We start from the raw sequence: 56,324 nt of genomic DNA, 5'->3' as shown, positions 1-56,324 counted from the left end.
AGGCGCAGGGGCGCGAGATCGTGCACCTCGAGATCGGTGAACCCGACTTCGACACCCCGGCGCACGTGATCGCCGCCGCGCAGCAGGCGCTGGACAAGGGCTTCACGCACTACGTGCCGGCGCCCGGGATCCCGGAGCTGCGGACCGCGGTGACGGAGTTCCTCGAGCGCACCGGCCGGCTGCAGACGTCGCCGGACCGGGTGCTGATCACGCCGGGTGCGAAGCCGATCATGTTCTTCACGATCCTCGCGTTGTGCGAGGAGGGTGACGAGGTGTTGTTCCCGGACCCCGGTTTCCCGATGTACGAGTCGATCGCGTCGTTCGCCGGCGCGAAGGCGGTGCCGGTGCCGCTGCGGGAGGAGAACGGGTTCGTCATCGACCCCGAGGAGTTGCGCTCGCTGGTCACCGACCGGACCAAGCTGCTGATTCTCAACTCGCCGCACAACCCCTGCGGCAGCGCGTCCACCCCGGAGCAGTTGCAGGCGATCGCCGAGATCGCGATCGAGCACGATCTCGTCGTACTCAGCGACGAGGTCTACTGGGCGTTGCGGTACGACGGGGAGCACCACAGCGTGCTGGATGTCGACGGGATGCGCGAGCGGACGATCCTGCTCGACGGCTGGTCGAAGACGTTCGCGATGACGGGTTGGCGGTTGGGCTTCGGCGTGTTCCCGGAGCCGCTGGTCGAGCCGGTGACGCGACTGATGATCAACTCGGTCTCCTGTACGTCGGCCTTCAGCCAGTACGCCGCGATCGCCGCGCTGGAAGGTCCGTGGGACGACGTCGACCGGATGCTGGCCGCGTTCCGCGAGCGGCGCGAGGTGATCGTGTCCGGGCTGAACGCCGTACCGGGTGTGTCCTGTGTCGAGCCGGGCGGAGCGTTCTACGCGTTCCCGAACATCAGCGAGCTCGGCCTGTCGGCGTCAGCGTTGGCTGATCGCCTGCTCGACGAGGCCGGCGTCGCTTGCCTCCCGGGCACGTCGTTCGGGGTGTACGGCGAGAACCACCTGCGGTTCTCGTACGCGAACTCGGTGGAGAACATCCGCCGTGCGTTGGACGCATTCACGGAACTCGTCACATCGGACTGAGCTAGATTCGGGGACCATGAGCGGCGAGGGGAATCAGCACGGGCATACGCATCGGCTGGATCTGGACGATGCGTCGGTGCGGGAGTGGGATGCGACGGTCGTCGGGGTGGATCCGGAGCGTGGGATCGTGCTCGACCGGTCCGCGTTCTATCCCGGTGGCGGCGGGCAGCCGCCGGACGAGGGCGTGCTGCTGTGGGGCGGCGTACGGACGCGGATCGTCGGGACGGTTCGCGGCGACGACCTGTATCTGGTGCCGCACGACGGCGACCCGGTGCCTGCAGTTGGTACGGCGGTGCGTGGGGCGCTGGACGACGAACGGCGTACTCAGCTGATGCGCACCCACTCCGGGCTGCACGTGCTGACCGGAGTGGTGTTCCGCGACTTCGGGGCGCTCGTCACGGGCGGGAACATGGAGCCGTTGTCGGCGCGGATGGACTTCGACCTGGCCGAAGTACCGCCGGACTTCAAGGAGCGCGTCGCCGAGGCGGTGAACGCGGAGATCCGCACCGACCGCCGGATCACGGTCAGCAACCTCCCGCGGGACGAGGCATTCGCGATCCCCGACATCATCCGCACCGCGACCAACCTGCTCCCACCCGACATCGAGATCGTCCGCATCGTCGACATAGCCGGCCTGGACACCCAAGCCGACGGCGGCACCCACGTCGCCTCCACCGCGCTGATCGGTCAACTCGAAGTCGTCAAAATGGAAAGCAAGGGCAAAGGCTTCCGCCGACTACGAGTGCGGATCAGCTGACGCGGTCGTTACGAGCGTGGCTTCTTCTTGAGCTCGGCCTCTTGCCGACGCACCTCCGCCTGAGTGGCGCGTTCGTGCTCCAGCCAGTCCGGGTTCTCGTCGCGGATGGCCTCGATGTCGTCCGTGGTCAGCGCCTCCGTGATCCCGGCACGGGCCAGGCCGCTGATCGAGACACCGAGTCTGGCCGCCACCACAGCGCGTGGGTGGGGGCCGGTCCGCCTGAGCTCCTGCAGCCACTCCGGCGGGTCCGTCTGCAGTGCGTTCAGCTCGTCGCGCGACACAACGCCGTCCTGGAACTCCGCGGGCGTGGCCTCGAGGTACACCCCGAGCTTCTTGGCCGCTGTCGCGGGCTTCATGGTCTGGGATGTCTTGCGCGCCGTCATGGGAGCAGCGTAACGCCCGGTAACCTGACGACGTGACCGGATTCCGGCTGGGCTACGTTCCCGGCGTGACCCCAGCCAAGTGGGTCCGGATCTGGGCCGAGCGCCTCCCCCGCGTCCCGCTCGAGCTGATCCAGGTGTCTGCCGCCGACGCGCCGGAGCTGGTACGTCGTGGCGAGGCCGACGCCGTGCTACTGCGGTTGCCGATCGATCGGACCGGCCTCCACGCCATCCCGCTGTACGTCGAGCAGACCGTCGTCGTGGTGCCCAAGGATCACCTGATTACGGCCGCCGACGAGATCACCGTCGACGACCTGTCGGACGAGCTGATGCTGCACGCGCAGGACGACGTACTGGACTGGGAGCGGCCGCCGGGGCGGGTGATCGAGGAGCGGCCGGTGCGGACCGGGGACGCGGTCGAGTTGGTTGCTATGGGCACCGGGTTGCTCGTCGTGCCGCAGTCGTTGGCTCGGTTGCATCATCGGAAGGATCTGACGTACCGGCCCGTGAGCGGCGTACCGGAGTCGCAGGTTGCGCTCAGCTGGGCGGAAGCTGACGAGACGAGTGAGCTGGTGGAGCACTTCATCGGGATCGTCCGGGGGCGGACGATGAACAGCACTCGTGGACCGGCTCCCAAGACCAAGACGGTCAAGCCGAAGAAGCAGATCCCGGACAGAAGCCGGCAGAAGCCACGGCGCCGTCGCTAGTCCCAAGTTGAGTTCTCAACTACCATCGGTACATGGCGATCTTCCGGTTGAACCACGCGGTCCTGTATGTGCGCGACGTTGCGGCCAGCGTCGCGTTCTACCGAGACGTCCTCGGCTTCGGGTACACCGAGACCGGTGACACGATTCCGGGCGCGGCGTTCCTGCGGGCGCCGGGGTCGAGCAACGACCACGACCTCGGGCTGTTCCAGATCGGGTCGCAGGCGGGTTCGTCCGGCGCCGGGCGGACGACGGTCGGGCTCTACCACCTGGCCTGGGAGGTCGACACCCTCGGCGACCTCGAGGACCTCGCCGCCAAGCTGAGCGAGCACGACGCGCTGGTCGGCGCCTCGGACCACGGCACGACGAAGTCGCTGTACGGCAAGGACCCCGACGGACTCGAGTTCGAGATCGTCTGGATCATCCCCGCCGACCTGCTCACCGACGACGACCGCAACAAGACCGGCATCGCGCGCCTCAACCTCCCCGCCGAGATCGAGAAGTACGGTCGAGATGCTCGCAGCGGCGTAGGAATCTCCCGCGTGCTGGGCTGACCTTCACTTCACGATCTGGCCGGCGATCCGCAGGGAGTTGGCGAGGACGGTGAGGACTGGGTTGACGCCTCCGTTGGTGACGTGGAGGGAAGCGTCGGCGATCCAGAGGTTGTCGTGGCCCCAGATGCGGCCTTGGGGGTCTGTTGCCGAGTGAGCTGGGTCGGTGCCCATGCGGCACGAGCCGGCCTGATGTTGTCCGCTGCTTGCCCGGCCCAGCGTGCCGACGCCACCGACCGCCGTCCGGATCGCGCCGGCCTCCTCCAGCCACGCCTTGGCCTTCGCGCTCATGAATCCGTGCGCACGGACGTCCTCCGGGTGGATCGATCCACTCGTCACCACGACGGGATTGCCGAACCGGTCGACCACCGACGGATCCACCCGGACCCGCGACTCGGCCGACGACACCTCCTGGATCGGTCCGACGACGCGCAGCATCCGCCGTACCTCATGTCGCATCGCCTGCTTGCTCGCCGCCCCGGCCCGCGGGATCAACCCAGCCCCGGTCAGATAGTCGTACGTCGCCGCCGGCGTCGGCACGAACTCGTTCGCGAGCATCCCGCCGCCGACGATCCCGTCGTTCCCGTGGCGGAAGTCGCAGGTCGCGATCGACGCGCCCGGCCCGACGAGATCGACCACCTCGTCCTCGAACAGCCCGATCGCGCCGGCATACACATGCGCCTGCAGATGCCGCCCGATCTGGTCCTGGTTGTTCCCGATCCCATCAGGCTCACCGTCGTGCGCGCTGTTCAGCAGCAGCCGCGGCGTCTCCGATGCACCCGCGGCGACGACGACCTCGTCGCAGGAAACGGTCCGGCGCCAGATCCCGCCGTACCCGTCGCTTGCGACCAGCGCGACGCCGGTGACCCGGCCGACTGAGGTGACGAGCCGCTCGGCCGTCGTCTCGGTGACCAACGTGCAGTTGCCGGTCGCGAGCGCGGCCGGGAGCGCGGTGTTGTGCGTCCCGTTCTTCGCGTCGACCGGACAAGCGAACCCGACGCACTGCCCACACCGCACGCAACCTGAGCGGCCTTGGTAGTCGACCGAGTTGATCAGCAGCGGTACGTCGAGAATCCCCCACCCCAACCGCTCCGCCGCCGCGGACAACAGCTCAGCCGGACCGGTCCGCGGCATCGGAGGCATCGGCAACGGGATCGACCGCGGCTCGTGCCACGGATCCACCCCGCCACCACTCACCCCGAACCGCTGCTCGGCCAACGAGTAGTACGGCTCCAGGTCGTCGTACGAAATCGGCCAGTCGGCGAGCGCGCTGCCTTCCGGTACGCCGTACGTCGTCGCCATCCGGAAGTCCCGCGGCACGAACCGCCACGCCTGCGCGCCGTACACGCGCGTCCCGCCACCGACCGTGAACGCGTTGTTCCCCCACCCGCCATCGGGCGGCAGCACATGACTCCGCACCCCGTCCACCACCGAGATCCGAGGCCGCCCTGCCGGATCCGGATCTGTCAGCGCGGGCAGTCCGGCGACCGACCGCGGATTCCGCAGGTGATCGCGCGCGAGCGACTCCGTCGACGGATAGCGACCCAACTCCACCACGAGCACCGACCGCCCCGACTCCGCCAGCACCTGCGCCGCCGCTCCCCCGCCGGCGCCCGAGCCGATCACGATCGCGTCGTACCGATCGGCCAACTCCGACCGCGGCGTGATCGCCAACTCGGTCTGCTCCGTCGCGAAGTCGCCGGTCTGCCACCCGACCATCCCCCACGCCGCCGGCTCCGCGTAGTACCCCTGCGCCACCAGCCGAACGAGCCACGCACCGTCGGCGTCCGCCAAGGCGCCCTCAAGCCCAGCAGCCTCAGCAACCGCCAGCCCGCGCTCCACCCGCGGCAGCCAATCCGGCCGGTCCCCCACCAGCACCCGCTCGACGAACCCGACCACTCCGCCCGCCGCGGACGGAAACTCATCCGCCGGTACGACCAGCTCCGCCAGCCGCTCGAGCACGATCCGTTGCTGTTCAGAAAGGGCCACGGGCAAATCCTTTCACGCACTCGGCCGGTTCGCATGGTTTGTACTTGCCGGTCCATTCTTGCCGAGCGACGCTGTGGGCATGGCACTTGACGACTATTACCTGCTCGGGCGGTCGGGGCTGCGGGTCAGCCGGCTGGCTTTGGGGACGATGAACTTCGGACAGGCGGGCTTCCACGCGCCGTACGGCAAGACCGAGGACGAGGCGCGGGCGATCTTCCGTACCTATATCGATGCCGGCGGCAACTTCATCGACACCGCCGACTTCTACACCGCCGGTGAGAGCGAGCGGATCCTCGGCCGGCTGATCGCCGAGGCGGGCGTGCGGGAGCGGATGGTGCTCACCACCAAGGCGACCAACAGCGTCGACGCCGGCGACCCGAACGCCGGCGGCAACAGCCGCAAGCATCTGATCCGCGCGCTCGACGAGTCCCTGCGCCGGCTCGGCACCGACTACGTCGACCTGTTCCTGCTGCACACCTGGGACCGCATCACCCCGATCGACGAGGTACTGCGGACCCTCGACGACCTCGCCCGCGCCGGCAAGATCCGGTACGCCGGACTCTCCGACGTACCGTCCTGGTACGCCGCTCGCGCGCAGACGCTGGCCGACGCGCACTCGCTGACCCCGATGGTCAGCCTGCAACTCCCGTATTCGTTGGCCGAGCGGACGATCGAGACCGAACACGTCCCGATGGCGCAGCAACTCGGGCTCGGCATCACCGCGTGGAGCCCGCTCGCCAGCGGCTTCCTCACCGGGAAGTACCAGCGCGACGATGCTCGAGGTGTGGCCGGTGAGGGTCGTCTCACCGGCGACGGCTCACCCGTGCGGACCTGGGGAGACCGGCACTGGGACCTCTTGAAGACGCTCCAACACGTGGCGGACAAGCTCGGGATGACGCTGGCCCAGGTCGCGGTGAACTGGGCGGCCACTCAGCCCGGCATCGCGTCGGCGATTGTCGGGGCGAGCCGGCCGGAGCAGCTCGAGTCGAGCATCGAGGCGCTGAGCTTCGAGTTGCCGAGCGAAGTGCGGGCCGCTCTCGACGACGCCAGCGCCGTACCGCCGGAGTCGGTGTACCGGATGTTCACGCCCGAGTACCAGGGCTGGCTGGTCAACGCCGGGGCGAAGGTAGCCGACAAGCCGGTCGGCTACCGCCCGCCGGTGCTCAACTGGAGGTAGTCCAGGCAGAGGTCGAGCGCGTACTCCAGATGGGTCGACGAGCCTGACGACATCAGGATCGCCACGCCACCTTGGATCGCGGCGATCAGCGCGGCCGCGGCGCGGGCGGGATCTACGTCGGCACGGATCTCGCCCGCGGCCTGCATCTCTTCGATACCGCTCTCGAGCCGCTGCTGCCATTGCGCGAGCAGCTGACCCGTCACCGCCTGCGCGGCCGGGGTGTGCCGTCCGATCTCGGTGATCAGTACGCCGAGCGGGCAGTGCACGCCCTGCCGCCGGTACTTCTCCACGACGGCATCACGCCACTCGGCCCACGCGTCCCAGCTGGTCAGCTGCCCGAGGTGTGGCTCCTGGTCCTCGAGCACCTGCTCGGCCTCGCGCTCGGCGACGGCGAGCAGCAACTGCTCCTTGCCGTCGGGGAAGTAGTGGAACAGCTGGCTCTTCCCGGTCCGGCTGCGCCGGCCGATGTCGTCCAGCTTCACCGCACTGATCCCGCGCTCGCGGATCTCGGCGGCGGCCGCCGCCACGATCCGGTCCCGGGTCGCCGCACCCTTCGCTGTCAGCACGCGGTCAAATGTACCCGCCGGTCCATCAGCTCCGGCCGGCGTTCAGCTCCGCGAGCTTGCCGAACACCTTCTTCGGCCGCCACTGCCCGTCGTCCCCGACCGCCACCAGCCCGTACGACGAGAGGTCGAGATCGTGCTGTGGATCGTTCTCGCGGTGCGGCAGCTCGAAGCCCGCGAAACTGAACCAGAACGCCGCTGCCAGTTCGATCCGGTCGAATTCCTCGACGAGCTCGAACAGATACTCCACTTGTTCCTCCTCGTCCCGCTCGTACGAACCGTTGATGACCGGCGGGGTGACGCTGCGGTCCACGATCATCCAGCCGCTCCCGCCCCGCTCGGCCGCACCGCGATACGCGCAGCAGCCGAACTCGGTGGCGATCACCGGCTTGCCCCACTTCGACCGCGCCGCCAGCTCGTCGGCGAAGGTCGCCGCATTCGCCGCGTCCCGATACGCGTCGACGCTGACGATGTCGAACAGCTCCCAGTTCACGTCCTCCCACAGGCCGGCGGCGTACGTGATCCGGCCGCCGAACGCACCCCTCGCGGCGTTCGCCAGCTCCTCCTGCACCGAACCCCAGCGCTCGAGCCCGGCCTGCAGCTCCATCAACTTGGCCGGGTCGGTCCAGGTCGCCGGGTCGCCCATCAGCGCGAGCCGCTCCCCTGACGTGTCACCCGGCACGAAACCCTTGCAGAACACGGACAGCTCGCACCCGAGCACGAGCACGACGTCGCCGCGCGCGGACTGCCGCAGTACCTCGGCCTGCACGGCGCAGTCGGTGAGGAACGCGATGAACTCGGCCGGCTCGAGGTTCATCGGCATCGGCGAGAACCACAGCTCCAGCCCGGCCGCCAGCGCCGCCTCGCCTGCCACCACCAGCCGGTCGAGCTCCGTGCCGACCACCCGCACCGCGGGAGCGTGCAGCTCGTCGGCGATCACCGCCATCTCGTGGCGCACCGCGTCGGCATCGAAACGGTCGCGCGTACTGCGGCCTTCGTACTGCAGGCCGGTGTCGTAGTTCACCCCGATTGATCGCATGACCTCCAGCTTAGCAACTGAACTCATACTCGGTACATCTTTTTATCCGGTATGGTTAACCCGTGAACCAACAGGGCCGCCGGGAGCGGAAGAAGGCCGAGCTCCGGACCCGGATCTCGGAGGTCGCGACCGCGCTCTTCCTCGAGCGCGGCTTCGACGCGGTGTCGGTGTCCGAGGTCGCCGAGGCGGCGGATGTCGCGCGGCCGACGGTGTTCGCGCATTTCGCCCGCAAGGAGGATCTGCTCTTCGACCGTTACCCCGAGGCGGAGGCCCTGGTCGTTGCCGCGATCAACGACCGCCCGGCCGGCACGTCCGCGGTCAAGGCGCTGTCCGATCTGCTGGTCGCGCTGGCCGACGAGGGGAACCCGTTGTCCACGATCCGCGGCAGGTTCCGCCGCTTCTGGGAGGTCGTCGCCGAGTCCCGGGCGCTGCAGAACCGCGCCCGTGAGTTACTGCAGCAGATCGAGCAGGCGATCGCGGGCGCGATGGAGCGCACCGGCGTACCCGATCCTCAGCTGACCGCCGCGCTCACGGTCGCCGCCTACCGCGTCGTCCATCTGGAGTCCGTACGCCGGATCTTCGCCGGCGACGACCCCGCTGTCGTGGCCGCGGAACACCGCGAGCGGATCATCAGCGCGCTCGCCGTCGTCGATCAGGCCTTCACGTAGTCCGCGATCGTCCGCGCGCACTCGATCGACGTGGCGTGCGAGGTGTCGACCTCCACGTCGTACGTGATGCCTTCATGGACGATCAAAGCCTGCCCCTCGGCCATGCCGGTCGGCCGGTCACCGCGCGCAGCCTCCCTCTGAGCTGAGATCGCAGGGTCGCAGTGGACGCCGACCCAGAGCGTCTCGAGGTCGCCGATCGCGTTCCGCCAGCGCTGCTGCGAGGACGGGCCGCCGAGGAATACGTCGTCCATGAGCACGCGGCCGCCGGCCCGGCACATCGCGACGATCCCGGCGGTCCAGCCCGCCTCCAACGCGCGGAACACCGGTCCGACCGACACCTCGCCATCGGATCCGATCACGATCCCGTCCGGCGAACCCTCCAGCTTGGCCGGTAGCGCGTCGACGAAGTCGTCCACGCTGAACCCGAGCCACGGCTCGTCCAGCACCTCCTGCAGAGCCCGCACGAGCGCGGTCTTCCCGGAGCTGGATCCGCCGTTCAGGATGATCAATCGAGCCGTCACGCCTGCAAGGCTAGAGGCTTGTCGGGCGTCAGCTCGACGGTTTTACGGCGGGCCAACCCGAGGAACGGAAGCGCGAGCACCTGGAGACCCGCCGCCAGCAGATACGTCTGGCCGTAGCCCCACAGATCCGCGGACCGGCCGAGCCCCGGCTGGATCACGACGCCACCGGCCGAGCCGAGCAGGTTGTCGAACGACAGCACGGTCGCGCGCTGCTCCGACGGGATGTGGCTGTTCAGGTACGCCTGTCGCACCGGCGTCATCGCGGCGAACATCGTGCCCCACACCATCAACAGAACGAGCGCGGCCCAGAACGACGTCACCAGACCGATCAACGCGACCACGGCCGCGGAGATGGCGATCGCCCCGATCAGGATGAGGATCCGGTCCCGGAAGATGCGTGCGACGTACGACGCCGACGCGCCGCCGGCGATCTGCGCACCGGCCACGATCCCGGCCGACAGACCCGCGATCCAGTACGAATCGGCGTGTCCGTACAGCTGCAGCAGGTACGGCTGCGCAGCGTAGAACCCGTACACGCTCACACCCGCGGTGAACGGACCAGCCAGCATCACCCACCGCACCGGCGGATTCAGCAGCCCGTGCCGCAGCGACGCCCGGACGATCCCGCCCATCTCGCCGCGCACCGAGACCCGCGGCTTCGGCGTGAACCCGAGGTCGCGCATCGCCCGCCACGCCACCACGAAGGTGGCCCCGAGCAACAACGCACGGACGACGTACGGCGCACCGAGATTCGTCACCTGGGCCAGGAACCCGCCGCCGATCGAGCCGCCCATCATCGCGATCCCGCTCGCCACCTGCCCCTTCGCGAACGCCGCGTCGAGCGTCCCGCGGTACCCGGTCGCGTGCAGCCCGTCCACCAGCCAGGCCTCGGTCGCGCCGCTGAAGAACGTGAACCCGAGCCCGAGCAGCACCGACACCACCGCCCACAGCACGAACGGCGCGTGCGCCCGCCACAGCAGCAGGTAGAGCAGCGTGGATCCGAACAGGGTGGCTGTCCCCAGGAGGTATGACGTACGCCGGCCGACCGTGTCCGCGACCACACCGGTCGGGACCTCGAACAGCACCATGCCGGCGGTGAAGAACGCGTTGGCGGCGAAGGCCTTGCCGATGCTCAGTCCCGCGTCGAGCAGGAACAGCGTGTTGATGCCCCAGATCATCGACGAGGCACCTGTCGAGACCACGACCAGCGTCACGTAGGTCCGCAGTACCCGCTCCGGCGTCATCTCCTGTGTCATGTGAGGTACGTCGGAGTCGCTCTAACTGTCTCGACATGCACCCCGGTAGCTCCTGGGGCGGGTATCGTCCGGGCCGTGACGATTCAGCAGGACGGCGCCACGACCCATGAGCGGAATGTCCACGACACCGTCAAACTCGCGGTGGTCATCGGGGCACTCGGTGTGGTGTTCGGTGATATCGGGACCAGTCCGATCTACACGATCCAGACCGTGTTCAACCCCGAGGACCCGCACCCGGTGCCGGTCAGCGACGCGAACGTGTTCGGTGTGGTCTCGCTGATCTTCTGGTCGGTGATGATCATCGTCACCGTCACGTACATCCTGCTCGCGCTGCGCGCCGACAACGACGGCGAGGGCGGCCTGATGGCGCTGATCACGATCCTGCGCGGCTGGGCCCGTCGGCACCCGGAACGCAAGGGCGCCGTCGTACTGGCCGGGCTCGGGCTGTTCGGAGCGTCGCTGTTCTTCGGCGACAGCATGATCACGCCAGCCATCTCGGTACTCTCCGCGGTCGAAGGCCTGAAACTCGTCGAGCCCTCCCTCGGCGAGTACGTCGTACCGATCACCGCGGTGATCATCATCGTGCTGTTCATGGTCCAGCGGCGCGGGACCGAGGCGGTCGGCCGGGTGTTCGGGCCGATCATGATCCTCTGGTTCGCCGCCATCGGCGCGTGCGGGATCAGCGGGATCGCCGGACATCCGGAGATCCTGAAGGCGCTGTCGCCGACGTACGCGATCAGCTTCCTCGCCGGGCACTTCCACATCGCGTTCTTCGCGCTGGCCGCGATCGTGCTGTCGGTCACCGGAGCCGAGGCGCTGTACGCCGATATGGGGCACTTCGGCCGGAAGGCGATCACCCGCGGCTGGCTGTTCCTCGTACTGCCCGCGTGTGTGCTGAGCTACCTGGGCCAGGGCGCGCTGATCCTCAAGGACCAGTCCAATATCAGCGGGCCGTTCTTCCTGCTGATCCCGGACTGGGGCCGGCTACCGCTCGTACTCCTCGCGACCGCGGCCACCGTGATCGCGTCGCAGGCCGTGATCACCGGCGCGTACTCCGTCGCCTCGCAGGCCGCGAAACTCGGCTACCTGCCGCGACTGCGGGTCGCGCACACGTCGGCGACCACGGTGGGTCAGATCTACGTGCCGTGGATCAACTGGCTGCTGCTGGTGTCGGTGCTGACGCTGGTCTTCGCGTTCCGCAGTTCGGCCGCGCTGGCCTACGCGTTCGGTATGGCGGTCACCGGCACGATCACGATCACCACGACGCTGTTCTTCTACGTCGCCCGCTACCGCTGGAACATCTCGTGGTGGCTGATCGGCGTCGGCGCAGCGTTGCTGCTCTCGGTGGACCTGCTGTTCGTCGGGGCCAACCTGACCAAGCTCATCCACGGCGCCTGGCTGCCGCTGCTGATCGCGCTCACCGCGTTCACGATCATGACGACGTGGCAACGCGGCCGCCAGGTCGTCACGGCCGAGCGGGAGCGGGCCGAGGGTTCGCTGCAGGAGTTCATCAACCAGCTCGGCTCCGGCGACATGCCGATCCGCACAGTGCCCGGTACGGCGATCTTCCTGAACCGCGGCGGCGTCAGCACCCCGCTCGCGCTGCGGGCGAACGTCGAGCACAACCAGGTGCGCCACGAGCACGTGGTGATCGTGGCGATCGAGACCGCGGAGGTGCCGCGCGTCCCCGAGGACCAGCGGGTGATGGTCAACGATCTCGGGTACGGCGACGACGGGATCACCCACGTCACGATCAAGTTCGGGTACATGGAGTCGTCGGACGTCCCGAGCGCTCTGGCCCTGCTGGACCCGGACGCCACCGAGGGCCCGATCGATCTCGAGCACGCGTCCTACTTCCTGTCGAAGATCGAGCTCCGCCGGGGCGACGCACCGACGATGGCGGGCTGGCGCAAACAACTGTTCCTCGCCACGTCCCACATCACCGCGGACGCCGCCGAGTACTTCGGTCTCCCGCGCGACCGGACCGTCATCATCGGATCGCATATCGAGTTGTAGCGCATGGACCAGTCGTACGACGAGAGCCACCCGCTGCCGCAGCTGTCGGGGCTCGTTCGTACGGTCTGGATCCAGCGGACGGGATCTGTCGCGTATGTGCAGCGTGACCTGCCGACAGGTGGGGTCGAGCTGCACTGCCCGGTGGGTGGTGTGCCGCGGTTGATCGGGCCGTTGACGCACGCTCAGGTGCAGGTGATCGCGCCGCGGACGACGATCGTCGGGGTGCGGTTCATGCCGGGCGCGGGCACGGCGCTGCTCGGCGTACCGGCTGATGAGCTGGTTGATTGTGCGGTTGATCTGTGGAGGCCGGTTGCGGAAGAGATCGGGTCGGTCGTGGCTTCGGCTGATCCGGAGGTCGCGTTGCTCGAGGTGCAGCGGTATCTGGCTCGTCAGCGGCTGCGGCCAGATCCGCTGGTCGCGGAGCTGGTGCGCCGGCTGATGCCGTGGGATCCGACCGGGATCGCGTCGTTGGCCGACGATCTCGCGTTGTCGGAGAGCCAGCTGCGACGCCGGTGTCTGTCGGCGACCGGCGTCGGGCCGAAGACCTTGCAGCGGACGTTGCGGTTCCAGGGATATCTGGCGCTTGCCCAGGCCGGCTACGGTAACGGGCTCGCGGATCTCGCTGCCGAGACCGGGTATGCGGATCATGCGCATCTGACCCGGGAGTGTGTGCGGTTGACGGGGGTGACTCCACGGGAGCTTCTCGGGGACAAGGCCGATCGCTGCGACTGCGGCCACGACCACTCCGCGTCGTACCGCCCGTTCCTCGCCGGCTGGTACGACCGTTTCCTTCAAGCCCAGACATCCCGCCGCCGTCTACCGTCGGCCCATGGAGCTGATCGCACCTGACCACCCGCAGTACGACGTACTCCGTCGTCCCGCCCTCCCGCACTACCGCGCCATCCGCCCGGCCCTCATCGCCCGCTGCACCTCCCCTGCAGATGTAGCCGAGGCCCTCGCCTACGCCCGCACCCACGCCCTCCCCTTCGCCCTCCGAGGCGGAGGCCACTGCTTCGCAGGCCACTCCTCAACCACCGGCCTCCTGCTGGAGCTGTCGGGAATGAACTCGGTGTCAGTTGCGGATCACCAGGCAACGATCGGTGCTGGGGTTCGGCTGGCGGCCGTGTATCGCGGGCTGCATGAGCACGGGCTGACGATTCCGGCGGGATGTGGACCCACGGTCGGGATCGCTGGGTTGACGCTTGGCGGCGGACTTGGCCTGCTGGGGCGGCGGTACGGGTTGACCTGCGATCGGCTCGTCGGGGCGACGGTTGTGCTCGCGGATGGTCGAGTTGTGGAGTGCTCGCAGGAGCGTGAGCCGGATCTGTTCTGGGCACTCCGTGGTGCCGGAGGTGGTCAGTTCGGCGTAGTCACGGCGCTCGGGTTCGCCGCCGTACCATCCCCGACCGCCACCCGCTTCACCATCACCTGGCCCCGCACCCACGCCGCCGACGTGATCGCCGCGTGGCAGACCTGGGCCCCCGACGCTCCGGACACCATCACCGCCAGCCTCGCCGTGACCGCCGACGAGGTGCGCGTCTTCGGCGCAACCCTCGCACCCTTCGACCCCGGCCCCCTCACCGGCGAGGTCGAACTCCGCGACGGCCTCACCTGGCCCGACCTCAAACGCAGCTTCTCCGACGAAGACACCCCGGGCGACAGCGTCATCCACAGCAAGTCCGAGTTCTTCAGCTCCCCGCTCCCCCGCGACACCATCGCCCAACTACTAGCCGCCGGCTGTGAGCTGAGCTTCACCCCGATGGGCGGCGCCTGCAACCGCGTCCCCGCCGACGCCACCGCCTTCGCCCACCGCGGCGAACGTTTCCTCCTCGAACACACGGGCACCGACCAAACCGCAGTACGACGCTCCTGGTCCATCGCCCACCCACACGCCTCCGGCCGCCTCTACCCCAACTTCCCCGACCGCGACCTCACCGACCCCATCGCGTACCACGGCCCCAACTACGAGCGCCTGCTCGCCATCAAGCAGGCATACGATCCAGACCACATCTTCGGAGGCATCAGATGATCGTGCTCTACATGACCATGTCCGTCGACGGGTACGTCGTCGGACCGGACGACAGCATGGAAGAGCCGATGGGCCGGAGCGGGTTCCGGCTCTTCAACTGGCTCGACGACCGCAACTCCGACGGACCGAGCGGCCAGGTGTACGGCGAAGCCCAGGCAACCGGCGCCGTCATCGCCGGCCGCCGCACCTTCGAACACGCGGGCCGGTGGGGCGGCGACCACCACGACGGCGTACCGATCTTCATCCTCACCCACCACGTCGACGACAACGACGTACCACCCGGAAGCGCTCGCTTCGTCACCGACGTCGGCGAGTGCGCCGCCCAAGCCCGCGCCGCCGCCGGCGACCGCAACGTCCTGGTCCACGGAGCCGGCGCCGCCCAGTCCCTCCTCGCCGCCGGCGAACTGGACGAACTGGAACTCCACGTCGTCCCAGTCCTCCTGGGCCAAGGCCGCCGCCTCTTCGACAACCTCCCCGCCAACCTCGTCGAACTAGAACAAGTCCGCCAACTCCCCACCCGCGACGTAACCCACCTCCACTACAAGGTCCTGAAGTAGATGACACTCTCGAAGAAGTCAGCCATCGAAGCCCACTGGCGCGCATCCGAGAGCGGCGACATCGACGCAGAACACGCGATCTACGCGGACGACGCCGTACTCGAGTACCCCCAATCCGGCGAACGCTTCCGCGGCCGCTCCACCATCGCCGCCCAACGCAACACCCACCCCGCCGACCGCCACTTCACCGTCCGCCGCATCCTCGGCACCGACGACCTCTGGATCACCGAGTGCACCATCACCTACGACGGCGCACCAACCCACTCCGTCTCCATCATGGAATTCACCAACAACAAGGTCACCCACGAAACCCAGTACTTCGCCGACCCCTTCCCAGCCCCCGAGTACCGGGCTTCACTCACCGATCAGAGCCAGGGTGGGAGTGGGGCGGCGGGGTGACCGTTTGAGGTGATGTTTGTGTAGGGGCGGCCGGCTAGGTAGGCGGCTAGGTCGGGGAGGGGGCCGTTGACGTCGGGGACGTCGGGGCGTTGGGTGCGGATGTCTTTGCAGAGGGCTTCGAGGAAGTCCGTCGGGAGGTCGGCGAAGGTCAGGCCGGTGGAGAGGTCTACGGCGTGGATGAGGACTTCGCGGGAGCGCATCCAGGGGATTCGGGTAGCGGGGATGGTTGCGCCTTGGGCGGTGCGGACAGATGCCTGCCATTGGTCGGGCGTGAGGGCCGACATGGCATCCGCGAGCCGGGCGGCGGACTCGTCGTACCAGGAGCGTAGTTCGTGCTCGGGGCGGAGGGCGGCGGATTCTATGTCGGCGTTGCGGGCCTCTGCGGACGGGTACATCGGGCGTTCTTCGCCGGTGCGGGCCCAGTGGACGAGGTTGCCCAGGGCCTCGGCATTGAGCGACAGATGGGCTGCCACGTGCCGCCGTTTCCAACCTGGCAGCGCCGATGGCGCGTCCAGGTCAACCAGTGCCTCGCGGCACTTCGCCGTACCCTCGTCGATCCACTCATCAACCCGAGCCATGAGTGGAACGTAGCCGACGACGGCGCGGGTTCTTGCAGCGGTGGGGTGTTCTGGTGAGACTGAGCCGATGAAGGAGGGGGCCCCGCCATGGTGACGTCGATCGGGGTGGTGGGACCGTCGGACCTGGTCACCTCCACCAGCCGGATCCTGAAGGGACTGCGTGGGGTCGAGATCGTCCCGCTGCGCTACCGCCGGGAGACCGATACGCCGAAGGTGATGGCGAACGCGCCGGGAAGCGTCGACGCGTGGCTGTTCACCGGTGTCGTCCCGTACCAGATGGCCGCCGCGCAAGGCCTGCTCGACCGCCCCGCGGCGCACGTCGAGTACACCGGCGCCACGCTGATGCGCGCCCTCGTGCAACTGCTCAGCGAGGGCCGTGACGTCACCTCGATCAGCATCGACGTACTCGACGAGGCCGAGGTGCGGGAGACCTTCGACGAGGTCGGGCTGCCGACGAGCGGCGTACGCGTCCTGCCGTACCGCCCCGGGTTGAGCCTCGAGGAGATCCTCGCGTTCCACCACGAGGCGCGCGCGACTGTCGCGATCACCTGTCTGCGATCGGCGTACGAGAAGCTCCGGACCGAGCAGACCACGCTGCGGCTCGCCCCGTCTGTCCACTCGGTGCGCAGCGCGGTGAACAGTCTCCTGCTCGTTCATGACGCTTTGCGCAGTGACGATGCGCAGATCGCCCTCGGCCTGGTCGAGATCTCCCCGGACGCCGAGAGCGCGCTCCGCCGCGAGGCCGGCTCGCTCGGCGGCAGCGTCATCCGGTACGACGACAAGCGCTGGCTCGTCATCGCGACCCGCGGACCGCTCGAGCAGGCGACCGCCGCGTTCACCGAACTCGGCATGCTGACCCGCTTGAAGGAACAATTCGGACCGGTCCGGATCGGCTTCGGCATCGGCGGCTCCGGCACCGAGACCGAGGCGCTGGCACGCCGCGCACTCGGGCGGGCCAGGACCGCAGGCCGTACGGCGGCAGTCGTCTCGCTACGCAACGACATCGACCTCGTGCTCGTCGGCGGAGCCGCACCACGAGCCCAGCAGCGATCGAAGCTGCAACTGCTCGCCCAACGCGCCGGCCTCTCGAAGGCAACCCTCGAGCGCCTGCAGGAGCTCGTCCACGCAACTCCGGACGACGGCCTCACAACCCGCTCGGTCGCCGACTACCTCGGCATCCAGCCGCGTACGGCGCGCCGCGTCCTCAACCGCCTCGAGCGCGCCGGCCTCGCCGACGCCACCGGCACCCAACTCGGAACCGGCAGCGGCCGCCCCCTCGTCGTCTACCGCGTTCATCTCTGATTGTTTCCCAGCGGTTGACGCACTGACGCACGTCCGGCTAATTTCAGCCATGACCGTAATTCAGTGCGTACTGTCCCGGGAGGCCTTGTGGACAAGCGAATCGCACGGGGATTGATCGCTGCTCTGGTCATCTGCGCAGGACTGGTGAGCGTTTCGGCACCAGCAACAGCCTCAGTTCCGGAGGTGACCGAAAGCCCAACGGTCACCAATCTCGGGCCGGCATCCGCCGTGACCTCGACGAGTGTCGCCGAGCAGGTCGGCGACCGGATCTGGACCATCACCTCCGGCGTCTCCCCCGTCCAGGTCGGCGCCTTCGACCCGGCCACCAAGACCGTCGACCGCAAGTTCTCACTGCCCACCGGCGCCGGCGCCTGGGCGATGACCCACATCGGCACCGATCTGTACGTCGGCCTGTACACCCCCGGCGACGTCTACCGGATCGACACGACGACCGGCGCCGCGACCAAGGTGACGCAGTTCGGCTCGTTCATCTGGTCGATCGCCGCGACGCCCGACGGCAAGATCGTCGCGGGCACCTACCCCGACGGCGCCGTCCACGAATACGACCCCGCCACCGGCGCCACCAGGTCGTACGGCGCTGCCGTCGCCGGCGAGCAGTACGTCCGCAGCATCGCCGCCGACGCGACCACGATCTACGCAGGCGTCGGCACGAAGGCACACCTGATCGCCATCGACCGCGCCACCGGCGACCGCCGCGACGTACTCCCGACCAAGTACGCCGACCGCACGTTCGTCGCGACCCTCGCCCTCGACGGCACGAAGCTCGCCGCGAGCCTCTCCCCCACCGGGACGATGCTCGTCTACGACACCACCGACCTCGGCAACCCGGTCGAGGTCCAGACCCCAGGCGGCGACCAGTACATCACCGCGATCACGATCGACGGCGCCGACATCTACCTCGGCACGCGACCGTCCGGCACCCTCTACCGGTACCGCGACAGCACGCTGACCCGCCTCGGTTCGCCGTACGACGGGGCGTACTTCAACCGGATCTTCGTCGACGGCTCGACGATCCGGGCCGAGCTGACCAGCCAGGTCGTCGACTTCGACGAGGCCACCGGCGAGTTCACCGGCACCGATCTCGGCCAGGCCGGTCTGCCGCCCGCACCAGAGCAGGCGATGGCGATCACCGCGACCCCGACCTCCGTGCTCGTCAGCGGCAAGGCCGGCATCCAGGTCCACGACCTCGTCACCGGCGCCAGTACACGCACGTTCCTCCCCGGCGAGGCGAAGACCCTGACCCCGATCGGCCGCGACATCTACCTCGGGGTTTACACACTCGCACGCCTCTGGCAGATGAAACCCGACGGCTCCGACCTGCACGAGCTCGGCCAGATCGGCAACGAGCAGACCCGCCCGACCGACGCCGCGTACGACGCCCGCTCGCGCAGCTGGCTGATCTCCACCGAGCCCGACTACGGCAAGTACGACGGCACACTCGTCGAGCAGCACCTCGCCACCGGCCAGCGCGAGGTCCACCGCGGCGTCGTACCGCAGCAATCGGTCCGCTCGGTGACCACGGCCGACGGCATCGCCTACCTCGGCGGAGCGACCCGCAACAGCCTGGGCACCGATCCGATCTTGCCCGAGGCAACCGTCGTCGCCTACGACCTGCGCCGCAACAAGGTGCTCTGGACAACCGCTCCGTTGCCCAAGGCACAGAGCTACAGCGATCTCGTCCTCTACCGCGGCCGCCTGTATGCGACCACCGACGACGGACGGCTCGCCGTCCTCGATCCCCACAACGGCAAGCTCACCGGCACCGCCACGATCGGCACCGGCCAGAGCCGCCTCACGATCGCCCGCTCCGGCCTGTACGGCACCGACAACAAACGCATCTTCAAGACCACGCCCGACCTGACGATCACCACCGTCGTCGACAACCTCGGCGCCGAGATCTACAGCTATCCGCTGATCACGACCTCCCACAACGGCGCCGCCCTCTACACGATCAAGGGCCGCGATCTGATCCGTATCGGAGGGCTCCGATGATCATCTCCCGCCGTACGGCGCTCGCCGGCGCGCTCGCCACCGGCGCAGTTACCGCTCTGCCCACCACCGCCCACGCGGAGGACAGTCCCATCGACGGTTCCACGCTGCCCACGTCCGGTCCCGCAGTCGTGACGGCTGCCGTCGTCGCGATGGCGGTACACGACGGACACGCCTACCTGATCAGCCGTGGCATCGTGCCGCCCCGGCTGACCGAGATCGACCTGACCACCCGCAAGGTCACCAGGACCGTCGAGCTCCCGACCGGCGAAGGCGGCTGGGGCATCACCGTTGCCGGAGGCAAGGTGTACGCCGGGCTCTACCCGGTCGCCGACGTCTACTGCTTCGATCCGGCCGACGGATCCGTGACCCACGTCGGGACTCTGGCCGGCGCCGGCGGCTTCGTCTGGGACATGACGACGGCACCCGACGGCCAGGTGTTCGCGGTCAGCTACCCGAACGGCGCCGTCTGGCAGATCGACCCGGCGACGAACACTCCAACGCAGCTCGGCGCACCGGTGCCCGGAGCACAGTACGGCCGGTACGTCGGTGCCGCAGGCAACTACGTGTACGCCGGGATCTACACGCCGTCGCAGCTGGTCGGGTACGACCGGAGTACGAAGACCTTTCGGGATCTCACCCCGGAGGCGTCCCGCGGGCAGAACTTCGGCCCGTTCGCGGCGACGGACGACCGGATCTTTGTCGGCAGCAGCCAGGCGGTGCTCAGCATGGCGCTGGATGGATCCGATGTCCGCACCACACCTTTGCCCGACGGCGAGACGGGCGTGGACGCGATCGCGATCGCAGTGGATGGGACGGCGTACTTGACGACGAGGACGTCCGGAACCGTGTGGAAGGTTGGACCTGAGGGACTCGTCGCGGTGGCGACACCGGCGCCGCAGGATGAGCACCGCAAGCTCGAGTTCCTCGATGCGACGACGCTGCTCGGCGCGACCGGATCCGGCGTGCTCTGGTGGCTGGACGTCACCACGGGTTCCTTCGAGCTGCTCGACCTGATCGACGCCGGGTTCGTCCCCGCACCGGACCTGCCGCAATCGATCGTGCTCGGCGACCCGCACCTGTACGTCGGCGGCCACTGGGTGATCACCGAGCACGCCGGAGCGACCACCCGAAGGATCCGCGTCGCCGGCGAGGCCAAGACACTCACCTGGGTCCGCGGCGAGCTGTACTCCGCGCTGTACCCGAGCACCGAGGTCGTCCGCGTCAACCCGCGGACCAAGGAGGTCCACAGCTTCGGCACAATCGACCACCAGCAGATCCGCCCCTGGCAAGCGGCGTACGACGAGAGGTCGAAGCTGCTCGCGATCGCGTCAGCACCGGGCACGGGGAAACTCACCGGCGCCCTCACGCTCCTGGATGTGCGCACCGGCGAGCTGGACGTGCACTACGGGATCCTGCCCGACCAGAGCGTGATGACGGTCTCGATCGTCGACGGTATCGCGTACGTCGGCGGCGACGTGGTCGGCGGCGGAGGCATCACCCCGACGCGCACCTCGGCAGCGATCGCCGCCTTCGATCTCCGCCGGCGCAAGCTGCTCTGGACCGTCGAACCGCTCGCCGGCGAACGCTCCATCCAGAGCGTCGCAGTCCACAACGGCATCCTGTACGGCGTACTGAAACGCACCAGCGGCGGCTGGTTCCGGTACGACCTGCGCACCAGGACCGTCGTACGCGGTGAGAACAAGCTGTCCGGCTACGGCCAGATCCACACTGACCGGACCGGCGTCTACTGTGAGACGAACTTCGGCGGGAACCTGTACCAGCTGGGAGCCGGGCCGGCCAAGCTGCTCGTCGACAAGCTCGGCGACGGCTGGTACACCGTGCCCCAGCTGACCCCGGTCCGCGGCGCGCGGCACTCGGTGTGGGGCCTCGCCGAGCGTGACCTCGTCCAACTACCGTTGCCGTAAGCAAAGGATTCTTGTGATGCAGAACGACCAGCTCGCTCGCGACGGCGGTACGCCGGTACGCACAGAGCCGCTGCCGTCGGTGATGAACGCCAGCGGCCGGCGCTTCGGTGACGACGAGGTCAAGGCGGTCGAGCGGGTGCTCCGCAGCGGCATGCTGTCAGCCACGTGGGGCACCGAGGTGCCCGCACTGGAAGTGGAGTTCGCCGACCTGCTCGGCGCCGGGTACGCGGTCACCTGCAGCTCCGGTACGGCGGCCCTGCACCTGGCCGTCGCCGCGGTGAACCCGGAGCCCGGTGACGAGATCATCACCACGCCGATCAGCGACATGGGCACGGTGTTCCCGATCATGATGCAGAACGCCGTACCGGTGTTCGCGGACGTCGACCCGATCACCGGCAACCTGACGCCCGAGTCGGTCGCGGCCGCGATCACGCCGCGGACCAAGGCGGTGATCGTGGTGCACCTGTTCGGCAAGCCTGCGCGGGTGCGGGAGCTGCGGGAGTTGTGTGACCAGCACGGGATCCTGCTGATCGAGGACTGCGCGCAGGCGTACCTCGCGCCGGTCGGCGATTCGTACGTCGGCCGGATCGGCCACATCGGCTGCTTCAGCCTGCAGCAGACCAAGCACATCAGCGCCGGCGACGGCGGCCTCACGGTCACCGACGACGCGCAGAAGGCCCGGCGGATGCGGCTGTTCGCCGACAAGGGCTGGCCGCGCGACACCGACGAGCGCACCTACTTGTTCCTCGCGCTGAACTACCGCATGACCGAGCTCGTCGCCTCAGTCACGCGAGCCCAGCTCAACCGCCTCCGCGGCGTCATCGACGACCGTCGTACGGCGGCTCTCCGCGCGACCGCCGCCATCGAGGACCTGGCCGGCATCACGCCGCCACCCGACGGACACGATCACGTGTACTGGCAGTACCCGCTGATCATCTCCGAGGCGGCCGGCGACATGCGCGAATGGGCCGCCGCGCTGACCGCCGAGGGCATCCCCGCGAACGGCGGGTACCTGACCAACCCGCTGTACGCCGCACCCGCCGTCCGAGAGCGGATCACGTACGGCGACTCCGGGTTCCCGCTGCGGGACGTGTCGTACCCGGTCGGCCTGTGCCCGAACGCGGAGGAACTGATCAACAACCGCCTCCTCGTCCTGCCCTGGAACGAGAACTACACCGAATCCGACGTCGACGACATCGTCACGGCGATCCGCAAGGTGCACAAAGCCCTTGCGCAGGAGGCCTCATGACCGACACTCCCCTGCTGCTCGACTGCGACATCCTCGTCGGGCACGAGGTGACGACGGGACGATGGAGCAAGCCCGAGAAGGTGCGGGAGGTGCTCGACGCGAGCGGCATCTCCGGCGGCGTCGTGTCCGCGCTGCGGGCCGTGCACTTCGACGTACCGTCCGGGAACGACGAGGCGCGCAAGGTTGCTGATGGCAACGGATGGACGCTGTGCCCGGTGCTGGATCTGCGCGATCCGCTCGGCGCCGAGAAGGAGTTGGAGCGGCTGCTGGCGGGTGAGGCGCCGCCGCGGGCGATCCGGTTGGCGCCGACCGCGCAGAGCGTGGAGCCGAGCTACCCGTCGTTCGGTCATATCGTGCAGCTGCTGGTCGACGCCGGCGTGACGATCTTCACCGAGGGCGACGTACGGAAGGTCGGACCGGCGTTGCGCGGGCTCGGCGCGCGGGTGGTCTTCCTCGACACGCATTTCTACTACCTCGGCGACTTCGTGATCCTGGCCCGCTCGGAGCCCGGGTTCCACACCTCGACCCGGATGCTGACCGGACCCGACTCGCTCGAGATCGTGGCCGCGGAGGTCGGCGCGGAGCGGCTCGTGCTCGGCTGCCGGACGCCGTTCCACGAGACCCGTTCGGTGGTCCGTCGGCTGCTCACGTCCAAGCTCAGCCCGGACGAGATCGCGCAGGCCGGCAGCCGCAGCCTCGAGACCCTCCTGGAGCCCGCATGCTGATCGACGTACACGCCCATTGGGGCCCGTGGTTCTTCTCGATGGACACCGCGAGCATCGACGTCAACCTCGACCTGATCGACCGCTTCGGCATCGACCTCCAGCTGGTCTCGTCGATCGAGGGCATCGTGTACGACGCCCCGCTCGGCAACCGGTCGCTGGCCGAACAGCTACCCGTCGACGAGCGGCTGCGCGGGATGATCGTCGTCGACCCGCGCCGCCTCGACGAGGCCCGGACCGACCTCGACGAACTGCTTGCCGGGGACGGGCGGACGCGGTGGGTCGGCGCGAAGATCCACAGCGAATACAGCCGTACGCGGATCAGTTCGCCCGCGATGCAGGCCGCGATAGAGCTCACCACGGAGTACGGCCTGCCGACGCTCGTGCACACCTGGGGCGACACGGTCGTCGATCTCGCCGACGTCGCCGCGCGGGTGCCAGAGGCACGGGTGCTCGCCGGTCACATGGGCGCGAACGGCTGGCCGCGGGTGCCCGAGGCCGCCGACCGGTCCGACCGGATCTGGTTCGAGCCGTGCTGGTCCGCGCCGGAGGCGAACCGGATCCGCTGGATCCTGGACCGGATCGGGCCGAGCCGGATGATGTTCGGCACCGACGCCACGTTGATCGACCCGTCGATCGCACTGGGCGCGCTGGAAGCCGCCGACCTCACGCCGGAGGAGCACGCCGCGATCACCCACCGGAACGCGACGGAACTGTTCGCCCTATGACGCGTTGACGAAGACGAGGATGTCGTGCTCGGGGCCGCGGACCTCGGGCTCCTGCCAGCCGAGGTGGCGGTAGAACGCGATCGCGTCGTGGTTCTGGTTCCAGGCGAGGAGCCAGGCGCGGGAGCGCTCACGGGTGGCGGTCTCGAGCAGCCGGCGGGCCAGGCCGGTGCCGCGGGCGTGCTCGAGTACGCCGAGCTCGTCCACCTCGAACGCCCCGACGAGCAGTTCCTCGACCTGCTCAGCACCGAGCCGGTCGAGGACGGCGCCGTACGACCGGTCGGTCCGGAACGGCGCGGGCGTCGTCCAGCCGGTCACGAACCCGGCGATCCGCCCGTCGTCCGTCCGCTCGATCCACGCCTGGAAGCCGTCCCGCTCCACGTCGCCCTCGAGCCGCTTCCGGAACGCGATCCTGGTCTGCTCGGGGTCCCGGTGCTCGAACGGCGGTGCGGTGAACACCTCGACGTACGCCGTCGTCAGTTCGTCCGCGATCTCCAGCACGTCCCGCCCATACGTCTGCACCGCTCCAACCTAACGTCGGAGCGGTGCTTCCTGCGACCGGGTTGCAGGAACGAGCAGCTCTCAGCTGGTCGGTGCCGGCTCTAGGTCCGCCGGATCCACCGCGGGCGCGGTGATCGTGGGGTCCGGTGTGGAGGCGATCGTCTCCAGCTCGGTGCGGAACTGCGGCAGCATCCAGCGCAGCGGCTGGTCCAGGACGCGCGCGATGGTTGCCTCGTCAACCCGGAGCAGGCCGCCGATCCGGGCGAGCGCGTCCGGCTCGTCGGTGGCGGCGTACAGCAGATGGACGACCTCGTGCCGGTGCGCGAACACGGCGAGCGCCGCGGCGGCCAGACCGGCATCGATCTCAGGCGGACTGGTGATTTCCCCGTTGACTGTCACGACAAGCTCAACCCGTTCGGGCCCCGATCGGTTACGTGTCAGTCTTTACACTTGTCCAGTTTTCAACTGGGTAGCCAGGAGACCTTGCCCAGCAGGTACGTCGCGCCGATCAGCGCGCCGGTGTCGATCAGGGTGTGCGCGACCACCAGCGGCATCACCCGGCCCCAGCGCCGGTACAGCCAGGTGAAGATCACGCCCATGATCACGTTGCCGGCGAATCCGCCGAGGCCCTGGTAGAGGTGGTACGAGCCGCGGATGAGCGCGCTGGTCGCGGTCGCGCGGCGGACGGACCACCCGAGTTGGTCGAGCCGGTGGTTGAGGTAGCCGAGCACGATGACTTCCTCGAGTACGGCGTTCTGTGCGGAGACCGCGACCAGGATCGGGATCCGCCACCAGTAGTCGGGCAGCTGCGACGGGTCGACGGTCAGGTTCGCGCCGGTGGCGTGTGCACCGATGTAGAACACCAGGCCGGCGCCGCCGATGATCGCCGCGATCGCCGTACCGCGTCCGAGGTCCCGGAGCCGGTCGCGCAGGTCGAAGCCGATCGTCCGCAGGGTCTCCCCGCCACGCGCGAGAAAATGCCCGACCAGTGCGACCGGCACCAGCGCGGTCACGATCGCAAACACCTGCCAACTCAGATCCAGCCAGGGCCGCCCCGGAGCCCGAGACCCCACAATCACCGCGGTCTGCCCACTGATCGGCTTCGAGGACGTCAACACCCCCGCAAACGAAATGACCGCCGCCACCCCGGACGCCCCCAAGGACAGGGCCAGCACAAGCCAGATCTCTCGGGTGAGCATCCGACGGCTGACACCGACGGGTGCTGACGGTGCGGACGGCTCGGCCGGGGTGGTGGAGTCTTCGGCGGGACTCGTCATGGTTCAACTATCGCGCAGTAGATCCAGCAGGTTGTCGAAGAGGTCGGCCGGGTCGGCGGGTAGGGCGTACTGGGATTGGACCTGGAGGCCGTCGGAGAGCGCGATCAGGATGGTGGCGACGGATTCCGGGTCGGCTGACGGGTTGAACGTGCCGGCGGACTGGCGGGCTCGGATTGCGTCGGCCAGGGAAACGCGGATGGCGGCGTAGCGGTCGACGAAGTACGTGTGGGAGTTGTGATCGGGGTCGCCGGCCTCGGCGGAGAAGGTGGAGTAGAGCTCGACGAGGCCTGGTACCGATCCGTTGTGCCGGACGGCAGCGGCCAGGAGTTCGATCGGATCGGCGGCGTCGGCGAACCGCGACCGGTCGGCCTCGTCGCGGGCTCGCAGTACCGCCTCGAAGAGCTTCTCCTTCGAGCCGAAGTAGTGCAGCAGCCCGGCCTCGCTGAGGCCGACCGCGGCGGCCAGCTCCCGTGTCGACGTCTTCCGGTAGCCGTGCCGCGCGATCACCTCGAGCGCGGTCCGCAGGATCTCGGCGCGCTTGGCGACACCCTTCGCATACGGACCTCGAGAACCAGCCATACCCAAAACCTAGCATCACTCGGTTTTCAGACGTACAGTCTTCGGCATGAACTTCGACGACCTGCTCGGCCGGCTCACCCTCGAGGACAAGGTCCGGATCCTCACCGGCCAGGATTTCTGGTCGACGTACGCCCTCCCGTCGATCGGTCTGCGCTCGATGGTGCTGTCCGACGGCCCGAGCGGCGTCCGCGGCCCGGTCTGGGACGAGCGCGACCCGTCGCTCAACCTCCCGTCCGCCACCGCGCTCTCGTCCTCCTGGGACGTCGACATCGCCCATCGGTACGGCGTGGTGTCGGCGCTCGAGGCCCGCCGCAAGAACGTCGACGTCGTCCTCGGCCCGACCATCAACCTGCACCGTTCCCCGCTCGGCGGCCGGCACTTCGAGGCGTTCAGCGAGGACCCGGTCCTGACCGCGGAGCTCGCGGCGGCATACGTCGCCGGCGTCCAGGAGCTCGGCGTCGGCGCGACCCCGAAGCACTACGTGGCGAACGACTTCGAGACCGACCGCTTCACCGCGAACGTCGTGGTCGACGAGCGCACGCTCCGCGAGGTCTACCTGCTCGCGTTCGAGAAGGCCGTGACCGAGTCGAAGGCGTGGCTCGTCATGAGCGCCTACAACTCGATCAACGGCGCGACGGCCTCGGAGAACGACCTGCTCGAGACCCCGCTCAACACCGACTGGGGATTCGACGGCGTCGTGGTCAGCGACTGGACCGCCGTACGCAGCGTGGAGAGCGCCAAGCACTCCCAGGACCTCGCGATGCCCGGCCCGATCGGCGCCTGGGGCGACGCACTCGTCGAGGCCGTCCGGTCCGGCGAGGTCAAGGAGGATGCGATCGACCGCAAGGTCCTCCGCATCCTCGCCCTCGCCGCCCGCGTCGGCGCCCTCGAAGGCTACGAGAAGCCGACCGACGTACCGCAGGTCGACGGCGTCGCGTTCGCCCGTACAGCGGCTGCCGAAGGCACCGTCCTGCTCACCAACAACAACGAACTCCCCTGGGCGGACCTCCGGCGCGTCGCCGTCATCGGCCACAACGCCCGCGACGCCCGTACGCAGGGCGGCGGCAGCGCGACCGTCATCCCGTCGGCCGTCGTCTCCCCGCTCGACGGCATCCGCAAGGCACTCCCGAACGCCGAGGTCACGTACTCGATCGGCGCCGTCGTCCAGGAGGGTGTCGCCGAGTTGCCCCCGGCAACCATGACCAACTCGCAGACCAGCGAACGCGGCGGTCGCGTGCGCTTCCTGGACGCCGACGGCACCGAGCTGTACGCCGAGGACCGGTTCTCCAGCGCACTCGTCTACCTCGGCGGTGACGCACCGATCGCCGAGTCCACGGTCTTCGAGTTCCGCACCACCTGGACCCCGGCCGAATCCGGCGCGGTCAAACTCGGCTTCGCCTCGGTCGGCCGCGGCCGGATCTTTGCCGACGGCACGCTCCTCCGCGAGGACACTGCGATCCCGGTCGGCACCGATCTCGGTGCCGCGCTGCTCTCACCGCCGTCGATCTCGACACCGCTCGAGGTGACCGCCGGTACGCCGATCGACGTTCGCGTCGAGCTCGATCTGCCCAAGCTGGAAGGCGGTCTGAGCAACGCGTTCGGAATCGTCGTCGGCGTCGAGCCCAGCAACGACGACCCGCAGGCCCTGATCGACGAGGCCGTCGCGGCAGCCCGTGCGGCGGACGTGGCACTGGTTGTCGTGGGCACCAACTCGAAGGTCGAGTCCGAAGGCTACGACCGCACCTCACTCGCACTCCCCGGCCGCCAGGACGATCTTGTCCGCGCCGTCGCGGCTGCCAACCCGCGTACGGTCGTCGTGGTCAACGCGGGCTCGCCCGTGCTCCTCCCCTGGCGGGACGACGTCGCCGCCACGCTCGCGACGTACTTCGGCGGCCAGGAGTACGGCGACGCGCTAGCCGACGTACTCCTCGGCCGGACCGAGCCAGGCGGTCGCCTCCCGACGACGTGGCCGCGCGAACAGGACGACGTACCGGTCATCGACGTCACCCCGAAGGACGGCGTCGTCCGGTACGACGAGGGCATCCACATCGGCTACCGCGCTTGGCTCAAGGCGGGCACCGAACCGGCGTACGAGTTCGGCCACGGTCTCGGGTACACCACGTGGGAGCTGTCCGACCTGCGTGCCAACGACCCGACCTCGGTCGCGCTGACCGTCCGCAACACCGGCGACCGCGCCGGCAAGCACGTCGTCCAGGTGTACGTCGAGCGCCCCGACAGCACGGTCGATCGCCCGGTCCGCTGGCTGGCCGGCTTCGCCGTCGTACGCCTCGACGCCGGGCAGGCCCGCGAGATCACGGTCGCCCTGCACGAGCACGCCTTTGAACACTGGAGCGACGGCTGGACCACCGAGCCCGGCACCTTCACCCTCCGAGCCGGCTCGTCCGTGTCGGATCTCGCACTCACCGCCGAACTGGAGATCCTGCGCTAGCTGCCCAGCTGGGCGAGCCCCGGCGTTCGTCCGACGGACGCCTTCAGCCCGACACCGGCCGTCCGACCACTCGGCGGCCGGTGTCGGACTGCCAGTACAAGACCGACCGCCCGGACCGGCGGCGTTCGAGCAGTCCGCTGTCGGTCAGCACCCGGAGATGGTCGGAGACTGTCGCGAGTGACAGACCGGTCGTCGCGACCAGCAGCGTCGTACTCACCGGCGACGCGGCCTCGACCAGGATGCGCGCACGGTTGCGGCCGAGCAGCTGTACCAACGGCTCGTCCGGCGTCGCGGTCGTCGCGAAGATGCCGGTGACCGGGTAGGCCAGCGCGAACCGATCCGGCAACCGCCAGCTCACGTTCACGCGCTGGGTGTGCGCCGCGATGAACATCAGATCCCGTCCGCGAACGTCCGTCGGCGGATAGTCCCACCGGTTGACCTGGATCCGCCCGTCGCCCAGCCACCGCACATCCGGCCCCAGCCCGCGGAGCACACCCGACCACCCTTGCTCGCTGAGCCGCGACGTCCGCGACACGATGTCTGCCTGCAACACCCGCAACCGCCGCGGCCACTCCGGCTCGATCGTCGCGCTCCAGATCCACCGCAACAATCCAGCAGCCTCGGCGGCGAGCCCGCGGGTCTCGAGCAGGATCGACGGCAACGGCGTACGTACGACGCTCAGGTCTGCGCGGATGTCGTCATCGGAAAGGGTCAGCAGCGGCCCGAGCTCCTCCTCCAGCGCGAGGTCCGGTTCGAGCGGCGGGACGGTGAAGAAGTCGGCGGCCCAGCTCGTCCCGAACGCGCTCTCGACGATCGCGGCCCAGACCGGGTTCGCCGCCAGCGCAGCCTGGTAGTCAGCGACATGCTGGTCCTTCCACGGCCGGTACCACGGCTCGACCGGGCTGCTCAGCAGCTTCAGCGCCGACACGGTCTCGGTGAGCTGCGACGTACCGAACCGGGCGTTCACCAGGGTGTCGGCATCGACCAGGAACTCGGACAACGTTTCGCCTCCACCCGAAACTGTAGGCGGCGAGCGGGCCGCGGTCGATGCTCCATGCCATGAGCACCTACACGCAGATCTTCGCCAACCGCGAGTTCCGCAACCTGTGGATCGGCAGCGCGCTGGGCAACGCGTCCTCGACGATGACCAGCCTGACGCTGGCCATCGTGGTCGACGCGACGACCGGGTCCGCGCTGCTCGCGGCGATGATCATGTTCGGGCCCTCGCTCGCACAGGTGCTCGGCGTCTCCACGCTGATGTCGGCCGCGGACACCGCCCGGCCCCGGCAGATCCTCACGCTGCTCGCGGCCGGTTCGGCCGTTGCGGTCGGCATCCAAGCCGCCCTCGACCTCTCCCCCGGCCTGCGGCTGGTTCTGTCGCTCACGCTCGCGTACGGCCTGTCGATCGGCGCCGGCGTCCGCTACGGGCTGCTCGGCGAGGTGGTGCACGACGGCCAGTTCATCCTCGGCCGGTCCGCGATGAACCTGTCGGTCGGCGCGATGCAGATCGCCGGCTTCGGCATCGCCGGCATCCTGTTGCAGGCGGTCAGTCCGTCGACCGTCCTCTGGATCGCGACCGGCTTCGCCACCCTCGCCGTACCGGTCGTCCGGTTCGGGCTGCAGGACCGTCCGCCACGCCGGGTCGCGCGGACCGGGCTCGCCGAGACCTGGCGCGGCAACCGCGTGCTGCTGTCCCAGAAACGCACCCGTCCGCTCCTGCTCGCGCTGACCCTTCCCAATGGCCTGATCGTCGGCTGCGAAGCCCTCTTCGTCCCGTACGCCGGACCTCGCGCCGGCTGGCTGCTGGCCGCGGGAGCCGCCGGGATGATGAGCGGTGATCTGATCGTCGGCCGCTTCCTGAGCCGGAACGGCCGCCGGGTCGCCGGACGGTGGCTCCGGTTCGTGCTCGCCGTACCGTTCCTGGGCTTTGCGTTCCACCTGCCGATCGCCGTGCTCTGCGTACTCGTCGCCGTCGGCAGCTTCGGCTACTCGGCTTCCCTTGCCCAGCAGGAGGTTCTCGTCGATCTGACTCCGGCGCAGCTGCGCGGACAGGTGCTCGGGCTGGAGTCCGCGCTGCGCATGACGACCTTCGGCGTGGCGGCGATCCTCGCCGGCGCACTGGCCGATCTGACCTCGACCGCTCCGACGATGACAGCGTTCGCGGCGGCGTCCCTGCTGGTCTCTGCGATCCTCACCCGCCCGCTCTCCCGGGTGATGCGGCCCGCCGGGTGGATAGGCTCGCCGCATGGAAGTGGTCCGGCTGCGGCAAGTCTCGAAACGGTACGGGCGACGGGAGATCCTGGCGGACGTCGACCTGCAGGTGAACGCGGGTGAACTGGTGGCACTGGTCGGCGCGAACGGCTCCGGCAAGTCCACTGTCCTCAAACTGATGGTCGGCCTGTCCCGGCCGTCGACGGGATCAGTGCAACGCAACGCCGGCATCGTCAGCTACGTCCCCGACGTCTTCGCGTCGCACGATCGTCTCTCCGCGTCGGCGTATCTGAGGCATATGGGCCGGATCCGCGGACTCAGCACACGTACGGCGCAAGCCCGCGCCCACGAACTGCTCGACCGGCTCGCGCTCTCGGGCGGCGCGGACACCCCGATGCGGAAGCTGTCCAAGGGCAACGCACAGAAGGTCGCGCTGGCCCAGGCACTCCTCAGACAACCTGAGCTCCTCGTCCTCGACGAACCGTGGGCCGGTCTCGACGCAACCGCTCACACCACCCTGCGCGAGCTCCTCACCGAGACCGCCGCACAAGGCGCCGCGGTCGCCTTCACGGAGCACTCCGCCCAGGTCGTCCGGTCGACGGCGACGCGGGTCTGCGAGATCGAGCACGGCCGGCTGACCGCCCTGACCCATCAGGCGAGTCTGACCGAGATCTCGATGGTTCCCGGCGCCGAGATCGATTGGTCGCGGTACCCGGACGTGGTCGAGGTACGACCGCACGAGGCAGGTGTCACGCTGATGGTGCCGACCGGCCGGCACGATGCGACGCTGCTGACCGCCCTGCAACACGGCTGGTCGGTCACGACGGTCCGCCAGGTGAGGTCCGAGTGACTGCCCTCTACCGGTACCTGCTCACGAGCGTCCTGCTCTCCCAGCGTTACCTCCCGCCGACCCTGATCTTCCTCGCCGCGATGGCTGTCGGTACGACGTCGGACAACGGCCCGCTGCAGTCGTCGTACGCGTTCTGCGTGCTCGCGATGCTCGTCTGTACGACGTGGTTGACCGTCAGCATCGTCAACCACGAGGACCCGACGCAGCGGCAGATCACGGTCGTGACGGTGGGGAGCTCGTTACGAGTTCTCGCGACGACGGTCGCTGTCGTGGTGACGTGGTGCGTGCCGCTGCTGATCATCGGGCTGATCTACCCGATCGTCACCGGCAAACATGTCGTCACCGCGGGAGATCTCGCGGTCGGCGCGGCCGCCCAGCTCGGGGCGGCGCTGGTCGGCGCGACGATCGGGCTGTTGTGCTCGCGACTGGTGATCCGGCGGATCGGGATCGCGATGCTGACCGCGGCTGCCGCGATCATCGCCGTCCTGCTGCTGCGCTGGATCTCCCCGATCCGCTCGATCATGACCGTGCTGTCGGACGACAAGTCGGCCGGCACCAACGCCGTACCGCTCACTCTGCTGGCGGCGCTGTCCGTGGTGCTGCTGGTCGCCGCGGTGTTCGTGACGAAGGCCCTCGCGGACCGGAAGGAATGATCAGGAGGCCGCGACCGACGACAGCTCGAGCGGTGCGGCCGAGCCGCGGACGATCAGGGTCGTTGCCAGCTCGACGTGGTGTGAGGCGACCTGCTCTCCTGCGGCCAACTGCAACGCCGTACGGAGTGCGACCGCGCCCATCTCGCGCAGCGGCTGCCGCACCGTGGTGAGCGGTGGCGAGGCGAGCCGGGCGACCTCGGTGTCGTCGAAGCCGACCAGGCTGAGGTCCTCGGGCACCCGCAGGCCACGCGCGCGCGCTGCCTCCAGGATCCCGAGCGCGACCTCGTCGCTACCGGCGAAGATCGCGGTCGGCCGGTCCCGCAGGTCCAGCAACGAGGAGCCGCCGGCAACGCCGTCGTCGTACAGGAAGTCGCTCAGCCAGATGTACTCCGACGGCACCGTCGCGCCGACGGCGTCCATCGCGCTGCGGAAGCCGCTCATCCTGGCCTGGTTGCAGCCCGAGGTCGGCTGGCCGCCGACGTACCCGATCCGGCGGTGGCCGAGGGACAGCAGGTGCTGGGCAGCGGCCATCCCGCCGGCGAAGTTCGTTGAACCCACACTCGTGACGTCCGGCTGCGGGATGTTCGCCGGGTCGATCACCACGAGCGGCAGCCGCGCTCGCGCCAGCGCGGCCAGGTCGGCGTCGGCCAGCTGACTGGTGAGCCCGATCGCGGCCCGGCGGCCGTTGCCGATCAGGGTGCGGATCCAGCGCGCGGCACGCCCGCTGCTCGACGCCTGCGGGTGCGGCGGGTGGGCGTTCAGGATGACGTCGACGCCCTCGGCCTGACCTGCCTCGACGACTCCTTGGATGACCTGGACCGAGTACGCGTTCAGCACGCCCTGGTAGAACAGCTCGACCGTGTCCCGGTGCACGGGGTCCGGGCGGCGGCCGACGTACCCGTGCTTCTCCAGGATCTCCTGGACCCGCGCGCGGGTGACCGCCGAGACGTCGCTGCGCCCGTTGAGCACCTTGGAGACCGTGGCGACCGAGACACCGGCGGACCCGGCCACCGTCGCCAAGGTGACGCGACCCTTCAACCGAGTCATCTCGTCACCCTCCTCCTGGATCCTCTGCGATCGTCACCGGCGTCGTCAGGACCCGGTCGTGTCCGACCACCCTCACATCCCCGGTGATCCGCACCGAAGCGCGACACGGCAGGTCTTGTGACGACGTGCCCATCATCACTTCGAACTCGCCGGGCTCGACGATCCGTCTCAAATCCGGGCCGGTGTATGCCGTGCGATCGGCGTGCACCCGGAACGTGACATCGACCGCCTGTCCCGGCTCGAGCGACACCCGCGCGAACCCGGTCAGCAGCTTCAACGGCCGGGCGACCCGGGCGACGACGTCCCGCAGATACAGTTGCACGACCTCGTCGCCGGGCCGGTCGCCCGTGTTCTGCACCCGCACCGTTGCAGTGAACTCGCCGTTGCTGCCGATCTCCGGCGCGCTCAACCGGAGATCGGCGATCGTGAAGGTCGTGTACGACGCCCCGTAGCCGAACGGGTACAACGGGCGGACCTCGAGCCCGCTGATCCCGGCGCTCTCGACACTGCCGAGCGCCGGCTGCAGGTACGTACCGGGCTGCCCACCGACATGCCGCGGGATCTGCACCGGCAACTTCCCACTCGGCACGATCCGCCCGCTCAACACACCGGCGATCGCGGCCGCACCTTGCTGGCCCGGGATGAACGCCTGCACCAGCCCGGCGATCCGCTCCGCGAACTCACCCAGCGCGTACGGCCGCCCCGACACCACCACCAGCACAACCGGCTTCCCGGTGCCGAGCAGCGCATCCAGCAGTTGCCCCTGCACGCCCGGAAGCCGAAGATCCTCGGCGTCACAGCCCTCACCGGACGTCCCGTGCCCGAACAACCCGGACAGGTCGCCGACGAACGCCACCACCGCATCACAGTCCTGGGCCGTCGCAACAGCATCGTCGAACCCGGAGCGATCGTCACCCATGACGTCACAACCCTTGGCGTACGACACCTCTACGCCGGCCAACTCGTTGCGCAAGGCATCGAGCGGCGTGGCAATGTCGATCCCCAGCCCTCGCTCGGGGTACCGCGGAAGCACGTGGTTCGGGAACGCGTAGCAGCCCATCAAGGTGCGCGGGTCATGCGCGGTCGGACCGACGACGGCGATCTTGCCCAGGTTGTTCAGCGGCAGAGCCGTGCCCGCATCCAGCAGCACAACGGACTTCTCCGCCAGCTCAGCGGCGATCGATCGGTTGTCCGCCGAGTCGAGCTCGACGCCCGTCCGCACCGACCCCTCGGGCGTCCAGTCCTCGTCGAGCAGACCGAGCTCGATCTTCTGCAGCAGCAACCTCCGCGCCGCCCGATCGACGAGATCCTCGGACACCTCGCCCGACTTCACCTTGTCCACCAGCCCGGCGAACCCGATCGTGTCGGGCAGCTCCACATCGGTCCCGGCCGTCAACGCCAGCGCGCCCGCGTCCGCGTTGTCCGCCGCGACCCGATGCATCGACGCCAGGAACGGCACCGCCCAGTAGTCCGAGACGACCGTCCCGTCGAAGCCCCACTCGTCCCGCAGTACGTCGGTGAACAACCACGGATCCGCACTCGCGGGCAGTCCGTCCAGGTCGGCGTACGAGCTCATCACCGATCCGGCGGCGGCCGTCGCGATCGCGGTCTCGAACGTCGGCAGGATGATGTCGAGCAGCTCGCGCTTACCCATCGACACCGGGCCGTGGTTCCGGCCGGCGCGCGACGCGGAGTACCCGGCGAAGTGCTTCAGCGTCGCGATGACGCCGGCACTCTGCAGACCGCGCACGTACGCCGAGCCCAGGATCCCCACCAGGTAAGGATCTTCGCCGATCGTCTCCTCGACGCGACCCCACCGATAGTCGCGTACGACGTCCAGCACCGGCGACAGGCCTTGATGCACCCCGACCGCGGCCATGTCCCGCCCGATCGCGGCTGCCATCCGCTCGACCAGTGACGGGTCGAACGTCGCGCCCCAGGCGATCGACGCCGGGTAGACGGTCGCGCCGTACGTCGTGAAGCCGGTCAGGCACTCCTCGTGGACCAGCGCGGGGACGCCGAGCCGGGAGTTCTTCAGCACGACCTCGTGTTGCCGGATCACCTCGGCGATGCCCTGCTCGACCGACAGCGGGTAGCTGCCCCAGACCCGGGTGAGATGACCGAGACCGTCGCGGCTCGCGTCCTCCAGCGACGACGATCCGCCGGCGGAGAAGACGTCCTCCATCGGCGCCACGTTCATCGCCTCGTCCGGCGGCACCTCGGTGTCGGCCATGTCGTTACCGGCCCAGCGACTGCCCAGCTGCGCGACCTTCTCCTCCAACGTCATCGCCCGCAACAGCAGGCCGACCCGCTCGGCGGCAGGCAGCGCAGGGTCGCGCCAGGGCCGGTCAGTCGAGATGGACAAGAAAATCTCCCTTGATGATCATTCATTTCGGTGAGCAATTATCGAAAAAGTTTCGAAGCTCTCCCGCCGACCCCGGCGATCCGCCCCGGGTCTGTGAATCGCCTGTGACAGCAGGCGTTTACGTGACCTCACTGTGACCCCAAACTGCCCTTAGTTCAAGTCTTGACAGCACTATCTCCGAAATCTATGTTTCGAAAACAAGTCATATCGACAGGTGCCTTCCGCAACCTGTGGGGGCAGCACGGAGTACGGAGATCACAGTGGATCCGATGACGACATCCCGTCGTACCTTCTTAGGCATGGTCGGCGGCGGCGCACTGGCGGCCGGCCTCGCGGCCTGCGGCAGCTCCGGCCCGAGTAGCACGCCCGGTTCCACCACCGGAGCAGCGGCCGGCAGCGGCACGACGTACTGGTTCCTCACCGGACAGCCGCAGCAGGCGATCCGGGAGGCGCAGGTCAAGGCGTTCAACGACGCGAACCCGAACACCAAGATCAAGACCACCGAGTTCCAGAACGACGCGTTCAAGGCCAAGATCAAGACCGCGATCGGCGCCGGCCAGGGCCCGACGCTGATCTGGGGCTGGGGCGGCGGCGGCCTGAAGGCCTACGTCGAAGCCGGCCAGGTCGAGGACCTGACCGACTGGTTCAACGGGCAGACCGACCTGAAGAACTCGATCTTCCCGTCCGCCTTCACGGCGGCGACCGTCAACGGCAAGCTCTACGCCGTGCCTGGCGAGACGGTCACGCCGATCGTGCTGTTCTACGACAAGCGCTCGTTCGAGAAGATCGGCGCCCAGCCCCCGCAGTCGTGGGGCGACATCATGGACCTGGTGCCGAAGTTCAACGAGAAGGGCATCGCGCCGTTCTCGCTCGGCGGCCAGTCCCGCTGGACCAACATGATGTGGCTGGAGTTCCTGTTCGACCGGATCGGCGGCAGCGAGGTCTTCCAGAACATCTACGACGGCAAGAAGGACGGCTGGTCCGACCCGTCGGCACTGAAGGCGCTCGACGAGATGCAGAAGCTGATCAAGGCGAACGGCTTCATCAAGGGCTTCTCCTCGATCACCGCCGACTCGAACGCCGACCAGGCGCTGCTCTACACCGGCAAGGCCGCGATGATGCTGCACGGCGCCTGGACCTACGGCAACATGAAGTCGTCCGGCAAGGACTTCGTCACCGGCGGGCACCTCGGCTACATGAACTTCCCGCCGGTCGACGGCGGCAAGGGCGACCCGAGCGACACCGTCGGCAACCCGGGTCAGTACATGTCGATCTCGTCCAAGGCGAGCTCGGGCGACAAGGACACCGCGAAGAAGTTCATCGCCAACAACACCCTCGACGACGCGACAGTGGACGCCTGGGTGAAGTCCGGCAACATCCCCGTGGTGAAGAGCGCGAAGGACAAGCTCTCGTCGATCACCGACAAGAACGACTCCGAGTGGCTGAACTTCGTCTACGACACCGCGGCGAACGCGAAGAACTTCGCCCAGTCGTGGGACCAGGCCCTCAGCCCGACGCAGGCCGAGACCCTGCTCGACAACATCGCCAAGCTGTTCCAGCTGTCCATCTCGCCGCAGCAGTTCGCCGACAACATGAACGCGGTGATCGGCCAGTGAACCTGTTGAACATCGAAGGCCAGGAGACTCCATGACCGTGACCGCTCCGCCCGTCGTCCCGGCGACCGGCCGCAATGTCTCGTCCGGCGCCGGGGGGGCCGGCGTCGGGCGGAGCGGTCCGGTCGCCTGGATGGTGCTGCCCGCGCTGGTGCTGTTCGTCGTGTTCGGGGTCGTGCCGCTGGTCGGCGTGGTCGTGCTCAGCTTCACCCAGTGGGACGGCCTCGGCGCGATCCATGCGAACGGGCTCGCGAACTGGCGCTCGGTGCTGTCCGATCCGCAGACGTGGCACAGCGTCCTGGTGACCTTCGAGATCATGATCCTGTCCTGGGCCGTGCAGACCCCGATGAGCCTGCTGCTCGGCACGTTCCTGGCCGGCCGGCAGCGGTACCGCGCGTTCCTGGCCGTGCTGTACTTCATCCCGCTGCTGCTCAGCTCGGCCGCGATCGCGATCACGTACAAGGCCCTGCTCGATCCGAACTTCGGCCTCGGCGCGGGCCTGCACATCGGCTTCCTCACCCAGGACTGGCTCGGCAAGAGCAACCTCGCCATCGGCGTAGTGATCTTCATCGTGTCCTGGCAGTTCATCCCGTTCCACTCGCTGATCTACCAAGGCGGCGTCCGGCAGATCCCGACCACGATGTACGAGGCCGCCTCGATCGACGGCGCCGGCAGGATCCGGCAGTTCTTCAGCATCACCGTGCCGCAGCTCAAGTACACGATCATCACGTCGTCGACGTTGATGGTGGTCGGTTCGCTGACCTTCTTCGACCTGATCTTCGTGCTCACCGCGGGCGGCCCCGGTGACGCCACCCGGGTCCTCGCGCTCGACATGTACAAGCGCGGCTTCATGTCCAACCAGATGGGTCCCGCCAGCGTGATCGCGTCCATCATCGTGCTGCTCGGCCTGGTGCTCGCACTGCTGCTGCGGCGGCTCGGCGGCAGTACGACGGCCAGCCAGCAGGAAGGTGCCTGAGATGGCGATCGCAACCACCTCGAGTACGTCGACCCGCCGCGCCCGTGGCGGACCGGTGCGCGCACACAAGCTGCTCCAGCTGAACTGGTTCGGCGGCCTGGCCGGCTGGATCTGGCTCGCGATCGTGGTGATCCCGCTGTACTGGATCGTGGTCACCAGCTTCAAGGACCAGAGCGACTACTTCACCCAGAACCCGTTCGCCCTGCCGTCCGCACCGACGTCGGAGAACTACAAGCTGGTCATCGAGTCCGACTTTCCGCGGTACTTCATCAACAGCGTGATCGTCACGATCGGCACGATCATCCCCGCGGTCGGGATCTCGTTCATGGCGGCGTACGCGATCATCCGCGGCGCCGGCAGCAGGTTCCTTGCCGGGGTCAACGGTATGTTCCTGATGGGGCTGGCGATCCCGCTGCAGGCGACGATCATCCCGGTCTACCTGCTGATCATCAAGATGCACCTGTACGACAGCCTGCTGGCGCTGATCCTGCCGTCGGTCGCGTTCTCGATCCCACTGTCGGTGCTGGTGCTGTCGAACTTCATCCGCGACGTACCCAAGGAACTGTTCGAGTCGATGCGGGTGGACGGCGCGACCGAGTGGGGCATGCTCCGCACGCTTGCGTTCCCGCTGACCCGGCCGGCGCTGGTAACCGTCAGCATCTACAACGGTCTGGCCGTGTGGAACGGGTTCCTGCTGCCGCTGATCCTGACCCAGAGCCCGGACAAGCGCACGCTGCCGTTGGCACTGTGGACGTTCCAGGGCCAGTACAGCGTGAACGTCCCGGCGGTCCTCGCGTCCGTCGTCCTCACCACGCTGCCAATCGTCATCCTGTACGCCGTCAGCCGCCGCCAGCTGCTCAGCGGCCTGACCGCGGGCTTCAGCCGCTAGAGACGTCTGCTTCCGGGTCTGATCGCCCACGACGCGAGCGCCAGTACGGCGAACGCCGCCGGGGCGATCATCCCGGAGTACACGTGCTCGGCCGCGTTCGAGGCGGCAGCACCGGTCATGTTGATCAGCACCCCGGCGTACGCCCACTCCTTCAACCGCGGCAGGCGGGGTGCCAGCAGGACGACCGCGGCCGCCAGCTTGGCGAGACCGAGGATCGTCGCGAGATAACTCGGATATCCCAGGTCGATCATCATCGGGTAGAACGGCGGCATCCGGAGCAGATCCATCGCGCCGCCGACAGCACACTCCCCCACGACGACTGTGGTCACTGCCCAGTACGTCCCGGACCTCATCGGGATCACCTTCTATCGAAACGGTACCGTACTCTTACGCTAACGGTACGATAGCGTTTCGATGGAGGTGGATCAATGGTCTCGCGTGGTGACGGTGCCCGGCAGCGGATGCTCACGGCTGCGCTCGGCGTGCTCGACGAGTCGGGGCTGGTCGGGTTCACGATGGAGGCGGTCGCGCGGCGGGCCGGCGCGAGCAAGGCGACGCTGTACCGGCGCTGGCCGACCACCGGGGCGCTGCTGGTCGACGCGATGGACGCCACCTTCCGCCCGTTGCCGACGCCGGACACGGGGTCGGTGGTTTCCGATGCCACGGAGATCCTGACCGCGTTCGTGACGCTGCTCGAGCGGACGCCGTTCCCTCGCCTGCTGGCCGCGTTCATCGACGCCGCCGAGCGCGACCCGGCGCTGTCGAAACTGCACACCGATCTCACCAACCGCCGCCGCGAGCCGATGCTCGTCGTACTGGCCCGCGGTCGCGAGCGCGGCGAACTCGGCCCGGACACCGATCCCGAGCTGACCACGGACCTGCTCACCAGTCCGTTCTTCTACCGTCACTTCGTTGCCCACCGCCCCATTCCACGCGGAATGGTCGCCGAAGTCGTCGAACGGGTGCTGACGCCGAAGACCTGACGGGTCCCGTCGGCCAGGACGACCAGACCGGTGCGGGAGCGCATCCACTCGAGACCATCCGCGCCGAGCGCGAAGGCCGCGGTCGCGTCGATATCGGCCTGGGTCAGCGACCGATGGACCACGGTCACCGACGCGAGCACGGCCGGCGTCGTACCGGTGCGAGCATCGGTGATGTGGTCGCCACGCCGGTGCAGCCCGGAGGTAGCGATCGCGCCGTTCCGGATCGGCACCACGGCGACCACCTTCTCCGGCGCATGGGGGTCCTCGATCCCGATCCGCCAGCCGACCGAGTGCGGACCGCTGACCCGGCAGGTCAGGTCGCCGCCGGCCGAGAGGCAGTAGTCCGTGCCAGGCAGTCTGTCGAAGGCCTGTGCGGCCCGCTCGACGGCCCAACCCTTCACCACACCGCTCGGGTCCAGCACCCCGTTACGTCGTACGTCGAACGCGCCGCCGGTCTCGACCCGGGCGTGTTCGCCGAGCGCGAGGACCTCGGCGACCTCCGGCGGACAGTCCGCAACAGCCAGCTCGCCGCGGTCGAGGCGGGACACGTAAGAATCGGGCCGGTAGGTGCTGAAGATCCGGTCGGCATCCCGCAGTACGTCGAGGGCGTTGGCCCACGCCTCGGTCGCGCGGTCGTCGGCCGCGTGCCGCCCGCGCAGCGCCAGGCTGATCGGCATCCCCATCACGTGCTCGACGTACCGCGTGGTCATTTGACCTGGTCCAGAACGCTTTGCAGGGAACGGATGTAGCCGTCGCTGGTCACGGTCGCCCCGCTGACCATGTCGATATCGGCACTCTGCGCCTGCACGGTCTCGTTGATCAGGATCGGCAGCGCGTACTCGTTGATCTCGGCGTCGCGGCGATTCCCGTTCGGGTACTGCGGAACGCTGACGGCCGTGATCTTGCCGCTCTGCACGGTGAGCTGTACCTGGACCGGACCCCATTGCGTCTGCGCGACGTCACCCGTGACTGTCGACGAACCGGGCGCCGACGAGGGCACAGATGAGGGCGCCGTCGACGGAGCGGACGCACCAGGTCCGGTTTCGTTGCCGCTGGCAAGCGGTGTGGCAGCCTCCGGACCGGAGGTCGACGTGCGGTAGCCGAACAGCAGGACGACGGCCGAGACCGTACCGAGGAACCAGAGCACGATGCGTTTCACGAGATCACCACTTGAACGTTTCCAGATGGAGCCGCTCGGCCGGGAGACCGGCGGCGTCGAGGGTCTGCTTCACCAGCTGCGTCCACGCGTCCGGTCCGCACAGGTAGACATCGCGTTCGGCGATGTCCGGGATCCAGTGCCGAAGCGCTTGCAGGTCGTCGAGCTCGCCCGGCCCCGGGCCGAACCACGAGCCGAGGCCGCGCCGATGACCTGGCAGCGACAGCAGGGACAGTCCGCGATCGCGATGGAGCGCCTGCAGTTCGTTCCTGAAGAGCTGATGATCGGTGTACCGCTGGATCAGGACCGCGTCGCCCGGCGCGTAGTCGAGTCCTTCGGCCAACGCACGCAGCGGGGTGATGCCGACCCCGGCGCCGATGAGCGCGATCCGCCGTGTGGTCCGGGCCCGCGCGCTCAACCGTCCGTACGGTCCTTCGACCAGAACGCGCGTACCCGGACGTACGCCGCCGAGCGCCGCGCTTCCGTCGCCGGCTTCCTGGACTGTGATCCGCAGACTGCGGCCGTCCGGCGCGGCCGACAACGAGTACGGGTTGGCCCGGGTCCAGCCTGGCCGGCCGAGGAACCGCCAGGAGAAGAACTGACCGGCTTCGGTCTGCAGCCGGTCCAGCCGCCGTCCCTCGACGTACACCGAGACGATGCGATCGGCCTCGCGGACGACGGCCGTCACTCGCAGCCGGTGCCGGGCATTTCGCCAGACCGGCATCCCGATCCGGAACACCAGGATCGCCGCGGCTGTCAGAGCCCAGGCGGTCCACCAGAAGACGGTCCGGCTGGTCGACGAGAGGAAGTCCTGGCCGGTCCAGAGCTGGTGCGGCAGCGCGAGTCCGACGCCGAGGTACGCGTACAGGTGCAGCAGATGCCACGACTCGTACCGGATCCGTCGCCGCGCGGCCTTGATGCTCGTCACCACGGTCAGACACAGGCAGATGGTGCCGGCCACCGCGAGCAACATGCCCGGGTAGTCGACCGTCAGGTCCCACAGCGTCGCGGGCGTGCGGACCAGCTCCCCCGCCGCGTACCCCCAGGTGATGGTGACGATATGCGCCAGCATCAGGTTGAACGACGTGAACCCGGTCAGGCGGTGGATCCGCGCGAGCCGATCCTGCCCGTACGCCGCCTCGAGCAGCGGCACCCGAGCCATCAGCAGGACCTGCGCGAGTAGCAGGACAGCGGCGAGCAGCCCGGTGAGCCGGCCGAGCGACGTGAGGCCGGTCGCCCAGCCGCCCAGCTCCTGGACGCCGCCGTCCGCCACCCACCAGTACGTGACCAGCAGCAGGCTCAGCCACAGGACCACGAACGCACAGGTGCGCACCGTGTCGTCGGCGTGAGCCCGCCGACCCAGCGCTTCGAACATGGCGACTCCTCGGGGATGACTGCATCCCAGTGTCGAGTCGCCTGCTGAGCGCATCCTTCGGCTTGGCTGTGAGCCTGCTGTGAAGCGGCCGTTTAAGGAAAGCCGTTCGGTGTTGCCCGCGGCCAAGGAAATGGCTATTGTTGGGTGTTTGTACGGGCAATAAAAAAGACGCCCTTTCGGGGCATCTGTTTATAGATTAGCAGATGCGATCGGGGGTTCGCAAGAGCATGGGGGCAGCGTGACGGATCAGCTACTCGCGGACGAGATCACCGCAGAACAAGGAGAAGTGGACCGGATGTACGACCGGCTGGACATCCTGCGCGAACGAGCCAAGAGCGAACTCGACCGGGTACAGCTCGAGGAAACCACCGGCACCGACCAGTCCTACACCGAACGCGAATCGTTCACCGACCTGTTTTCCGGGCGATTCTCGCAGTTGTCGTCGGTCGAACGCGGATTGTGTTTCGGTCGGATCGACGAAACCGCCGGAGAACAGTTCCACATCGGCCGGATCGGATTGTTCGACGACGACTACGAACCGATCCTGGTCGACTGGCGGACGCCGGTCGCGCAGGTGTTCTACAGCGCCACCGCCGCCGAGCCGCTCGGCGTCAAACGCCGCCGGCACATCCGGCTGCACGGCCGGACCGTGGTCGGGGTGGACGACGACCTGCTCGATCTCGAGGCGTTGGGCGACGGCGAACGCAGTACGTTGATCGGCGAGGCCGCGTTGCTCTCGTCGTTGACCGCGAGCCGCACCGGCCGGATGAACGAGATCGTCGCGACGATCCAGTCCGAGCAGGACCGGATCATCCGGGCCAGCCTGCCCGGCGTCCTCGTCGTACAGGGCGGTCCGGGGACCGGCAAGACCGTGGTCGCGCTGCATCGCGCGGCGTATCTGCTGTACACGCATCGCGAGCAGCTCGGGCGCAGCGGCGTACTCGTGGTCGGGCCGAACAGCACGTTCCTGCGCTACATCGACCAGGTGCTCCCGTCGCTCGGCGAGACCGACGTCGTGCTCGCCACGATCAGCGAGCTGTACCCAGGTGTCTCGGCGACCGCGCCGGAGTCGGCCGAGGCCGCGCGGATCAAGGGCGACCTGGCGATGGCCGACGTACTCGCGGAGGCGATCAGCCGGTTCCGCGTCGTACCGACCGCGCCGATCAAGCTGAAGGTCGACCAGCACGAGCTGGTGTTGCGGCCGAGCGCGATCCGCAAGGCGCAGCAGAGCGCGCTGACGGCGCGGGAGCAGCACAACCGGGCCCGCCCGCTCTTCGTACGACGGATCCTGAAGACGCTGACGAACCAGATCGTCGAACAGATCGGACGCCAGTACGTCGGAGCCGTCGACATCGAGGACATCGAGAAGGAGCTGTCCGAGGACGACCGCGTCCTGGAGCTGCTCGACCGGCTCTGGCCGGAGCTCACGCCGCAGCTCCTCATCTCGGTGCTGTTCTCCTCGGCGGACCGATTGGCCGCCGCCGCACCACAGCTCACCGACGACGAGCGCACCGCCGTACTGCGGCCTGCGACGGCCGACTGGGCTCCGTCCGATGTCGCGCTGCTCGACGAGGCCGCCGAGCTGCTCGGGGAAACCAGCGGAGTCGTTGCCGGACGCAACCGCCAGGCCGCCGAGGAGGCCGCTGCGGTCGAGGCCAACCGTGAGTACGCACATGGCGTGATCGATATCGAGCTGACCGCCGAGCGGATCGAGATCATGCCCTGGGAGATCGAGCAGTTCAAGGACCTGATCGCCCAACGCACGCGCCTGATCGAGAACCCCTTCACCCTGGCCGAGCGCGCCGCGTCGGACCGCACCTGGGTCTTCGGCCACGTCATCGTCGACGAGGCGCAGGAACTGTCCGCGATGGACTGGCGCATGCTGATGCGCCGCTGCCCACGCCGCTCGATGACCCTGGTCGGCGACATCGCCCAAACCGGCTCGGCCGCCGGCGTCCGCTCCTGGTCAGACCTCCTGGACCGCTACGCCCCACGCCGCTGGCGCACCGCCGAGCTGACCGTCAACTACCGCACACCCGCGGAGATCATGACGGTCGCCGCCAACATCCTCGCCACCATCGACCCAACCCTCACCCCGCCAACCTCAGTCCGCCGCACCGGCACCGAGCCGACCATCCGCAGCATCTCCACCGAAGAACTCACCGACGCCCTGGCCGCAGCAATCAAGACCTCGCGCGAAGCAATCGACGACGGTCATCTAGCAGTCATCGTCCCAACCTCCCGCTACGACGAGTTCGCCAATGCCCTCCCCGACATCGCCCACACCCACGACCCGTCCGTCCTGGACGCAGACGTCGCCCTCCTCGACGTAGCCCAATCCAAAGGCCTCGAGTTCGACGCCGTCATCATCGCCGACCCAGCCACGATCGTCGCCGGCTCTTCCCGCGGCCTCTCTGATCTCTACGTCGCCACCACCCGAGCCACCAAACACCTCACCATCCTCGGCGACCTCCCGGACGCCTTGTTTTCAAGGGATTACAACCAGTCGGCTACCGCGTGAGCTTGAGCGTTGCCAGGCGGATTCGATCTCGGTCAGCGGCACGCGGTCGATTCTGAAGGTGAGGTCGCCGGAGCGGGTCCAATCGACGACCTGTTGATAGGACTCACCCATCGCCTCCGGTGTCAGGTTGCGGGCGGCGCCGTAGAGCTCGACGCCGGAGGTGCGGAGGGCTGATGCGGGTACGGCGAGGTCGGGGCCGGCGACCTCGCCGATCTGGACGATGCGGGTCGGGGTGGTGAAGGCGAACGTGTCCGGGGTGAGGGCGCGAAGGAGGAGCTCGGTCGGGCGGCCCCACAGGAAGTCGAGGACCACGTCGTACCCGCCGGCGTCGGCGTACGCCTGCTGCAGGTCCTCGTCAGGTGTATTGATGACAGCATCGGCGACGAGCTCGGCGAGTTGGGTGTCGTCGCGGCCGGTTGCCACGATGCGTCCCGCGCCGAGCAGGCGTGCGACCTGGATGGCCAACCGACCGGCGACACCCGTTGCGCCTTGGACCAGGACTGTCTCCCCCGGCTGCAGGCCGGCCGCGGTCTTCATCGTCAGCGCGGTGATCGCCGACGCCATCACGGTCGCGACGGCCGGGTCGATCCCGTCGGGGATCGGCGCGTACGCCCCCTCCGGTACGACGGTCTTCTCCGCGAGCGCGCCGTACGGCGAACGCACGTTGCCGAAACCGACCACCGTCCCGTCCGGCAACCGGCCGATCCCGTCGAAGACCGGGATCATCGGCAGCTCCTCGAGATACTTCCCGCTCGCATAATGCTTGCCGGCGGCAACCGCCTTGTCGACGTTCTCGACCGCGGCCGCGAGCACCTCGATCACCACCTCACCCTCCGCCGGCACCGGATCAGGGAACTCCTCGTACCGCGGGACCCCGCCCACCTCGTGCAGCACAGCAGCCTTGGCGATCGCGGAGGCGATCGTTCCCGACCCCACCCCGGCGGCGCCGGACCAGCCGTGGCAGGAGTGGCTGACCGACTTCGCCCTGCAGTTGCGCGGCGCGCTGCTCGCTCATCCGGACGGCGCCCGGGTCGTCTCGATGGCGCAGCTCTCCCGGCAGACGGCGGCGTGGTCCGAGCTTGCGATGAGTACGCTCGCCGACCGCGGCATCCCCCTGCACAACGCGCGCATCATCGTGCTCACGGTCGAGCGCTTCACGGTCGGTCACGCGCTCGAGGAGCAGTCACCCCGGCCCGACGCCGCCGATTTCGATCTCGAGCACTACAGGGCGGCGTACCCGGTGTCGATGCGCGCGATCGCGGAGTACTTCACGCCCGGCCGGGACGTCGACGACCTGTTCCGGGACTGCCTCGAAGTGGTCGTCGAGGGGGCCTCGGTGATCGCCCGGCAGTGATAGTGCGGTCACTGTTGGTGAGATCGCTGGGCAAATGTGTAAATTCCGTAACAGGGAGAGTGCCTGAGGTACTCCACCTGACGTAATCTGCCCAACCATGCACAGAGGCGAACGGCGGGCCAAGCGGCCCAATGTCGTGATGTCGGTGTTCGTGTTCCTGCTGGTCAGTGTTCTCGCCGGAGCACTGTTCGCCGGACTGGCCCTCCCCTTCGCCGGTCTGGTCGGCGTGACGACGGCCACCGCACACGACACCGTGCAGTACCTGCCCCAGGATCTGAAGACCGCGCCGCAGGCCGAGACCACCGTGATCCAGGACGCGGACGGCAAGACCATCGCGAGGCTGTACCAGCAGAACCGGACGCCGGTGACGCTGAAGCAGATCAGCCCGGTCATGCTCAAGGCGATCGTCGCGATCGAGGACGACCGGTTCTACGAGCACGGTGCGATCGATGCCAAGGGCACGCTGCGCGCGATGCTGCGCAACCAGTCGTCGGGCGGGGTGCAGCAGGGCGGTTCGAGCATCACCCAGCAGTACGTGAAGCTGAACCTGATCAACAAGGCCCGCACGCCGGAGGAGGTCAAGGAGGCCACCGCCGAGACGTACGAGCGCAAGATCGCCGAACTGCGCTACGCCATCGCCGTCGAGAAGGAACTGAGCAAGAACCAGATCCTCAACGGCTACCTGAACCTGGCCTTCTTCGGCGACCGCTCGTACGGCGTCGAGGCCGCGGCCATGCACTACTTCGGCGTCCACGCCGCGAAGCTGAACCTGCCGCAGGCCGCGATGCTGGCCGGCCTGGTGAAGAACCCGACCGGGTACGACCCGATCGACAGCCCGACCCGGGCCAAGGCGCGTCGCGACGTCGTCCTGCGCCGCATGCAGGAGCTGAACATCATCACCGCCAAGCAGGCGGCGGACGCGATCAGGACCCCGGTGATCGACCCCACGAAGGTCCGGGTCGCCCCGAGCGGCTGCGCGAACTCGAAGTACCCGTTCTTCTGCGAGTACGTCGTCTCGAAGCTGAAGGCGAACAGCGCCTTCGGCAAGTCGCCCGAAGAGCGCGAGAACTACATCGAGACGGCCGGCTTGGTGATCAAGACCTCGCTGGACCAGAAGATCCAGGCGGCCGCACAGACCTCGATCAACCAGCACTCCAAGGCCGGGGACCAGGCTGTGGCCGCGATCACAATGGTCGAACCCGGTACCGGACTGGTGAAGGCCATGGCCCAGAGCCGTCAGTACGGCAGCAAGAAGGGCCAGACGTCGTACAACTACAACGTTGAGAAGACCTACGCCGGCGGGTACGGCGGGTTCCAGAACGGGTCGACGATGAAGGCGTTCACGATCGCCGCGGCGATCGGCAAGGGCGTGCCGACGACATACCGGATCAACTCGCCGCAGACGATCGACCTGAGCGGCAAGACGTTCAGCACCTGCAACGGACCGATATCGTCGCCGAACTACAACCCGAGCAACTCGACCAAGACGATCGCGGACCCGTCGATGGTCGACGCGGCGCGCGCCTCGACCAACACCTACTTCCTGCAGTTGTCCGAGCAGATCGGGCTCTGCCCGATCGCGACCGTCGCCTCGAAGCTCGGCATGTACGACGCACAGACGCTGAAGCCGCTCCAGCAGGTGCCGTCGTTCACGCTCGGCTCGGTCGGTCTGATCACGCCGCTGATGCTGTCCAACGCGTACGCGACGTTCGCCGCCCGTGGCATGTACTGCACCCCGCAGATCATCACGTCGATCACGATGATCAAGACGAAGAAGGCGATCCCCACGCCGGGCCCGAACTGCCACCGGGTCCTGTCGCCGGGTGTCGCGGACGGTGTCAGCTACGTCCTGCACCAGGTGATGGAGAGCGGCGGAACCGGCGCGAAGCTGAACTTCGGCAAGAGCGACCTCGCCGGCAAGACCGGTACCATCCAGAACAACTTCGCCGTCTGGTTCTCCGGCTACTCGTCCAAACTCGCCGCCGCAGCGGTGGTTGCCGACGCCGACCCGAAGTACGAGGACCTGGCTCGACTGACGCTGAATGGCAAGAAGATCGGCGACGCATCCGGTTCGGGTACCGCCGGACCGGTCTGGGAGACGGCCATGCAGATGGCGCTGCAGGGCATCCCGACCAGTAAGTTCACCAAGCCGGACGACAAGATCATCCGCGGTGACGTGAAGGACCTGCCGTACCTGAAGGGCATGACGCCCGCGGAGGCCGGTGCCAAGCTGTTGTCGATGGGCTTCAAGGTCGTGATGTCGCACGGCGATCGGGTCGACTCCGACGCCCCTGCCGGCACCGTCGCCTGGACCAACCCACGCCAGGAGGACGGCGCACCGGCCGGCTCGATGGTCACGCTGATCATCTCCAACGGCAGCCGGGCCCAGCCCCCGGTCACACCCCCGGTCATCCCACCGGTGGTGCCGCCCACGATCAAACCGCCGCCCAACATCCCGACCTGCATGCCGTGGGACCCCAAGTGCCACCCCCGCCGAGGAGGCTGACGCCCCGAAGTAGGACACGCGCCGGGGATCACTAGGCTGGGGGCAACACCTAGCTTTTGTGAAAGGACTCCCCCCGTGAGTGTCGATGAGTTGGCCGGTCAGGTTGAGCAGGCGCGCAAGGACTACGAGGCGCTGGTGGCCAAGGGGCTCAAGCTTGATCTGACGCGGGGGAAGCCCTCACCCAAGCAGTTGGACGCGGCGAACGGCGTACTGGGCCTGAGCGGCGAGCCGGTGGCTGCGGACGGGACCGACCTGCGGAACTACGGCGGCCTGCACGGCCTGCCGGAGGTGCGGGCGATCTTCGCCGAGGACCTGCAGGTGCCGGTCGAGCAACTGCTGGCCGCGGGGAACTCGAGCCTCGAGCTGATGCACGACGCGGTCGTGTTCGCGCTGCTCGGGAAGGTGCCGGGCGCCGAGAAGCGGTGGGCCGACGTCGAGGGTCTCGCGTTCCTGTGCCCGGTGCCGGGGTACGACCGGCACTTCGGGATCTGTGAGCGGTACGGGATCAAGATGATCCCGGTGCCGATGACGCCAGAGGGTCCGGACATGGACGTCGTCGAGCGGCTGGTCGCGGAGGACGCCGCGATCAAGGGCATCTGGTGCGTGCCGAAGTACAGCAACCCGGACGGCACCGTGTACTCCGACGAGACGGTACGGCGGCTGGCCGCGATGGAGACCGCCGCCCCGGACTTCCGGATCTTCTGGGACAACGCGTACGCCGTCCACCACCTGACCGACTCCCCCGCGAAGATCGCCGACGTACTCGCGCTCTGTGCGGAGAACGGCCACCCGGACCGGGCGTTCGTGTTCGGGTCGAGCTCGAAGATCACGTTCGCCGGCGCCGGCGTCGCGTTCTTCGGGTCGTCGCCGGCGAACCTCGAGTGGTGGCTGAGCCACACGGTCAAGCGGAGCATCGGACCGGACAAGATCAACCAGCTCCGGCACGTGCAGTTCCTGCGCGACGCCGACGGACTGCGGGAGCACATGCGGACGCTGGCCGAGCTGATCCGGCCGAAGTTCGACGCCGTCGACAAGATCCTCACCGCGGAGCTCGGCGGCACCGGGCTCGCGTCCTGGACCGCTCCGGCCGGCGGCTACTTCATCAGCCTGGAGGTCCCGGAGGGCTGCGCCAAGGAGGTCGTCGCCAAGGCGAAGGCGGCCGGCATCGCCATCACCCCGGCCGGCGCCACACACCCGTACGGCGACGACCCGACGGACCAGGTGATCCGCATCGCCCCGACGTACCCCGAACTCCCCGAGGTCGAGGCAGCCATCACCGGCCTCGCCACCTGCGTCCGCCTGGTCGCGGGTGAGAAGCTTCTCGCCGATCAGGCCTGAGGCGGTAGCTCGAAGAGCAGGCAGGTCGACGTTGCGTGGGCGAGGAGTTTGCCGCGTTCGTCGTACAGGTGGGACTCGGCGACCGCCGTACGACGACCGCGGCTGATGATCGCGCCCTCGCAACGAAGTACGCCGGAGTTGACCGTGACCGGCTTGATGAAGCGGGTCATCAGGTCGAGCGAGGTGTAGCCGACGCCGGCCGGCAGCGTCGAGTGGACGGTGCAGCCGGCGGCCGTGTCGAGCAAGGTGGCGATGACGCCGCCGTGCACCGAACCGAGCGGGTTGTAGTGGAACTCGGCCGCCGGCATGTACACGGTGACCTTGCCTTCCTCGGCCTCGAACCCGGTCGCCCCGACCAGCTGCAGGATCGGCGGCGCCGGGATCAGCCCGTCGCGCATCGCCTGCAGCATCTCGAGCCCGGTCGAGCTGCCGACCCGCGCCGCGGTCTCGGCCGGATCGGTCCAGGTGAAGGTCCGGCTCCGGCTCGCCTGCTGAGTCTCCGTCATGGATCGAGCCTCACATCACCCAGCTGGGTCTGTCAACGAGACCTAGAGCTCACTACGATGGCCGGATGAGTGGCTTGACGACCTACAACGCGCTCGACTGGTCGGTGGCGAACTGCCCGATCGGCCGCACCATGGAGATCCTCGGCGAACGCTGGACGGTCATCGTGCTGCGCGAGGTGTTCAACGGCATCCGCCGGTTCGACGATCTGCGGGTCCGCACCGACATCCCCCGCCAGGTGCTGTCCAACCGGCTCGCCAAACTCGTCGAGCACGGCATCCTCCGGCGGACGCCGTACCGCGAACCGGGCGCGCGGCAACGGTACGAGTACCGCCTCACCGAGCAGGGCCTCGATCTGTACCCGGTCCTGATCGCGATCCGCGACTGGGGCGACAAGTACCTCGCCGGCCCCGAAGGTTCACCGCTCACGATCGAGCACCGCGACTGCGGAGCGCCTGTCCACACCGAGCTGTACTGCGAGTCCGGTCACCGGTTGACGACGCCGCGCGACGCCGTACCGCGTCCCGGGCCGGGTGCCCGACGGCGGGCAAACGTATAAGACAAAGGGTTTTCGGTGGACAGGGCTGTTTCTTCGCGGCCCGCAGTGGTTAGGCTGCCATCCGGGGAGGACGGAAAGTGCGGCAGTTCAACACACCACCAGAGTGGCCTGATCCACCGACGCCGGATTGGCGACCACCACGACGGTGGCAGCCACCCAAGTCCTGGCCGAAGGCGCCGGACCGTTGGGTGTTCTGGGTCGACGAGTACGGCCGAGGAGTTCGCGGACCGATCGGGCGGTACGGCGGACCGCGCCGGATCACGACCGCGATCATGGTCGTCGTACCGACGGCGCTGATGGCGCTCGTGCTGCTGAACCCGTTCAGCAGCGACTCGGAGGACACCGCGCCCAACCTGGGACCGACCGCACCGGTCACGCAGCCGCCGATCGAGCGCAGCGCGAAGCCGGCCCGCGCGGAGCGTACGGCGGCCGCGATAGTGACGTACCGGAGTTGTGCACAGGTCCGTGCCGCCGGGAAGGCGCCGTTGCGCCGGGGCGAACCGGGCTACTCCCGCGCGCTCGATCCCGACGGCGACGGGCTCGCCTGCCCGCCCGTTGTCCGTGGAAGCTCCTGACGGATCCCGTCGTTCCACAGCTCCTGCGTCTGACTGATCCAGAAGGCCGCGAACAGCACGATCAGCGTGCCCTCGATCCACAACACCGCGTGGTCCCAGCCGAAGAGTTTCTTCCACACGAACATCAGCAGCGGCACGACCACCATCAGGATCGCGATCACGGAGTACCTGTTCGCCGGCGAGTGCGGGACCGCGTGCTTGCGTTGCTTGCGCCGGAACTCCTCCGCGTTCAGCAGCACGACCGCGACGATGCAGACGAACATCACGATCGCGGCCGCGTAGTGTGCGTGACCGATGAACCCGGAACGGTCGGCGAAGAACCACGCCAGCCCGCCGCCGAAGATCAGTACGGCGACGCCGAGGCCGAGCAGGTACATCGGCGTCCAGCGACCCGGGTCCTTCGCCCGGTCCCGGACGATGAAGACCGCGGTCAGGATCAGGCACGGTACGCCGACGATGAACAACGCGAGCATGTTGTTCGAGACGTTCGCCGCCGCGTCACCCAGCGCCAACTGCACCGAGTGGCACGGGCCCTGCCCCGGCGTCGGCACCAGCGCGACGGCCGGCGCGAGGATGCCGGCCACGTTCAGCAGGATGTCCTCGGGCTCGGTGTTGCCTTTCAGCACCACCATGCAGACGCCGATCGTGATCAGCGCGCCGACAAAGATCGCCCGCACCGGCGTGTAGTAGTACGCGCTGATCGACGTCTGCAGGCAGCGCGGATCGGTCTTGGACCACTCGATCACCAGCGCAGCGCCGAGCAGGACGATCATCGCCACCATTGCCATCCGCAAGTAGCGGTAGGTCTTGATCGAGTACTCACCCGGCACGGTCATGGTCGCAGTATGCGCGGTTCAGGGCCTGACGACGAGAGGTTGGAACGCAGCCCGGATCGTGCTCGCGGTCGGCCTCACGTCCTGCTGCGTGTCCGGGAAACCGACGCCGTTGTACGTCGTGTACGAGATCGTCGCCGGACAGACCGACCCGCTGATCTGCAGCTTGCCGGTCCGGATCAGCCGCCCGGTGCGCAGCTCGTACACGCGGACCGGGACCTGGATCTTGTAGAACGTCACCCACGTATCCGATCCACCCGAGCCGATGAACGGCGTGTACCGGCACGTCCGCACCGCCGCCCCTTGGGTCTCCTCCCCCGCGCAGACAACCAGCGCAGCGTTGTCGGCCGTGGTCCCCTTCCACTGCGACGGCAGCTTGCTCGTGTATTCACTGGCGCCGGAGAACACCGCGCGGTTGACGCCGTTGCGAAGCCGCGGCGCGGGGCTGTACTTCGCGGGCGTCGAGCAGTAGCCGCCGGACGAGACGAGCCCGCGCACCCGTGCCAGCTCCGCGCGGATCTTCGCCTGCAGGATCTGATAGTTCGCGCTCTGTACGCCGGCCCGCGCCCTGACCGCCTGCTTCGCGCGCGGGTAGCGGCTCACCAGCAGCTGGTAGGTGCTCCGCGCACTCGCCCAGTCCGCCTTCGCCATTTGGGCGTCTGCGCAGCCGAGCAGCGCGTTCGGCTCGAGCTTCGGGACGAGCGCGTTCGGCCGGTCGAGAACGTTGCCGACCGGCTTCCGGGTCCGCAACCAGTTGGTCACCTCGAGACTCCCGCACGAGTCCTTCAGCGGAAACCCGGCCACGAAGTTGTCAACCGCCTTACCTACAGGCGGCAACTGGTTCGGATCCGCAGCCACAGCCGACAGCTGGTCGAACCCCGCCTTCATCCTGGGTACGTCGACCAGCTTGATCGCGCTCGCCAGCCCGTCCGCGGCATCGTCGATCCGGTCGCACGCCGCGACATCACCCTCGACGCGAACGGTCCGCGGCGCGTCCCCGATCCGATGCCCGAGCCCATACTTCGCCTGCGCCGTCCGTACGCCGCCGCAGTCGCCGGCCGCGCGCGCCGTGATCGCCTGCTTGTCGATCCGCTGCGCGTCGTACCGCTCGAAGGCGACACCGCCCAGCACGACGAGCGCGACACCGCCGGCGACCAGCCGCTTGGTGAGATTGGCCGCCTGCAGGCGCTGACTCCGGGCCAGGAACCAGCCGTGGACGACCTGGAGTACGCCCCATCCGAGCAGCGCCAACTCATAGCCGGTCTTCCGTTGGGTGCACAGCAGCACCAGGAGGATCGCCGTACCCGCGAGACCGAGGATGCCGAAGAGCCGGCGGCGGATCAGGAAATAGCCGAGGCCGAGGAACGAGGCGTTGCCTAGGGCAACGGCCAGTGGGTCGTGCGGGCTGAGCGGCTTCGGCGGCGGTCCCGGGTACGGCGTACCTTGCGGGGGCGGAAACTGCTGGTAGCTCATATCCATCGCTCTCGGTCACGGGGCGTCACACCAAGTGTGAGCGAGATCCACCCGCGGTCGCACCCCGATGACCGGTTCCTGACATCAGAGCCGGATCGACTTCTTGTTCATGAATTCCTCGATGCCGGCCGGGCCGAGTTCGCGGCCGAGGCCGGAGCGTTTGATGCCGCCGAACGGGAGGTCGGCCTGCGAACCGCCGGCACGGTTGAGGTAGACCATGCCTGCGTCGATCTGGTCGGCGACACGGCGGTTGCGGTCGGTGTCGGTGCCCCAAACGGACGCGCCGAGACCGAACGGCGTGTCGTTGGCCAGCCGGATCGCGTCGTCCTCGTCGTCTGCCTTGAAGACGATGACGACCGGGCCGAAGATCTCCTCGTAGTACGCGTCCATGTCCGGGGTGACGTCGGTGAGGACGGTCGCTTCGAGGTACGCGCCGGGCGTGATGCGGCGACCGCCGGCGCGCAGCGTCGCGCCCTGTTCGATCGCCTTGGCGACCTGGGCGGCGACCTCGTCGGCGGCTGCGGTCGACGCGAGCGGCGGGAGCTTCGTCGCCGGGTCGGACGGGTCGCCGGGGACGTAGTACTCCGCGACGCGTTGGGTCAGGCGGTCGACGTACTCGTCGTAGATGTCCGCGAGGACGATCATCCGCTTCGGGGCGTTGCACGACTGGCCGCAGTTCCGCATCCGCGCGGTCGCGGTGGCGTTGACCGTCTCGTCCATGTCGTCGGTGTCGAGGATGACGAGGGGGTCGGAGCCGCCGAGCTCGAGCACGGTCTTCTTGAGGTTCTTGCCGGCCTCGGCTGCCACCGAGATCCCGGCCTGCTCGCTGCCGGTCAAAGAGACGCCCGCGATCCGCGTGTCCGCAAGGATCCCGGGGATCTGCCGGCTCGACGCGAACGTGTTCACGTAGACGTCTGCCGGTACGCCGGCCGCGTCCAGGATCTCCTCGATCGCGCGCGCGGACCGCGGGCAGATCGAGGCGTGTTTGAGCAGGATCGTGTTGCCGAGCACGAGGTTCGGCGCGACGAACCGGGCGACCTGGTAGCACGGGAAGTTCCACGGCATGATCCCGAGCAGCGCGCCGATCGGGCCCTTGGTGATGACGGCCCGGCCGCCCTTGATGTCGATCGGCTCGTCCGCGAGCAACGCCGGACCGTGCTCCGCGTAGTACCGGAAGATGTCGACCACGATGCCGACCTCACCACGGCCCTCGTTGATCCGCTTGCCCATCTCCAGCGTCATGATCCGCGCCAGCTCGTTCGCCCGCTCCTCGAACAGATCCGCCGCCCGGTCCACGATTGCCGCCCGCCCATCCACCGGTCGACGTCGCCAGTCCGGGTAGGCGTCGTACACCCGCCCGATCGCCGCCCGCACCTCCTCCTCCGTCGAGTTGGCCACTTCCTCCACCAACTGCCCACTTGCCGGGTCGGTGACTGAGTACATCGCTTCCTCCATCCAGAGCCGGGACCTGCTCACCATACTGTATACAGTGAGCCGATCTGTTGTAGTCCGGCGTCTCAGCAGGCATG

54 protein-coding genes (1 of these 54 running past the window's edge) are annotated in these 56,324 nt (G+C 68.4%); 31 read left to right on the top strand and 23 right to left on the bottom strand.

Annotated features, from left to right (window positions below; all coding sequences use genetic code 11):
* Both ACFWUU_RS10555 and ACFWUU_RS10550 read left to right on the top strand, forming a co-directional pair.
* On the top strand, positions 1 to 1,088 hold the 3' portion of the coding sequence (locus ACFWUU_RS10555; RefSeq protein WP_380174561.1) for a pyridoxal phosphate-dependent aminotransferase. 76 nt of this gene lie to the left of the window's left edge; 1,088 of the gene's 1,164 nt are visible here — the last part of the coding sequence; the start codon falls outside the window, past its left edge; its stop codon occupies positions 1,086 to 1,088.
* A gap of 16 nt (positions 1,089 to 1,104) precedes the next feature.
* Entirely contained in the window at positions 1,105 to 1,845 is a 741-nt protein-coding gene (locus ACFWUU_RS10550; protein WP_380174558.1) for an alanyl-tRNA editing protein, read from the top strand.
* Positions 1,846 to 1,853: 8 nt separating this feature from the next.
* Here ACFWUU_RS10550 and ACFWUU_RS10545 read toward each other — a convergent pair whose 3' ends face one another.
* Positions 1,854 to 2,228, bottom strand: a complete 375-nt coding sequence (locus ACFWUU_RS10545) for a DUF5997 family protein (protein WP_380174556.1) — start codon at positions 2,226 to 2,228, stop codon at positions 1,854 to 1,856.
* Between the two features lie 32 nt (positions 2,229 to 2,260).
* Between ACFWUU_RS10545 and ACFWUU_RS10540 the strand changes: the two genes are divergently transcribed.
* Together ACFWUU_RS10540 and ACFWUU_RS10535 are read left to right on the top strand one after the other, a co-directional pair.
* Positions 2,261 to 2,932 (top strand): LysR family substrate-binding domain-containing protein, encoded by a 672-nt coding sequence (locus ACFWUU_RS10540; RefSeq protein ID WP_380174555.1) that lies wholly within the window; start codon positions 2,261 to 2,263, stop codon positions 2,930 to 2,932.
* Positions 2,933 to 2,964: 32 nt separating this feature from the next.
* A complete protein-coding gene (locus ACFWUU_RS10535; protein ID WP_137257385.1) occupies positions 2,965 to 3,483 on the top strand; it encodes a VOC family protein in 519 nt (172 codons plus the stop codon).
* Between the two features lie 3 nt (positions 3,484 to 3,486).
* Here ACFWUU_RS10535 and ACFWUU_RS10530 read toward each other — a convergent pair whose 3' ends face one another.
* Positions 3,487 to 5,469 (bottom strand): GMC family oxidoreductase N-terminal domain-containing protein, encoded by a 1,983-nt coding sequence (locus ACFWUU_RS10530; protein WP_380174553.1) that lies wholly within the window; start codon positions 5,467 to 5,469, stop codon positions 3,487 to 3,489.
* 79 nt (positions 5,470 to 5,548) lie between these two features.
* On the opposite strand from ACFWUU_RS10530, the gene ACFWUU_RS10525 reads away from it, so the two are divergent.
* Entirely contained in the window at positions 5,549 to 6,646 is a 1,098-nt protein-coding gene (locus ACFWUU_RS10525) for an aldo/keto reductase (RefSeq protein WP_380174551.1), read from the top strand.
* On the opposite strand, the gene ACFWUU_RS10520 is transcribed toward ACFWUU_RS10525, so the two are convergent.
* Both ACFWUU_RS10520 and ACFWUU_RS10515 read right to left on the bottom strand, forming a co-directional pair.
* Positions 6,616 to 7,212 carry a TetR/AcrR family transcriptional regulator gene (locus ACFWUU_RS10520; RefSeq protein ID WP_380174549.1) on the bottom strand — a complete coding sequence of 199 codons (597 nt, stop codon included), beginning with the start codon at positions 7,210 to 7,212 and terminating at the stop codon, positions 6,616 to 6,618. The genes ACFWUU_RS10525 and ACFWUU_RS10520 overlap by 31 nt on opposite strands.
* Positions 7,213 to 7,237: 25 nt before the next feature.
* A complete protein-coding gene (locus tag ACFWUU_RS10515) occupies positions 7,238 to 8,248 on the bottom strand; it encodes a hypothetical protein (protein WP_380174546.1) in 1,011 nt (336 codons plus the stop codon).
* Between the two features lie 62 nt (positions 8,249 to 8,310).
* Here ACFWUU_RS10515 and ACFWUU_RS10510 point away from each other — a divergent pair, with 62 nt between their 5' ends.
* Positions 8,311 to 8,916 (top strand): TetR/AcrR family transcriptional regulator, encoded by a 606-nt coding sequence (locus ACFWUU_RS10510; protein ID WP_380174544.1) that lies wholly within the window; start codon positions 8,311 to 8,313, stop codon positions 8,914 to 8,916.
* Here the strand turns inward: ACFWUU_RS10510 and cpt are convergent.
* Together cpt and ACFWUU_RS10500 are read right to left on the bottom strand one after the other, a co-directional pair.
* Positions 8,901 to 9,437, bottom strand: coding sequence for a chloramphenicol phosphotransferase CPT (cpt, locus tag ACFWUU_RS10505; RefSeq protein WP_380174542.1), 537 nt, complete (start codon positions 9,435 to 9,437; stop codon positions 8,901 to 8,903). The two genes, ACFWUU_RS10510 and cpt, sit on opposite strands and share 16 nt — an antisense overlap.
* The gene (locus ACFWUU_RS10500) at positions 9,434 to 10,693 is read right to left on the bottom strand and encodes an MFS transporter (RefSeq protein ID WP_380174540.1); all 1,260 of its coding nucleotides are present in this window, start codon (positions 10,691 to 10,693) and stop codon (positions 9,434 to 9,436) included. Before ACFWUU_RS10500 ends, cpt begins: the two co-directional genes overlap by 4 nt.
* Before the next feature lie 75 nt (positions 10,694 to 10,768).
* Between ACFWUU_RS10500 and ACFWUU_RS10495 the strand changes: the two genes are divergently transcribed.
* From ACFWUU_RS10495 to ACFWUU_RS10475, 5 genes are read left to right on the top strand one after another with little or no spacing between them, the layout of a single operon-like run.
* Complete coding sequence (locus ACFWUU_RS10495) at positions 10,769 to 12,709, top strand: potassium transporter Kup (RefSeq protein WP_380174538.1); 1,941 nt, start codon at positions 10,769 to 10,771, stop codon at positions 12,707 to 12,709.
* 3 nt (positions 12,710 to 12,712) lie between these two features.
* Complete coding sequence (locus ACFWUU_RS10490) at positions 12,713 to 13,558, top strand: helix-turn-helix domain-containing protein (RefSeq protein WP_380174536.1); 846 nt, start codon at positions 12,713 to 12,715, stop codon at positions 13,556 to 13,558.
* A complete protein-coding gene (locus ACFWUU_RS10485) occupies positions 13,539 to 14,738 on the top strand; it encodes an FAD-binding oxidoreductase (RefSeq protein ID WP_380174534.1) in 1,200 nt (399 codons plus the stop codon). Before ACFWUU_RS10490 ends, ACFWUU_RS10485 begins: the two co-directional genes overlap by 20 nt.
* Positions 14,735 to 15,295, top strand: a complete 561-nt coding sequence (locus ACFWUU_RS10480) for a dihydrofolate reductase family protein (protein WP_380174532.1) — start codon at positions 14,735 to 14,737, stop codon at positions 15,293 to 15,295. The genes ACFWUU_RS10485 and ACFWUU_RS10480 overlap by 4 nt, the downstream gene beginning before the upstream one ends.
* Positions 15,296 to 15,694: a nuclear transport factor 2 family protein gene (locus ACFWUU_RS10475; RefSeq protein ID WP_380174530.1), complete on the top strand. Its 399-nt coding sequence runs from the start codon at positions 15,296 to 15,298 to the stop codon at positions 15,692 to 15,694.
* Here the strand turns inward: ACFWUU_RS10475 and ACFWUU_RS10470 are convergent.
* Positions 15,661 to 16,272 (bottom strand): maleylpyruvate isomerase family mycothiol-dependent enzyme, encoded by a 612-nt coding sequence (locus ACFWUU_RS10470; protein ID WP_380174528.1) that lies wholly within the window; start codon positions 16,270 to 16,272, stop codon positions 15,661 to 15,663. The two genes, ACFWUU_RS10475 and ACFWUU_RS10470, sit on opposite strands and share 34 nt — an antisense overlap.
* A gap of 87 nt (positions 16,273 to 16,359) precedes the next feature.
* Between ACFWUU_RS10470 and ACFWUU_RS10465 the strand changes: the two genes are divergently transcribed.
* From ACFWUU_RS10465 to ACFWUU_RS10440, 6 genes are all read left to right on the top strand, one after another.
* Positions 16,360 to 17,574, top strand: a complete 1,215-nt coding sequence (locus ACFWUU_RS10465) for a helix-turn-helix domain-containing protein (RefSeq protein ID WP_137257397.1) — start codon at positions 16,360 to 16,362, stop codon at positions 17,572 to 17,574.
* Between the two features lie 183 nt (positions 17,575 to 17,757).
* Positions 17,758 to 19,587 carry a PQQ-binding-like beta-propeller repeat protein gene (locus tag ACFWUU_RS10460; RefSeq protein WP_380174526.1) on the top strand — a complete coding sequence of 610 codons (1,830 nt, stop codon included), beginning with the start codon at positions 17,758 to 17,760 and terminating at the stop codon, positions 19,585 to 19,587.
* The gene (locus ACFWUU_RS10455; RefSeq protein WP_380174524.1) at positions 19,584 to 21,512 is read left to right on the top strand and encodes a hypothetical protein; all 1,929 of its coding nucleotides are present in this window, start codon (positions 19,584 to 19,586) and stop codon (positions 21,510 to 21,512) included. The genes ACFWUU_RS10460 and ACFWUU_RS10455 overlap by 4 nt, the downstream gene beginning before the upstream one ends.
* 16 nt (positions 21,513 to 21,528) lie before the next feature.
* On the top strand, positions 21,529 to 22,761 hold the full coding sequence (locus ACFWUU_RS10450) for a DegT/DnrJ/EryC1/StrS family aminotransferase (protein WP_380174522.1): 1,233 nt from the start codon (positions 21,529 to 21,531) through the stop codon (positions 22,759 to 22,761).
* Complete coding sequence (locus tag ACFWUU_RS10445; RefSeq protein WP_380174520.1) at positions 22,758 to 23,486, top strand: hypothetical protein; 729 nt, start codon at positions 22,758 to 22,760, stop codon at positions 23,484 to 23,486. Before ACFWUU_RS10450 ends, ACFWUU_RS10445 begins: the two co-directional genes overlap by 4 nt.
* On the top strand, positions 23,480 to 24,211 hold the full coding sequence (locus ACFWUU_RS10440) for an amidohydrolase family protein (RefSeq protein ID WP_380174519.1): 732 nt from the start codon (positions 23,480 to 23,482) through the stop codon (positions 24,209 to 24,211). Before ACFWUU_RS10445 ends, ACFWUU_RS10440 begins: the two co-directional genes overlap by 7 nt.
* Here ACFWUU_RS10440 and ACFWUU_RS10435 read toward each other — a convergent pair.
* From ACFWUU_RS10435 to ACFWUU_RS10420, 4 genes are all read right to left on the bottom strand, one after another.
* Positions 24,206 to 24,730: a GNAT family N-acetyltransferase gene (locus ACFWUU_RS10435; RefSeq protein WP_137257403.1), complete on the bottom strand. Its 525-nt coding sequence runs from the start codon at positions 24,728 to 24,730 to the stop codon at positions 24,206 to 24,208. The two genes, ACFWUU_RS10440 and ACFWUU_RS10435, sit on opposite strands and share 6 nt — an antisense overlap.
* A 60-nt stretch (positions 24,731 to 24,790) precedes the next feature.
* Positions 24,791 to 25,108, bottom strand: a complete 318-nt coding sequence (locus tag ACFWUU_RS10430) for a hypothetical protein (protein WP_380174517.1) — start codon at positions 25,106 to 25,108, stop codon at positions 24,791 to 24,793.
* 62 nt (positions 25,109 to 25,170) lie between these two features.
* Positions 25,171 to 25,986, bottom strand: coding sequence for a CPBP family intramembrane glutamic endopeptidase (locus ACFWUU_RS10425; RefSeq protein ID WP_380174515.1), 816 nt, complete (start codon positions 25,984 to 25,986; stop codon positions 25,171 to 25,173).
* A gap of 3 nt (positions 25,987 to 25,989) precedes the next feature.
* The gene (locus tag ACFWUU_RS10420; RefSeq protein WP_380174513.1) at positions 25,990 to 26,565 is read right to left on the bottom strand and encodes a TetR/AcrR family transcriptional regulator; all 576 of its coding nucleotides are present in this window, start codon (positions 26,563 to 26,565) and stop codon (positions 25,990 to 25,992) included.
* Between the two features lie 46 nt (positions 26,566 to 26,611).
* On the opposite strand from ACFWUU_RS10420, the gene ACFWUU_RS10415 reads away from it, so the two are divergent.
* Entirely contained in the window at positions 26,612 to 29,014 is a 2,403-nt protein-coding gene (locus ACFWUU_RS10415; protein ID WP_380174511.1) for a beta-glucosidase, read from the top strand.
* Positions 29,015 to 29,057: 43 nt separating this feature from the next.
* On the opposite strand, the gene ACFWUU_RS10410 is transcribed toward ACFWUU_RS10415, so the two are convergent.
* The gene (locus ACFWUU_RS10410; protein ID WP_380174509.1) at positions 29,058 to 30,014 is read right to left on the bottom strand and encodes an ArsR/SmtB family transcription factor; all 957 of its coding nucleotides are present in this window, start codon (positions 30,012 to 30,014) and stop codon (positions 29,058 to 29,060) included.
* 59 nt (positions 30,015 to 30,073) lie between these two features.
* On the opposite strand from ACFWUU_RS10410, the gene ACFWUU_RS10405 reads away from it, so the two are divergent.
* The 3 genes from ACFWUU_RS10405 to ACFWUU_RS10395 are packed head-to-tail and all read left to right on the top strand — an operon-like array spanning position 30,074 to position 32,728.
* Positions 30,074 to 31,348, top strand: a complete 1,275-nt coding sequence (locus ACFWUU_RS10405; RefSeq protein WP_380174507.1) for an MFS transporter — start codon at positions 30,074 to 30,076, stop codon at positions 31,346 to 31,348.
* On the top strand, positions 31,260 to 32,075 hold the full coding sequence (locus ACFWUU_RS10400; RefSeq protein ID WP_380174505.1) for an ABC transporter ATP-binding protein: 816 nt from the start codon (positions 31,260 to 31,262) through the stop codon (positions 32,073 to 32,075). Before ACFWUU_RS10405 ends, ACFWUU_RS10400 begins: the two co-directional genes overlap by 89 nt.
* Positions 32,072 to 32,728, top strand: coding sequence for a hypothetical protein (locus ACFWUU_RS10395; RefSeq protein ID WP_380174503.1), 657 nt, complete (start codon positions 32,072 to 32,074; stop codon positions 32,726 to 32,728). Before ACFWUU_RS10400 ends, ACFWUU_RS10395 begins: the two co-directional genes overlap by 4 nt.
* On the opposite strand, the gene ACFWUU_RS10390 is transcribed toward ACFWUU_RS10395, so the two are convergent.
* Both ACFWUU_RS10390 and ACFWUU_RS10385 read right to left on the bottom strand, forming a co-directional pair.
* Positions 32,729 to 33,775, bottom strand: a complete 1,047-nt coding sequence (locus ACFWUU_RS10390) for a LacI family DNA-binding transcriptional regulator (RefSeq protein ID WP_137257412.1) — start codon at positions 33,773 to 33,775, stop codon at positions 32,729 to 32,731.
* A gap of 4 nt (positions 33,776 to 33,779) precedes the next feature.
* On the bottom strand, positions 33,780 to 36,140 hold the full coding sequence (locus tag ACFWUU_RS10385; RefSeq protein WP_380174501.1) for a glycoside hydrolase family 3 N-terminal domain-containing protein: 2,361 nt from the start codon (positions 36,138 to 36,140) through the stop codon (positions 33,780 to 33,782).
* A gap of 269 nt (positions 36,141 to 36,409) precedes the next feature.
* Between ACFWUU_RS10385 and ACFWUU_RS10380 the strand changes: the two genes are divergently transcribed.
* Genes ACFWUU_RS10380 through ACFWUU_RS10370 form a run of 3 tightly spaced genes read left to right on the top strand, consistent with a single transcriptional unit; the run spans position 36,410 to position 39,618 of the window.
* Positions 36,410 to 37,756 carry an extracellular solute-binding protein gene (locus tag ACFWUU_RS10380; protein ID WP_137257413.1) on the top strand — a complete coding sequence of 449 codons (1,347 nt, stop codon included), beginning with the start codon at positions 36,410 to 36,412 and terminating at the stop codon, positions 37,754 to 37,756.
* A 31-nt stretch (positions 37,757 to 37,787) separates the two neighbouring features.
* Positions 37,788 to 38,729: a carbohydrate ABC transporter permease gene (locus ACFWUU_RS10375; RefSeq protein ID WP_380174499.1), complete on the top strand. Its 942-nt coding sequence runs from the start codon at positions 37,788 to 37,790 to the stop codon at positions 38,727 to 38,729.
* 1 nt (position 38,730) lies between these two features.
* Positions 38,731 to 39,618 (top strand): carbohydrate ABC transporter permease, encoded by an 888-nt coding sequence (locus ACFWUU_RS10370; protein ID WP_137257415.1) that lies wholly within the window; start codon positions 38,731 to 38,733, stop codon positions 39,616 to 39,618.
* Here ACFWUU_RS10370 and ACFWUU_RS10365 read toward each other — a convergent pair.
* Complete coding sequence (locus ACFWUU_RS10365) at positions 39,615 to 39,971, bottom strand: DoxX family protein (protein ID WP_380174497.1); 357 nt, start codon at positions 39,969 to 39,971, stop codon at positions 39,615 to 39,617. The genes ACFWUU_RS10370 and ACFWUU_RS10365 overlap by 4 nt on opposite strands.
* 75 nt (positions 39,972 to 40,046) lie before the next feature.
* Here ACFWUU_RS10365 and ACFWUU_RS10360 point away from each other — a divergent pair, with 75 nt between their 5' ends.
* Positions 40,047 to 40,601, top strand: coding sequence for a TetR/AcrR family transcriptional regulator (locus ACFWUU_RS10360; protein ID WP_380174495.1), 555 nt, complete (start codon positions 40,047 to 40,049; stop codon positions 40,599 to 40,601).
* Here the strand turns inward: ACFWUU_RS10360 and ACFWUU_RS10355 are convergent.
* From ACFWUU_RS10355 to ACFWUU_RS10345, 3 genes are read right to left on the bottom strand one after another with little or no spacing between them, the layout of a single operon-like run.
* A complete protein-coding gene (locus ACFWUU_RS10355) occupies positions 40,523 to 41,311 on the bottom strand; it encodes an FAD:protein FMN transferase (protein ID WP_380174493.1) in 789 nt (262 codons plus the stop codon). The two genes, ACFWUU_RS10360 and ACFWUU_RS10355, sit on opposite strands and share 79 nt — an antisense overlap.
* A complete protein-coding gene (locus ACFWUU_RS10350) occupies positions 41,308 to 41,760 on the bottom strand; it encodes an FMN-binding protein (RefSeq protein ID WP_380174491.1) in 453 nt (150 codons plus the stop codon). The genes ACFWUU_RS10355 and ACFWUU_RS10350 overlap by 4 nt, the downstream gene beginning before the upstream one ends.
* Before the next feature lie 4 nt (positions 41,761 to 41,764).
* Positions 41,765 to 43,132 (bottom strand): ferric reductase-like transmembrane domain-containing protein, encoded by a 1,368-nt coding sequence (locus ACFWUU_RS10345; RefSeq protein WP_380174489.1) that lies wholly within the window; start codon positions 43,130 to 43,132, stop codon positions 41,765 to 41,767.
* 238 nt (positions 43,133 to 43,370) lie between these two features.
* On the opposite strand from ACFWUU_RS10345, the gene ACFWUU_RS10340 reads away from it, so the two are divergent.
* A complete protein-coding gene (locus ACFWUU_RS10340; RefSeq protein ID WP_380174487.1) occupies positions 43,371 to 45,653 on the top strand; it encodes a HelD family protein in 2,283 nt (760 codons plus the stop codon).
* On the opposite strand, the gene ACFWUU_RS10335 is transcribed toward ACFWUU_RS10340, so the two are convergent.
* A complete protein-coding gene (locus ACFWUU_RS10335) occupies positions 45,621 to 46,547 on the bottom strand; it encodes a zinc-binding alcohol dehydrogenase family protein (protein WP_380174485.1) in 927 nt (308 codons plus the stop codon). The genes ACFWUU_RS10340 and ACFWUU_RS10335 overlap by 33 nt on opposite strands.
* 7 nt (positions 46,548 to 46,554) lie before the next feature.
* On the opposite strand from ACFWUU_RS10335, the gene ACFWUU_RS10330 reads away from it, so the two are divergent.
* The 3 genes from ACFWUU_RS10330 (at position 46,555) to ACFWUU_RS10320 (ending at position 50,851) form a co-directional block, all read left to right on the top strand.
* The gene (locus ACFWUU_RS10330; RefSeq protein WP_380174483.1) at positions 46,555 to 47,007 is read left to right on the top strand and encodes a TetR/AcrR family transcriptional regulator C-terminal domain-containing protein; all 453 of its coding nucleotides are present in this window, start codon (positions 46,555 to 46,557) and stop codon (positions 47,005 to 47,007) included.
* A gap of 97 nt (positions 47,008 to 47,104) precedes the next feature.
* Entirely contained in the window at positions 47,105 to 49,513 is a 2,409-nt protein-coding gene (locus ACFWUU_RS10325) for a penicillin-binding protein (protein WP_380174481.1), read from the top strand.
* 75 nt (positions 49,514 to 49,588) lie between these two features.
* On the top strand, positions 49,589 to 50,851 hold the full coding sequence (locus ACFWUU_RS10320; RefSeq protein WP_380174479.1) for an aminotransferase class I/II-fold pyridoxal phosphate-dependent enzyme: 1,263 nt from the start codon (positions 49,589 to 49,591) through the stop codon (positions 50,849 to 50,851).
* Here the strand turns inward: ACFWUU_RS10320 and ACFWUU_RS10315 are convergent.
* Positions 50,842 to 51,357, bottom strand: coding sequence for a PaaI family thioesterase (locus tag ACFWUU_RS10315; RefSeq protein ID WP_137257423.1), 516 nt, complete (start codon positions 51,355 to 51,357; stop codon positions 50,842 to 50,844). The genes ACFWUU_RS10320 and ACFWUU_RS10315 overlap by 10 nt on opposite strands.
* A gap of 65 nt (positions 51,358 to 51,422) precedes the next feature.
* Between ACFWUU_RS10315 and ACFWUU_RS10310 the strand changes: the two genes are divergently transcribed.
* Together ACFWUU_RS10310 and ACFWUU_RS10305 are read left to right on the top strand one after the other, a co-directional pair.
* Complete coding sequence (locus ACFWUU_RS10310; RefSeq protein ID WP_137257424.1) at positions 51,423 to 51,914, top strand: helix-turn-helix domain-containing protein; 492 nt, start codon at positions 51,423 to 51,425, stop codon at positions 51,912 to 51,914.
* Positions 51,915 to 51,991: 77 nt separating this feature from the next.
* A complete protein-coding gene (locus ACFWUU_RS10305) occupies positions 51,992 to 52,489 on the top strand; it encodes an excalibur calcium-binding domain-containing protein (protein ID WP_380174477.1) in 498 nt (165 codons plus the stop codon).
* Here the strand turns inward: ACFWUU_RS10305 and ACFWUU_RS10300 are convergent.
* The 3 genes from ACFWUU_RS10300 to ACFWUU_RS10290 all read right to left on the bottom strand — a co-directional run bounded on the left by ACFWUU_RS10300 (position 52,420) and on the right by ACFWUU_RS10290 (position 56,238).
* Complete coding sequence (locus ACFWUU_RS10300) at positions 52,420 to 53,325, bottom strand: hypothetical protein (protein ID WP_380174475.1); 906 nt, start codon at positions 53,323 to 53,325, stop codon at positions 52,420 to 52,422. The genes ACFWUU_RS10305 and ACFWUU_RS10300 overlap by 70 nt on opposite strands.
* Positions 53,326 to 53,343: 18 nt before the next feature.
* Positions 53,344 to 54,795 (bottom strand): hypothetical protein, encoded by a 1,452-nt coding sequence (locus ACFWUU_RS10295; protein ID WP_380174473.1) that lies wholly within the window; start codon positions 54,793 to 54,795, stop codon positions 53,344 to 53,346.
* Positions 54,796 to 54,879: 84 nt separating this feature from the next.
* The gene (locus ACFWUU_RS10290) at positions 54,880 to 56,238 is read right to left on the bottom strand and encodes an NAD-dependent succinate-semialdehyde dehydrogenase (RefSeq protein WP_380174472.1); all 1,359 of its coding nucleotides are present in this window, start codon (positions 56,236 to 56,238) and stop codon (positions 54,880 to 54,882) included.
* Positions 56,239 to 56,324: the final 86 nt, after the last annotated feature.

Source organism: Kribbella sp. NPDC058693, assembly GCF_042715335.1.
In the GTDB taxonomy this organism is placed as follows: Bacteria; Actinomycetota; Actinomycetes; order Propionibacteriales; family Kribbellaceae; genus Kribbella; species Kribbella jiaozuonensis.
Note: the sequence above shows the minus strand (reverse complement) of the source record. Positions and strands in the feature narration are given on the sequence as shown.

Excerpts from the sequence above, each read along its gene's own strand:
- ACFWUU_RS10365 (WP_380174497.1), bottom strand. The coding sequence starts at position 39,971 with ATGAGGTCCGGGACGTACTGGGCAGTGACCACAGTCGTCGTGGGGGAG.
- ACFWUU_RS10485 (WP_380174534.1), top strand. The coding sequence starts at position 13,539 with ATGGAGCTGATCGCACCTGACCACCCGCAGTACGACGTACTCCGTCGT.
- ACFWUU_RS10440 (WP_380174519.1), top strand. The coding sequence starts at position 23,480 with ATGCTGATCGACGTACACGCCCATTGGGGCCCGTGGTTCTTCTCGATG.
- ACFWUU_RS10310 (WP_137257424.1), top strand. The coding sequence starts at position 51,423 with ATGAGTGGCTTGACGACCTACAACGCGCTCGACTGGTCGGTGGCGAAC.
- ACFWUU_RS10405 (WP_380174507.1), top strand. The coding sequence starts at position 30,074 with ATGAGCACCTACACGCAGATCTTCGCCAACCGCGAGTTCCGCAACCTG.
- ACFWUU_RS10445 (WP_380174520.1), top strand. The coding sequence starts at position 22,758 with ATGACCGACACTCCCCTGCTGCTCGACTGCGACATCCTCGTCGGGCAC.
- ACFWUU_RS10420 (WP_380174513.1), bottom strand. The coding sequence starts at position 26,565 with ATGGCTGGTTCTCGAGGTCCGTATGCGAAGGGTGTCGCCAAGCGCGCC.
- ACFWUU_RS10525 (WP_380174551.1), top strand. The coding sequence starts at position 5,549 with ATGGCACTTGACGACTATTACCTGCTCGGGCGGTCGGGGCTGCGGGTC.
- ACFWUU_RS10415 (WP_380174511.1), top strand. The coding sequence starts at position 26,612 with ATGAACTTCGACGACCTGCTCGGCCGGCTCACCCTCGAGGACAAGGTC.
- ACFWUU_RS10375 (WP_380174499.1), top strand. The coding sequence starts at position 37,788 with ATGACCGTGACCGCTCCGCCCGTCGTCCCGGCGACCGGCCGCAATGTC.
- ACFWUU_RS10360 (WP_380174495.1), top strand. The coding sequence starts at position 40,047 with ATGGTCTCGCGTGGTGACGGTGCCCGGCAGCGGATGCTCACGGCTGCG.
- ACFWUU_RS10455 (WP_380174524.1), top strand. The coding sequence starts at position 19,584 with ATGATCATCTCCCGCCGTACGGCGCTCGCCGGCGCGCTCGCCACCGGC.
- ACFWUU_RS10545 (WP_380174556.1), bottom strand. The coding sequence starts at position 2,228 with ATGACGGCGCGCAAGACATCCCAGACCATGAAGCCCGCGACAGCGGCC.
- ACFWUU_RS10470 (WP_380174528.1), bottom strand. The coding sequence starts at position 16,272 with ATGGCTCGGGTTGATGAGTGGATCGACGAGGGTACGGCGAAGTGCCGC.
- ACFWUU_RS10475 (WP_380174530.1), top strand. The coding sequence starts at position 15,296 with ATGACACTCTCGAAGAAGTCAGCCATCGAAGCCCACTGGCGCGCATCC.
- ACFWUU_RS10380 (WP_137257413.1), top strand. The coding sequence starts at position 36,410 with ATGACGACATCCCGTCGTACCTTCTTAGGCATGGTCGGCGGCGGCGCA.
- ACFWUU_RS10515 (WP_380174546.1), bottom strand. The coding sequence starts at position 8,248 with ATGCGATCAATCGGGGTGAACTACGACACCGGCCTGCAGTACGAAGGC.
- ACFWUU_RS10390 (WP_137257412.1), bottom strand. The coding sequence starts at position 33,775 with ATGACTCGGTTGAAGGGTCGCGTCACCTTGGCGACGGTGGCCGGGTCC.
- ACFWUU_RS10490 (WP_380174536.1), top strand. The coding sequence starts at position 12,713 with ATGGACCAGTCGTACGACGAGAGCCACCCGCTGCCGCAGCTGTCGGGG.
- ACFWUU_RS10500 (WP_380174540.1), bottom strand. The coding sequence starts at position 10,693 with ATGACACAGGAGATGACGCCGGAGCGGGTACTGCGGACCTACGTGACG.
- ACFWUU_RS10425 (WP_380174515.1), bottom strand. The coding sequence starts at position 25,986 with ATGACGAGTCCCGCCGAAGACTCCACCACCCCGGCCGAGCCGTCCGCA.
- ACFWUU_RS10480 (WP_380174532.1), top strand. The coding sequence starts at position 14,735 with ATGATCGTGCTCTACATGACCATGTCCGTCGACGGGTACGTCGTCGGA.
- ACFWUU_RS10300 (WP_380174475.1), bottom strand. The coding sequence starts at position 53,325 with ATGACCGTGCCGGGTGAGTACTCGATCAAGACCTACCGCTACTTGCGG.
- ACFWUU_RS10295 (WP_380174473.1), bottom strand. The coding sequence starts at position 54,795 with ATGAGCTACCAGCAGTTTCCGCCCCCGCAAGGTACGCCGTACCCGGGA.
- ACFWUU_RS10290 (WP_380174472.1), bottom strand. The coding sequence starts at position 56,238 with ATGTACTCAGTCACCGACCCGGCAAGTGGGCAGTTGGTGGAGGAAGTG.
- ACFWUU_RS10355 (WP_380174493.1), bottom strand. The coding sequence starts at position 41,311 with ATGACCACGCGGTACGTCGAGCACGTGATGGGGATGCCGATCAGCCTG.
- ACFWUU_RS10325 (WP_380174481.1), top strand. The coding sequence starts at position 47,105 with ATGCACAGAGGCGAACGGCGGGCCAAGCGGCCCAATGTCGTGATGTCG.
- ACFWUU_RS10535 (WP_137257385.1), top strand. The coding sequence starts at position 2,965 with ATGGCGATCTTCCGGTTGAACCACGCGGTCCTGTATGTGCGCGACGTT.
- ACFWUU_RS10370 (WP_137257415.1), top strand. The coding sequence starts at position 38,731 with ATGGCGATCGCAACCACCTCGAGTACGTCGACCCGCCGCGCCCGTGGC.
- ACFWUU_RS10550 (WP_380174558.1), top strand. The coding sequence starts at position 1,105 with ATGAGCGGCGAGGGGAATCAGCACGGGCATACGCATCGGCTGGATCTG.
- ACFWUU_RS10345 (WP_380174489.1), bottom strand. The coding sequence starts at position 43,132 with ATGTTCGAAGCGCTGGGTCGGCGGGCTCACGCCGACGACACGGTGCGC.
- ACFWUU_RS10465 (WP_137257397.1), top strand. The coding sequence starts at position 16,360 with ATGGTGACGTCGATCGGGGTGGTGGGACCGTCGGACCTGGTCACCTCC.
- ACFWUU_RS10400 (WP_380174505.1), top strand. The coding sequence starts at position 31,260 with ATGGAAGTGGTCCGGCTGCGGCAAGTCTCGAAACGGTACGGGCGACGG.
- ACFWUU_RS10450 (WP_380174522.1), top strand. The coding sequence starts at position 21,529 with ATGCAGAACGACCAGCTCGCTCGCGACGGCGGTACGCCGGTACGCACA.
- ACFWUU_RS10315 (WP_137257423.1), bottom strand. The coding sequence starts at position 51,357 with ATGACGGAGACTCAGCAGGCGAGCCGGAGCCGGACCTTCACCTGGACC.